The sequence below is a fragment of the Aurantiacibacter spongiae genome, assembly GCF_003815535.1.
Taxonomy (GTDB): Bacteria; Pseudomonadota; Alphaproteobacteria; order Sphingomonadales; family Sphingomonadaceae; genus Alteraurantiacibacter; species Alteraurantiacibacter spongiae.
The window spans coordinates 1,866,019-1,923,689 of the sequence record NZ_RPFZ01000001.1 but is presented as its reverse complement, the minus strand read 5'-3'; the positions used below and the strand labels follow the sequence as shown (position 1 = coordinate 1,923,689).

At 66.2% G+C, this 57,671-nt stretch carries 50 protein-coding genes (2 of these 50 only partly in view); 26 read left to right on the top strand and 24 right to left on the bottom strand.

Annotated features, from left to right (window positions below; genetic code table 11):
- The 3 genes in view from EG799_RS09345 to EG799_RS09335 are tightly spaced (at most 11 nt apart) and all read left to right on the top strand, a layout consistent with a single transcriptional unit that may run on beyond the window.
- A protein-coding gene (locus tag EG799_RS09345) for a glycosyltransferase family 4 protein (RefSeq protein WP_123883004.1) crosses the window boundary here: on the top strand, nucleotides 1-1,857 show its 3' portion. Its footprint begins 390 nt before the window's first position; only the last 1,857 of its 2,247 coding nucleotides appear in the window; the start codon falls outside the window, past its left edge; it ends in the stop codon at nucleotides 1,855-1,857.
- A complete protein-coding gene (locus EG799_RS09340; RefSeq protein WP_234029098.1) occupies nucleotides 1,844-3,121 on the top strand; it encodes a glycoside hydrolase family 130 protein in 1,278 nt (425 codons plus the stop codon). The genes EG799_RS09345 and EG799_RS09340 overlap by 14 nt, the downstream gene beginning before the upstream one ends.
- 11 nt (nucleotides 3,122-3,132) lie before the next feature.
- Nucleotides 3,133-3,939: a class I mannose-6-phosphate isomerase gene (locus tag EG799_RS09335; RefSeq protein WP_123880568.1), complete on the top strand. Its 807-nt coding sequence runs from the start codon at nucleotides 3,133-3,135 to the stop codon at nucleotides 3,937-3,939.
- Nucleotides 3,940-3,963: 24 nt separating this feature from the next.
- On the opposite strand, the gene EG799_RS09330 is transcribed toward EG799_RS09335, so the two are convergent.
- From EG799_RS09330 to EG799_RS09305, 6 genes are all read right to left on the bottom strand, one after another.
- Nucleotides 3,964-4,749 carry an enoyl-CoA hydratase-related protein gene (locus tag EG799_RS09330; RefSeq protein ID WP_123880566.1) on the bottom strand — a complete coding sequence of 262 codons (786 nt, stop codon included), beginning with the start codon at nucleotides 4,747-4,749 and terminating at the stop codon, nucleotides 3,964-3,966.
- Between the two features lie 12 nt (nucleotides 4,750-4,761).
- Nucleotides 4,762-6,123 (bottom strand): NADP-specific glutamate dehydrogenase, encoded by a 1,362-nt coding sequence (gdhA, locus tag EG799_RS09325; RefSeq protein ID WP_123880564.1) that lies wholly within the window; start codon nucleotides 6,121-6,123, stop codon nucleotides 4,762-4,764.
- A 12-nt stretch (nucleotides 6,124-6,135) separates the two neighbouring features.
- A complete protein-coding gene (gene mmsB / locus EG799_RS09320) occupies nucleotides 6,136-7,008 on the bottom strand; it encodes a 3-hydroxyisobutyrate dehydrogenase (RefSeq protein ID WP_123880562.1) in 873 nt (290 codons plus the stop codon).
- 13 nt (nucleotides 7,009-7,021) lie between these two features.
- The gene (locus EG799_RS09315; RefSeq protein WP_123880560.1) at nucleotides 7,022-8,521 is read right to left on the bottom strand and encodes a CoA-acylating methylmalonate-semialdehyde dehydrogenase; all 1,500 of its coding nucleotides are present in this window, start codon (nucleotides 8,519-8,521) and stop codon (nucleotides 7,022-7,024) included.
- A 136-nt stretch (nucleotides 8,522-8,657) separates the two neighbouring features.
- Entirely contained in the window at nucleotides 8,658-12,026 is a 3,369-nt protein-coding gene (locus EG799_RS09310; protein WP_123880558.1) for an amidohydrolase family protein, read from the bottom strand.
- A 72-nt stretch (nucleotides 12,027-12,098) separates the two neighbouring features.
- On the bottom strand, nucleotides 12,099-13,499 hold the full coding sequence (locus EG799_RS09305) for a helix-turn-helix domain-containing protein (RefSeq protein ID WP_123880556.1): 1,401 nt from the start codon (nucleotides 13,497-13,499) through the stop codon (nucleotides 12,099-12,101).
- Nucleotides 13,500-13,644: 145 nt separating this feature from the next.
- On the opposite strand from EG799_RS09305, the gene EG799_RS09300 reads away from it, so the two are divergent.
- Genes EG799_RS09300 through EG799_RS09295 form a run of 3 tightly spaced genes read left to right on the top strand, consistent with a single transcriptional unit; the run spans nucleotide 13,645 to nucleotide 17,575 of the window.
- On the top strand, nucleotides 13,645-15,240 hold the full coding sequence (locus EG799_RS09300) for an isocitrate lyase (RefSeq protein ID WP_123883002.1): 1,596 nt from the start codon (nucleotides 13,645-13,647) through the stop codon (nucleotides 15,238-15,240).
- 41 nt (nucleotides 15,241-15,281) lie between these two features.
- Nucleotides 15,282-15,440: a hypothetical protein gene (locus EG799_RS14085; protein WP_181950891.1), complete on the top strand. Its 159-nt coding sequence runs from the start codon at nucleotides 15,282-15,284 to the stop codon at nucleotides 15,438-15,440.
- Nucleotides 15,437-17,575 (top strand): malate synthase G, encoded by a 2,139-nt coding sequence (locus tag EG799_RS09295; protein ID WP_123880554.1) that lies wholly within the window; start codon nucleotides 15,437-15,439, stop codon nucleotides 17,573-17,575. Before EG799_RS14085 ends, EG799_RS09295 begins: the two co-directional genes overlap by 4 nt.
- A 12-nt stretch (nucleotides 17,576-17,587) precedes the next feature.
- On the opposite strand, the gene bktB is transcribed toward EG799_RS09295, so the two are convergent.
- From bktB to EG799_RS09275, 4 genes are read right to left on the bottom strand one after another with little or no spacing between them, the layout of a single operon-like run.
- Nucleotides 17,588-18,772 (bottom strand): beta-ketothiolase BktB, encoded by a 1,185-nt coding sequence (gene bktB / locus EG799_RS09290; RefSeq protein WP_123880552.1) that lies wholly within the window; start codon nucleotides 18,770-18,772, stop codon nucleotides 17,588-17,590.
- A 23-nt stretch (nucleotides 18,773-18,795) separates the two neighbouring features.
- Complete coding sequence (locus EG799_RS09285) at nucleotides 18,796-19,677, bottom strand: alpha/beta fold hydrolase (RefSeq protein WP_123880550.1); 882 nt, start codon at nucleotides 19,675-19,677, stop codon at nucleotides 18,796-18,798.
- Nucleotides 19,674-20,651: an NAD(P)H-dependent flavin oxidoreductase gene (locus EG799_RS09280; RefSeq protein WP_123880548.1), complete on the bottom strand. Its 978-nt coding sequence runs from the start codon at nucleotides 20,649-20,651 to the stop codon at nucleotides 19,674-19,676. The genes EG799_RS09285 and EG799_RS09280 overlap by 4 nt, the downstream gene beginning before the upstream one ends.
- A complete protein-coding gene (locus tag EG799_RS09275) occupies nucleotides 20,648-21,448 on the bottom strand; it encodes an enoyl-CoA hydratase/isomerase family protein (RefSeq protein WP_234029097.1) in 801 nt (266 codons plus the stop codon). The genes EG799_RS09280 and EG799_RS09275 overlap by 4 nt, the downstream gene beginning before the upstream one ends.
- A 258-nt stretch (nucleotides 21,449-21,706) precedes the next feature.
- Between EG799_RS09275 and EG799_RS09270 the strand changes: the two genes are divergently transcribed.
- Genes EG799_RS09270 through EG799_RS09255 form a run of 4 tightly spaced genes read left to right on the top strand, consistent with a single transcriptional unit; the run spans nucleotide 21,707 to nucleotide 25,651 of the window.
- Nucleotides 21,707-22,639, top strand: a complete 933-nt coding sequence (locus tag EG799_RS09270; protein WP_123880544.1) for a COX aromatic rich motif-containing protein — start codon at nucleotides 21,707-21,709, stop codon at nucleotides 22,637-22,639.
- The gene (locus EG799_RS09265) at nucleotides 22,636-24,699 is read left to right on the top strand and encodes a cbb3-type cytochrome c oxidase subunit I (protein WP_123880542.1); all 2,064 of its coding nucleotides are present in this window, start codon (nucleotides 22,636-22,638) and stop codon (nucleotides 24,697-24,699) included. Before EG799_RS09270 ends, EG799_RS09265 begins: the two co-directional genes overlap by 4 nt.
- Entirely contained in the window at nucleotides 24,696-25,322 is a 627-nt protein-coding gene (locus EG799_RS09260; RefSeq protein WP_123880540.1) for a cytochrome c oxidase subunit 3, read from the top strand. Before EG799_RS09265 ends, EG799_RS09260 begins: the two co-directional genes overlap by 4 nt.
- Entirely contained in the window at nucleotides 25,322-25,651 is a 330-nt protein-coding gene (locus tag EG799_RS09255; protein WP_123880538.1) for a cytochrome o ubiquinol oxidase subunit IV, read from the top strand. Before EG799_RS09260 ends, EG799_RS09255 begins: the two co-directional genes overlap by 1 nt.
- Before the next feature lie 19 nt (nucleotides 25,652-25,670).
- Here the strand turns inward: EG799_RS09255 and EG799_RS09250 are convergent, their stop codons facing one another.
- From EG799_RS09250 to EG799_RS09225, 6 genes are all read right to left on the bottom strand, one after another.
- A complete protein-coding gene (locus EG799_RS09250) occupies nucleotides 25,671-26,573 on the bottom strand; it encodes a formate/nitrite transporter family protein (protein ID WP_158611051.1) in 903 nt (300 codons plus the stop codon).
- Nucleotides 26,574-26,584: 11 nt separating this feature from the next.
- The gene (locus tag EG799_RS09245) at nucleotides 26,585-27,853 is read right to left on the bottom strand and encodes a geranylgeranyl diphosphate reductase (RefSeq protein ID WP_123880534.1); all 1,269 of its coding nucleotides are present in this window, start codon (nucleotides 27,851-27,853) and stop codon (nucleotides 26,585-26,587) included.
- The gene (locus EG799_RS09240) at nucleotides 27,850-29,142 is read right to left on the bottom strand and encodes a BCD family MFS transporter (protein ID WP_123880533.1); all 1,293 of its coding nucleotides are present in this window, start codon (nucleotides 29,140-29,142) and stop codon (nucleotides 27,850-27,852) included. Before EG799_RS09240 ends, EG799_RS09245 begins: the two co-directional genes overlap by 4 nt.
- Nucleotides 29,139-30,053: a chlorophyll synthase ChlG gene (gene chlG, locus EG799_RS09235; protein WP_123880532.1), complete on the bottom strand. Its 915-nt coding sequence runs from the start codon at nucleotides 30,051-30,053 to the stop codon at nucleotides 29,139-29,141. Before chlG ends, EG799_RS09240 begins: the two co-directional genes overlap by 4 nt.
- A gap of 78 nt (nucleotides 30,054-30,131) precedes the next feature.
- Nucleotides 30,132-31,550 carry a helix-turn-helix domain-containing protein gene (locus EG799_RS09230; RefSeq protein WP_123880531.1) on the bottom strand — a complete coding sequence of 473 codons (1,419 nt, stop codon included), beginning with the start codon at nucleotides 31,548-31,550 and terminating at the stop codon, nucleotides 30,132-30,134.
- A 4-nt stretch (nucleotides 31,551-31,554) separates the two neighbouring features.
- Entirely contained in the window at nucleotides 31,555-32,340 is a 786-nt protein-coding gene (locus EG799_RS09225; RefSeq protein ID WP_123880530.1) for a cobalamin B12-binding domain-containing protein, read from the bottom strand.
- Nucleotides 32,341-32,582: 242 nt separating this feature from the next.
- Here EG799_RS09225 and bchF point away from each other — a divergent pair, with 242 nt between their 5' ends.
- From bchF to EG799_RS09145, 16 genes are read left to right on the top strand one after another with little or no spacing between them, the layout of a single operon-like run.
- Nucleotides 32,583-33,047, top strand: a complete 465-nt coding sequence (gene bchF, locus EG799_RS09220) for a 2-vinyl bacteriochlorophyllide hydratase (RefSeq protein ID WP_234029096.1) — start codon at nucleotides 32,583-32,585, stop codon at nucleotides 33,045-33,047.
- Complete coding sequence (locus EG799_RS09215; RefSeq protein WP_234029095.1) at nucleotides 33,044-34,288, top strand: ferredoxin:protochlorophyllide reductase (ATP-dependent) subunit N; 1,245 nt, start codon at nucleotides 33,044-33,046, stop codon at nucleotides 34,286-34,288. The genes bchF and EG799_RS09215 overlap by 4 nt, the downstream gene beginning before the upstream one ends.
- On the top strand, nucleotides 34,288-35,820 hold the full coding sequence (gene bchB / locus EG799_RS09210) for a ferredoxin:protochlorophyllide reductase (ATP-dependent) subunit B (protein ID WP_123880527.1): 1,533 nt from the start codon (nucleotides 34,288-34,290) through the stop codon (nucleotides 35,818-35,820). The genes EG799_RS09215 and bchB overlap by 1 nt, the downstream gene beginning before the upstream one ends.
- Nucleotides 35,810-39,334: a cobaltochelatase subunit CobN gene (locus EG799_RS09205; RefSeq protein ID WP_123880526.1), complete on the top strand. Its 3,525-nt coding sequence runs from the start codon at nucleotides 35,810-35,812 to the stop codon at nucleotides 39,332-39,334. Before bchB ends, EG799_RS09205 begins: the two co-directional genes overlap by 11 nt.
- A complete protein-coding gene (gene bchL, locus EG799_RS09200) occupies nucleotides 39,331-40,224 on the top strand; it encodes a ferredoxin:protochlorophyllide reductase (ATP-dependent) iron-sulfur ATP-binding protein (RefSeq protein ID WP_123880525.1) in 894 nt (297 codons plus the stop codon). Before EG799_RS09205 ends, bchL begins: the two co-directional genes overlap by 4 nt.
- Before the next feature lie 11 nt (nucleotides 40,225-40,235).
- A complete protein-coding gene (gene bchM, locus EG799_RS09195; RefSeq protein WP_123880523.1) occupies nucleotides 40,236-40,937 on the top strand; it encodes a magnesium protoporphyrin IX methyltransferase in 702 nt (233 codons plus the stop codon).
- The gene (locus EG799_RS09190) at nucleotides 40,934-42,325 is read left to right on the top strand and encodes an MFS transporter (protein ID WP_123880521.1); all 1,392 of its coding nucleotides are present in this window, start codon (nucleotides 40,934-40,936) and stop codon (nucleotides 42,323-42,325) included. Before bchM ends, EG799_RS09190 begins: the two co-directional genes overlap by 4 nt.
- 13 nt (nucleotides 42,326-42,338) lie before the next feature.
- Entirely contained in the window at nucleotides 42,339-43,517 is a 1,179-nt protein-coding gene (gene puhA / locus EG799_RS09185; protein ID WP_123880519.1) for a photosynthetic reaction center subunit H, read from the top strand.
- Complete coding sequence (puhB, locus tag EG799_RS09180; RefSeq protein WP_123880517.1) at nucleotides 43,514-44,176, top strand: photosynthetic complex putative assembly protein PuhB; 663 nt, start codon at nucleotides 43,514-43,516, stop codon at nucleotides 44,174-44,176. The genes puhA and puhB overlap by 4 nt, the downstream gene beginning before the upstream one ends.
- Nucleotides 44,173-44,682, top strand: coding sequence for a photosynthetic complex assembly protein PuhC (puhC, locus tag EG799_RS09175; protein ID WP_123880515.1), 510 nt, complete (start codon nucleotides 44,173-44,175; stop codon nucleotides 44,680-44,682). Before puhB ends, puhC begins: the two co-directional genes overlap by 4 nt.
- Nucleotides 44,679-44,960, top strand: coding sequence for a hypothetical protein (locus tag EG799_RS09170; RefSeq protein ID WP_123880513.1), 282 nt, complete (start codon nucleotides 44,679-44,681; stop codon nucleotides 44,958-44,960). The genes puhC and EG799_RS09170 overlap by 4 nt, the downstream gene beginning before the upstream one ends.
- Entirely contained in the window at nucleotides 44,957-46,036 is a 1,080-nt protein-coding gene (acsF, locus tag EG799_RS09165) for a magnesium-protoporphyrin IX monomethyl ester (oxidative) cyclase (protein ID WP_123880511.1), read from the top strand. Before EG799_RS09170 ends, acsF begins: the two co-directional genes overlap by 4 nt.
- A 15-nt stretch (nucleotides 46,037-46,051) precedes the next feature.
- The gene (gene puhE, locus EG799_RS09160; protein WP_123880509.1) at nucleotides 46,052-47,791 is read left to right on the top strand and encodes a putative photosynthetic complex assembly protein PuhE; all 1,740 of its coding nucleotides are present in this window, start codon (nucleotides 46,052-46,054) and stop codon (nucleotides 47,789-47,791) included.
- A 17-nt stretch (nucleotides 47,792-47,808) separates the two neighbouring features.
- On the top strand, nucleotides 47,809-49,029 hold the full coding sequence (hemA, locus tag EG799_RS09155) for a 5-aminolevulinate synthase (protein WP_123880507.1): 1,221 nt from the start codon (nucleotides 47,809-47,811) through the stop codon (nucleotides 49,027-49,029).
- Nucleotides 49,026-49,493: a phosphate-starvation-inducible PsiE family protein gene (locus EG799_RS09150; RefSeq protein WP_234029094.1), complete on the top strand. Its 468-nt coding sequence runs from the start codon at nucleotides 49,026-49,028 to the stop codon at nucleotides 49,491-49,493. Before hemA ends, EG799_RS09150 begins: the two co-directional genes overlap by 4 nt.
- Nucleotides 49,494-49,541: 48 nt before the next feature.
- Nucleotides 49,542-51,008 carry an MFS transporter gene (locus EG799_RS09145; RefSeq protein WP_123880505.1) on the top strand — a complete coding sequence of 489 codons (1,467 nt, stop codon included), beginning with the start codon at nucleotides 49,542-49,544 and terminating at the stop codon, nucleotides 51,006-51,008.
- 45 nt (nucleotides 51,009-51,053) lie between these two features.
- Here the strand turns inward: EG799_RS09145 and pufC are convergent, their stop codons facing one another.
- The 8 genes from pufC to bchY all read right to left on the bottom strand — a co-directional run.
- Nucleotides 51,054-52,172, bottom strand: coding sequence for a photosynthetic reaction center cytochrome PufC (pufC, locus tag EG799_RS09140; RefSeq protein WP_123880503.1), 1,119 nt, complete (start codon nucleotides 52,170-52,172; stop codon nucleotides 51,054-51,056).
- Complete coding sequence (pufM, locus tag EG799_RS09135) at nucleotides 52,169-53,176, bottom strand: photosynthetic reaction center subunit M (RefSeq protein ID WP_123880501.1); 1,008 nt, start codon at nucleotides 53,174-53,176, stop codon at nucleotides 52,169-52,171. Before pufM ends, pufC begins: the two co-directional genes overlap by 4 nt.
- 11 nt (nucleotides 53,177-53,187) lie before the next feature.
- Nucleotides 53,188-54,030, bottom strand: coding sequence for a photosynthetic reaction center subunit L (gene pufL / locus EG799_RS09130; RefSeq protein WP_123880499.1), 843 nt, complete (start codon nucleotides 54,028-54,030; stop codon nucleotides 53,188-53,190).
- A 96-nt stretch (nucleotides 54,031-54,126) separates the two neighbouring features.
- Nucleotides 54,127-54,432 (bottom strand): light-harvesting antenna LH1, alpha subunit, encoded by a 306-nt coding sequence (gene pufA, locus EG799_RS09125; RefSeq protein WP_234029093.1) that lies wholly within the window; start codon nucleotides 54,430-54,432, stop codon nucleotides 54,127-54,129.
- Nucleotides 54,433-54,471: 39 nt separating this feature from the next.
- Nucleotides 54,472-54,648 (bottom strand): light-harvesting antenna LH1, beta subunit, encoded by a 177-nt coding sequence (gene pufB / locus EG799_RS09120; RefSeq protein WP_123880495.1) that lies wholly within the window; start codon nucleotides 54,646-54,648, stop codon nucleotides 54,472-54,474.
- Nucleotides 54,649-54,699: 51 nt separating this feature from the next.
- Nucleotides 54,700-54,924, bottom strand: a complete 225-nt coding sequence (locus EG799_RS09115; RefSeq protein WP_123880493.1) for a hypothetical protein — start codon at nucleotides 54,922-54,924, stop codon at nucleotides 54,700-54,702.
- A complete protein-coding gene (bchZ, locus tag EG799_RS09110) occupies nucleotides 54,921-56,357 on the bottom strand; it encodes a chlorophyllide a reductase subunit Z (RefSeq protein ID WP_199798288.1) in 1,437 nt (478 codons plus the stop codon). The genes EG799_RS09115 and bchZ overlap by 4 nt, the downstream gene beginning before the upstream one ends.
- Nucleotides 56,354-57,671, bottom strand: partial view of a chlorophyllide a reductase subunit Y gene (gene bchY / locus EG799_RS09105; protein WP_123880489.1) — the 3' portion only. It continues 89 nt past the right edge of the window; 1,318 of the gene's 1,407 nt are visible here — the last part of the coding sequence; its start codon lies off the right edge, out of view; its stop codon occupies nucleotides 56,354-56,356. The genes bchZ and bchY overlap by 4 nt, the downstream gene beginning before the upstream one ends.

The following is a 57,671-nucleotide window of genomic DNA, read 5'->3' as shown; positions in this document are numbered from 1 at the left end:
CGCGCCAGTTCCATCATGGTGATGAGCTTCCACGCGCGCGATCTGCTCGCCACGCGCTACGGCGCCCCGCACGAGATCCTGACCGTGATCGAGCACGGCGCGCCCGATCGCCCGTTCGGCAGGCAGGCCGAATTCAAGGAACGGCTCGGCCTGACGGGACGCGACGTGCTGACGACGTTCGGCCTGCTCGGCCCCGGCAAGGGGCTGGAATACGTGATCGAGGCGCTGCCCGCCATCGTCGAACGGCACCCCGCCGTGCTCTACCGCATCGTCGGCGCGACGCATCCCAACCTGGTGGCCGAACAGGGTGAAACCTACCGCGAAGGGCTGAAGGCGCGCGCCGCGGAGCTTGGCGTCGCCGACCATATCGAGTGGGTCGATCGCTTCGTCGATACCGAGGAACTGCTCGATCAGCTGGAGGCGTGTGACATCTATCTGACGCCCTACCCCAATCTTCAGCAATCGACCTCGGGTACGCTCAGCTACGCGGTCGCGCTGGGCAAGGCGGTGCTGGCGACGCCGTATCTCCACGCGCGCGAATTGCTGCGGGACGGAGCCGGTTGCCTGATCGAACCCGAATCCGCGCAATCGATCGCACGGGAGGTGAACCGCCTGCTCGACGACCGTGATGCGCTCGATGCCTTGCAGCGACGCGCCTATGCGAAGGGGCGCGAGACGATCTGGCCGCGCTTCGCCGAGGGCGCGGCGCAACTGGTGGAGGGCGCCGTCGCCCCCGCCCCGCGGCGCGCGCCCGTCACCGCGACGCCGGGCCTCACCGGCGTATTCGCGATGAGCGATGCGACCGGCATGTTCCAGCACGCCATTGGCATCGTGCCCGACCGGCGGCACGGCTACTGCCTCGACGACAACGCAAGGGCGCTGATGCTGATGAACGTGGCGGAGGGTCTCAAACCCACCGAACGCGCCAGGTGGACCATGCGCTATGCCAGCTTCGTCCAGCACGCCTGGAACGAGGACGCGCGCGTTTTCCGCAATTTCATGAATTTCGACCGAACCTGGTGCGAGGAGGAAGGATCGGAAGATTCCAACGGCCGGGGCCTCTGGGCCCTCGGCGCCACGCTGGAAAACGCCCCCGACGCCGACATTCGCAGCTGGGCGCAGATGTGGTTCGACCGCACCCTGCCATCGCTCGAGGAGGCCGGCAGCCCGCGGGCGATGGCCTTCACCATGCTCGGCTGCGCGGCGCGGCTGCGCGTCGATCCCGATCATGGCGCCTCGCGCGCGGTGCTGGAGCGCGGTGGCACCTTCCTCGCGCATCTGCTGGATGCGTCGCGCCGGCCCGACTGGGCGTGGTTCGAGGCGGTTCTGGGATATGACAATCCGCGGCTGTCGCAGGCCCTGATCGAGGCCGGAATGGCGCTGGGCCGCCCGGATTTTACCGCCGCCGGACTGGAAACGCTCGACTGGATCGCGCGCCAGCAGACCTCTGCCGAGGGGCACTTCCGCCCCATCGGGTCCGACAGTTTCGGCCATCCCCGCACGCACCTTCCGTTCGATCAGCAGCCGCTGGAGGCGCAGGCCGCCATCGAGGCCGCACGCGCCGCCTTCGCCGCCACCGGCGAGCCGCGCTGGATCGATCATGCGCGCATCGCCTGGAACTGGTTTCACGGTGCCAACGATCGCGGGGTGGTGCTGGCAGACCTCGCCAGCGGGCGTTGCCGCGACGGAATCAATCCGCGCGGCGCCAACGCGAACTGTGGAGCGGAAAGTATCCTGGCCTTCCAACTGTCGCATTATTCCATGATAGCGCTCGAGATGGCCTCTCGCGGCGAATCGGGGAATGCGGACGTTGGCGCGCGAAACGAACGGACCGAAAACACCCTTGCAGCTTCTTGACCAGCGGCTGCACGCCGATCCCTCGCGGGTCGTGCTGCGGCCGTTTCACCTGGGCTGGCAGTCGCGCCGTTCGAAGAGCGGGCGCGCCATGCGGCTGGTCGAGGACGTCGCCTCGCTGAGCGAAACGCGCGCGGCGACCGAATACCGGCGCGTGCGTCGCGATTTCGATGAACGGCACTGGCAGACCGAACAGATGTTCGAGGATCGCTTCGCCGAGGTGGAGACCCATCTGGGGCTCGAGAAGGGTCGGTTCTCGCGGGAACGGCAGCGCCTGATCGGCGCGTATTTCTGCCACGAATACACCTATGCCGCGGCGGCCCTGATGAACCCGTCCATCGTTCCCCATCCCGACCAGAGCGGAATGAAGGGCGATGCGGTGCGCTTCGTCATGTCGCTGCGTGCCGTGGGCGAAGGACACATATCGTCGATCGCCTTTCGCGAAGGGATCGCCACCCCCGACGGCGGTTTCGAACTGTGGCCGCAGAGCGCCTTCGCGACCTCGGTCGAACTTGACGACGAGACGCTGACCGACAGCGATGCCTCCGTCACCGTTCACCGGCACAAGGAAAGCTCACTCGGCAACACGGTGATCTTCCCCATCACCGAACAGCAGGCCGGCGGGCTGGAAGACTTGCGGATGGTCCGGTTCGACCACGGGTTCGGGGACTACGAATGGATCGGCACCTACACCGCCTATTCGGGCAAATCGATCCGCTCCGAACTGCTGCGCACGCGCGATTTCGCCAATTTCGACCTGCAACCGATCGAGGGGCGCGCCGGGCGCAACAAGGGCATGGCGCTCTTTCCGGAGAAGATCGGCGGAAAATACGCCATGATCGGGCGGCAGGACGGCAAGAACCTCTATCTGCTCAAATCGGACCGGCTCGATTGCTGGAATACCGAGGGCAAGCTGCTGATGGAGCCGGAGTATCCCTGGGAATTCGTGCAGATCGGCAATTGCGGCAGCCCGATCAGGACGGACGAGGGCTGGCTGTTCTTCACGCACGGCGTGGGCGCGATGCGCAAGTATTCGCTGGGTTGCGCGCTGCTCGACCTCGACGACCCGACGAAGATGATCGGCCGCGTGAAGGAGCCGGTGCTGACCGCGGAAAACGCCGATCGCAGCGGCTACGTGCCCAACGTCGTCTATACCTGCGGCGTGCTCAGGGTCGGGGAACGATTGCTGGTGCCCTATGGTATATCGGATAGCGCGGTCGGCTTCGCCACGGTCGAGATCGCCGAGCTGCTCGATCTGATGCGATAGGACGTCCCGCCATGCTGCTGCCCGTAAAGACCGTCGAGAAGGTTTGGGGGCGCGAGGATCTGCCGCCCCCGTTCGAAGCGCCCGAGGGCAAGCGTATCGGCGAAATCTGGTTCGAGCCGCCCGACCGGCTGCCGCAGCTGCTGGTCAAATACCTGTTCACCAGCGACAAGCTTTCGGTCCAGTGCCATCCGTCGGACGAACAGACGCTGGCGCAGGGACTTGGCCAGCAGGGCAAGGAGGAATGCTGGCTGGTTGTCGATGCGGAGCCGGGCGCGGTGCTGGGCATCGGCTTCGACACGACGCTCGATGAAGACGAGATGCGCGCCGCGGCGAAGGACGGCAGTATCGAGGAATTGCTGACCTGGCACGAGGTGCAGCCGGGCGACTTCTACTACATCCCCGCCAACACCGTTCACGCCATCGGCGCGGGGTGTTCGATCATCGAAATCCAGCAGAATTCGGACATCACCTACCGCCTCTACGATTACGGTCGCCCCCGCGAACTGCATCTGGAGGAAGGAATGAAGGTCGCCAGGGGCGAACCCTACGACATGGGCCTTCACCAGATGCTGCCGCCGTCGGGCGATGTCACGCTGGTCGACGGACCGCATTTCCGGCTGGACCGGGTCGACGGGGTGGCGGACGAAGGCCTGCTGTATGCCTATGCCGGCCCGCTTCTGGTGATCCCGCTGTCGGGGCAGGTCAACGTGACCGGCGGCGACGTGGTCAGTCCCGGCCAGTGCGCGCTCGCCCCCGACCTCGCCAGCGTCACCTTTGCGCCTGACGGCAGGTGCCTGATCGCCGCACCGCCGGGGTGAACGGCGCGGCCGGCGATCCGCCGTCTAACGCCCCGTCCATTGCGGATCGCGCTTCTCGATGAAGGCCTTCATCCCCTCGGCCTTGTCGCTGGTGGCGGCGATGGCCTGGAACAGGCGGCGTTCGAAACGGATGCCCTGATCGAGCGTCGTCTCGAAGGCGGCATCGACCGCTTCCTTGTTGGCGATGGCCGCGAGCGGAGCCATCCTCGCGATCGCCTCGGCAGCCGACATGGCTTCGTCCATCAGCCGGTCGTGTTCGACCACGCGGGCGACGAGGCCGCTGCTCTCCGCTTCGGCCGCGTCCATCATCCGGCCGGTCAGGCACAGATCCATCGCCTTGGCCTTGCCCACGGCGCGTGCCAGGCGCTGCGATCCGCCCATGCCGGGCAGCACCCCCAGCTTGATCTCGGGCTGACCGAACTTCGCGCGGTCCGATGCGATGATGAAGTCCGCCATCATCGCGACTTCGCAGCCGCCGCCGAGCGCGAAGCCGTTGACCGCGGCGATCCACGGCTTGCGCGTGGCGCGGGTGAAGTGTTCGGTCCACCCGGCGAAGAAGTCCTCGGCATAGAAATCGGCGGCCGGCTTGTCTGCCATCTCCTTGATGTCGGCGCCCGCGGCGAAAGCCTTGTCGCCCGCGCCCGTCAGCACCGCGCAGCGCTGCCCCTCGTCGCCGTCGAAGTCGCGGAACGCCTCGATCAGATCGGCGAGAACCGTGGTGTTGAGCGCGTTCAGCGCATCGGGACGATTGATCGTCACCAGCGTGACGGCGCCCTGCTTGCGGGTGGTGATGGTTTCGTAATCGGCCATGATGTCCTCCTGTCAAACGACGCCGAATGCCAGCATGGCGTCCGCCACCTTGCGGAAGCCCGCGATATTCGCGCCTTTCACGTAATCGACCCCGCCCTCGCCATCCGCGCCGTGTTCGACGCAGCGTTCGTGGATGTCGCGCATGAGATCGGCGAGCATGCGGTCGAGCTTGTCGTTTTCCCAACTGATGCGCTCTGCGTTCTGGCTCATCTCCAGACCGGAAACGGCGACGCCGCCGGCATTGGCGGCCTTGCCCGGCGCGTAGAGAATGCCCGCCTCGCGGAACGCCCTCGAGGCCTGCGCGGTGGCGGGCATGTTCGCGCCCTCGACCACCGCCAATATCCCGTTGCCGAGCAGTGCCCGCGCGGCATCGCCGTCGATCTCGTTCTGGGTCGCGCAGGGCATGGCTATGTCGGCGTCGACGCGCCACGGCGTATCGCATTCTTGGAAGCTGGCCCCCCGGTATTCGTCGGCATATTCGCCGATGCGGCCGCGCCGTTCCAGCTTCAGGTCGCGTATCCAGTCGAGCTTGTCGGCGTCTATGCCGTCGGGATCGTGAATGAAGCCGTCACTGTCGGATAGCGTGAGCACCGTGCCGCCTTTCGCGATGACCTTGGCCGCAGCGTGGAGCGCGACATTGCCCGAGCCGGAAATGAGCACCGTCTTGCCCTCCAGCGTGTCGTCCCGGTGGTGGAGCATGTTGCAGGCGAATTCGACCGCACCGTATCCGGTCGCCTCGGGTCGCATCTTCGACCCGCCATATTCGATCGCCTTGCCCGTCATCACGCCTTCCCAGCGGCCGGTGATGCGCTTGTACTGGCCGAAAAGGTAACCGATCTCGCGTGAGCCCACGCCCATGTCACCCGCCGGAACATCCATGTTCGGGCCGATATGGCGGTACAGCTCTGTCATGAAAGACTGGCAGAAACGCATGATTTCTTCGTCGCTCTTGTCCTTCGGGTTGAAGTTCGATCCCCCCTTGCCACCGCCCAGCGGCAGGCCGGTGAGCGAGTTCTTGAAGGTCTGCTCGAACGCCAGGAACTTGAGGACGCTCTCGGTCACGCTTTCGTCGAAGCGCAGCCCGCCCTTGTAGGGGCCGATGGCGTTGTTGTTCTGCACGCGCCAGCCGCGCTCCACCCGGACGCGGCCCTCATCGTCCTGCCAGCAGACGCGGAAGGAGACGATGCGGTCGGGTTCGGCCAGCCGCCGCATGATCTGCGCGTCGTGGTATTCGCCGCGTTCGGCTAACCACGGGAAGATGTCGGCGGATACCTCGCGCACCGCCTGGACGAATTCGCCCTGACCCGGGTTGCGCTTCTCTACGCCGGAGATGAAGGTATCGAGGTCGACCTGCTGGTCGGCTTTGCTGGCCAAGGGTTCGCGTCCTCAGTCGTATTCGGTGATGATGGCGGAAAAGTCGCGGCTGCCGTGGCCCGCGGCATCGAAGGCCTCGTACAGCTCCTTGGCGCGGCCGCCGATGCGTGGATTGACGTGCGCGCCCGCCGCGGCATCCATGGCCAGCCGAAGATCCTTCAGCATCAGCGCTGTTGCGAAGCCCCCTTGGTAATCGTTATCCGCCGGCGATTTCGGGCCGACGCCGGGGACCGGGCAGTAGCTCGTCATCGACCAGCACTGGCCCGAGGATACGCTGGAGATATCGTAGAAGGTCTGCGGATCGAGGCCCAGTTTCTCGGCCAGCTTGAACGCCTCCGCAGTGCCTATCATCTGCACGGCGAGAAGCATGTTGTTGCAGATCTTGGCGGCCTGTCCGTTGCCGGCATCACCGGCGTGGATCACCGCCTTGCCCATGTCTTCCAGTACCGGTCTGGCGCGCTCGAAGGCGGCGGTGCTGCCGCCGGCCATGAAGGTGAGCGTCCCGCCCTCCGCCGCGGCGATGCCGCCCGAAACCGGCGCGTCGACCATGTCATAGCCGGCCTGCTCTGCCGCCGCGATCACGTCGCGCGCGGTGGCCACGTCGATGGTCGAGCAATCCATGAGGACCGCGCCCTCGGACGCATGGCCGATGACGCTGTCGGTATAGACCTGGCTCACGATGTCGCCATTGGGCAGCATGGAGACGACCGCCTCCACCCCCTCGCACGCGCTGGCGGCATCCGCGAAGGTTTCGCAGCCCTTGGCGCGCGCGGTGGCAAGCGCGTCTTCCGCCAGGTCGAACGCGCGCACCTGGTGCCCCGCTTTTGCCAGGTTCGCGGCCATGCCGCCGCCCATGTTGCCAAGGCCGATGAATGCGATTTTCATGTGCCCGCCCCCCTCAAAGCGTCGGAATCATGAAGGCGCTCTTGTCGTCGCCGTCGGCGGTGCCGTCGGGCCAGCGCTGGGTCACGGTCTTGACCCTGGTCCAGAACTTCAGCCCCTCTGTGCCGTACTGGTTGGTGTCGCCGAAGGCGCTGCGCTTCCAGCCGCCGAAGGTGTGATAGCTGACCGGAACCGGGATCGGCACGTTGATGCCGACCATGCCCACGTTCACCCGCTGCGCGAATTCACGCGCGGCATGGCCGTTGCGGGTGAAGATGGCGACGCCGTTGCCGTACTGGTGTTCGCTCGGCAGGCGCACCGCCTCCTCGAAATCGGCGGCGCGCACGATCTGGAGGACCGGTCCGAAGATCTCTTCCTTGTAGCTGTCCATGTCGGGCGTCACGCGGTCGATCAGGGTCGGGCCGACGAAGAAGCCGTCCTCGTGCCCCTGCAGCGAGAAGCCGCGGCCGTCCACCACGATCTCGGCGCCTTCCTTTTCGGCGGTGTCGATCCACTGCTCGATGCGGCTCTTGTGCTCGGGGGTGACCACCGGGCCGTAATGCGCGTCCTTGTCGGTCGAGACGCCCACCCGCAGACCGTTGATCGCGGGGATCAGCTTGTCGCGCAGCCGCTCTGCCGTATCCTCGCCCACCGGCACCACCACCGGCAGCGCCATGCACCGCTCGCCCGCCGAGCCGAAGGCCGCGCCTGCGAGGTCGTTCACCACCATGTCGAGATCGGCGTCGGGCATCACGATGCCGTGGTTCTTGGCCCCGCCCATCGCCTGCACCCGCTTGCCCGCGGCGACGCCGCGCTTGTAGACATAGTGCGCGATGTCGGACGAACCGACGAAGCTGACCCCGGCGATATCGGGATGATCGAGGATTGCATCGACCATCTCCTTGTCCCCGTGGACGCATTGCAGCAGCCCCTCCGGCGCGCCGGCTTCCAGGAACAGTTCGGTGAGGCGCACCGGCACCGACGGATCGCGTTCCGACGGTTTCAGGATGAAGGCGTTGCCCGCCGCGATCGCCATGCCGAACATCCACATCGGGATCATCGCGGGGAAGTTGAACGGGGTGATGCCCGCCCCGATGCCGAGCGGCTGGCGCATCGAATAGACGTCGATGCCCGTGCCCGCCCCGGCGGTATATTCGCCCTTGCCGACCTGCGGGATTCCGCACGCATATTCGATCACTTCCAGCCCGCGCTGCACGTCGCCTTTGGCGTCGTCGATCACCTTGCCGTGTTCGGAGCTGAGCAGTTCGGCGAGTTCCTGCATGTTGGCTTCGAGCAGTTCCTTGTAGCGGAACATGACCCGCGCGCGCTTTTGCGGATTGGTCGCCGCCCATTCCGGCTGGACCGCCTTCGCCGCCTCTACCGCCCTGTCGAGCAGCGCCGCATCGCCCAGCGCGACCTCGGCCTGCACCTCGCCCGTCGAGGGGTTCCATACCTTGTGCGTACGGGCGGACTGGCTGCCGGTCCCGCCGGCGATGACGTGGTCGATGGTTCGCATGATGCGATGTGCTCCTGCTGGTTACTCTCTCGCGGCCCGTGCCCATCAGCGCGGCGGCCGGGCATGAGGCGTCTCTCTCGGCTATCCAACGGGCCGGAGGCGGGTTCGGTCCCGCCCGGTCCGGACTGTCTTGCGCTCAGAGCGTTTCGCGCCGTTCCCACCAGTACGGCGCGCGCTCGCCATCCCCCGTCACCACCTCGTTCATGGTCGCCGAATCGTAGGCGCGGCCGCCGACCATCACCGTCTCCACCCGTTCGGTGTTGCGGATGTTGTCGAGCGGATCGCCATCGATGATGACGAGATCGGCGAGCTTGCCGACCTCGAGGCTGCCGATCTCGCGATCCATGCCGAGCGAGCGGGCGGGCACGATGGTCGCGGCCTGCAACGCCTCCATCGGGGTCATCCCGCCGCGCACGAACGACCAGATCTCCCAGTGGGCGGCGATGCCCGGCTGCTGGCCGTGCGCGCCGATGGAAACGAGCACGCCGCGATCCGCCAGCTTCTTCGCTTCGCGTGCGACGTCGTCGTCGATGAAGTCGCCTTCGGGCGCGGTGGTGCGCCGGGCCGTTTCCGCGCGCAGGGTCGCCGGCGGCATGTGCGCCCGCAGCAGCGGCTGTTCGAACACGTCGGTCGCCTGCCGCCAGTACGGATCGCCCGCCAGCCCGCCATAGCCGACCACGAGGGTAGGCGTGTTGTTGGTGTTGGACTGGCCGAAGAATTGCAGCACGTCCTCGTACATGGTCATGACGGGCACGTTGTGTTCGAGCGTGGAATTGCCATCCGCAATCAGGTTCATGTCCATGCCGAACAGCGATCCGCCCTCTGCCACCACCAGCATGTTCTCGCGCCGGGCGGCCTCCACCACCATCTGCCGCTGGTCGCGGCGCGGCTGGTTGTAGTTCTTGACGCTGGGTGCCCCTTCGGCGCGCAGACGGCGGACGTGATCGAGCGCGTCCTCGATCGTGTCGATCTGCGCATAGGCGTAGGGGTTGCGCGCGCCGTAGATGATGCGGCCCGTGCTGAACATGCGCGGGGCGACGATCATGCCGGTGCGCTGCATGTCCTCGGCGACGAAAAACGAGGTGTCGCTGCTGGGATCGTGGATCGTCGTGGTGCCGAGCGCCAGCGCGACCGTCAGGTTCCAGTTCTGCTGCGGCACGAGCTCGTCGTCCGAGTAGGAGCCGTGGGCATGGGCGTCGACCAGGCCGGGGATGATCGTGCGACCCGCCGCGTCGATGGTCGGCGTCCCGGCGGGTACGGCAACGGAGGCGGCGGGGCCGATGGCGGCGATGACGTCGCCATTCACCAGGATCGTGCCGTTCTCTATGATCCCGCCATCCTCGCTCGCCATGGTGATGATCCGCGCGCCGGTGATCGCCACGCGCCCCTCGTGCCGGTCGGCGGGGACGCGGCGGAGCATGGAAACGCCCGTTTCGGGCTGCACGTAGGCCGTCCGCTCCTCGCCTTCCGCCGGCGGCGCGTCGGCAAACAGGTCGGACAGCGCGGCGGTGTAGAGCGTCGGCCCGAGCGACCAGTGCAGCCGGTCGCCATCATTGGACCAGTGGACGTAGTCGGCCCCGCTGTCCGAAACCTCCACCACCGGGAGGTTCTTCGCATCGGCCGACAGCGTCACGGCCTGTCCACCGGGCATGAGCGGCATGACGAAGGCGTCGTAATTCTCGGTAAAGGCGACGAACCGGCCCGATGGCGAGACGTGATAGCTGGTGACGAGATCGCCTTTCGCGTGCGTGCGCGGATCGTTGCCGTTCAGCGTGGTGGAAACGAGCGTCTGCGCGCCCTCTTCGCTGCCGGTCATGAAGATGCGATCGTTGGATGCGCCGAAATGCGGGCGCGCCATGTCGCGACTGACCAGCACCGGATCGCCGCCCGACGCGGCTACCCGGTAGACGCCGGGATCCTCGCTGTAGGATTCCGCGGTCAGATATCCGCCGGTCGATTTCTCGAACACGATGGTCTGGCCGTCGGGGCTGAAATGCGGACGGGCGTAATGGCCGGGCATGGTCGTGACCGTGCGGGCGTTGCGGCCGCTGGCATCGAGGGTACGGATTTCGCCCAGGCCGGAATCGGTCCAGCGGACGTAGACGATCCGTCGTCCGTCGCGCGACCAGCTCGGATAGAGTTCGCGCACGTCCTCGTCGTTCGTCAGCGGACGGATCGTGCCGCCCGACGCGGGCATGGTGTAGAGCTTGCCGAGGCTTTCGAACACCACCGTCCGTCCGTCGGGGGAAACTTCGGCAAAGCGCGCCATGGTGACATCGACGGTGTCGGTCGCGACCGGGATGACCGGGTGCGGCGCGGGCAGGATCCCGCGCGTGTCGTCCACCGCGAACGGGATGACCTGCATGTTCGAACCGTCCGCGTCGATCCGGCGGATCTTGCCGCCGGCCCAGAACACGATCGAACGGCTGTCGGGCGTCCAGTCCATGTTGGGATAGACGCCGGTGACGGCCCATGTCTCCTGCACGTCCTTGTCGAGATCGGCGTAGATCATGCGTGTCACGCCGGTGGCGATGTCCTTTACATGCAGCTGCGACTGCGTGTTCTCGCGCCGGACGAAGGCGATCATCGTACCGTCGGGCGATGGCGTCGGGCGCACTGCACCGCCCAGGCCCGATACCGCCGTGGTCGTCTCCCCTGTTTCGAAATCGTAGCGCTCGATATGGAACAGATCCGTGTTCGAATCCTGCGCGTATTCGAAGATCGGGCCGGGCGTGATGTTGCGGGTGTAGTAGATCGAACCGCCATCGGCCGAGTAGATCGGTTCGCCCAGTTCCTTCTGGTGCTGCTCGTTCGGGCGTTCGACGAGCGCCACGCCGCTGCCGCCCGATACGTGATAGAGCCACACTTCGCCCGTGCCCAGCGAACGTCCGGTGGTAAAATGCTTCTTGGCCGCGATGAACTGTCCGTCCGGCGACCAGGTGGGCTGGTTCAGGAGGCGGAAATCCTCCTGCGTAAGCTGGCGCATGTCGGACCCGTCGGCGTTCATGATCCAGATATTGTCACCGCCGCCCCTGTCGGAGGTGAAGGCGATGCGCCGCCCGTCCGGGCTGAAACGCGGCTGTACTTCCCAGGCAAGGCCCTGGGCGATGCGCGTCGGCGTGCCGCCCGTGATCGGCATGGTGTAGATATCGCCCAGCAAGGAGAAGGCGATGGTGCCACCGTCGGGCGATACGTCGAGATCCATCCAGGTTCCCTCGTCCACCCGGATGGGGATCTGCGTGATCGGCACGCCGGGCGGGTTGTTGACGTCCCAGTCGGGTTCGCCCTCCTGCGCGCTGACGCCGGCACCGGTCGCATCGTCCTCCACCGACTGGCCGGGGGCGGGATCGGGCGGCGGCAGGTCGGGCCGCAGGTTCTGGTCCTCGGTCGCTTCGGTTTCCTCCACCGGATCGGGCGCGCTGCCCGGTTCGGGCTGCGGCTGCTGGGCGGCGGCGGCCACGGAAAACAGGCCGGCGGAAAGGAGGAACGCGACTTTGCGGATCATGCGGTAAGCCTTCGTCAGAAACGGAAAACCGTTACCCTTGTAACGATGGCGCGCCGGCACGCAACGGCGGGCTCATTCGGAAGCGAAGGCGAAGGGCACGCCGGTGTCGCGGAACCGGTGCGGGGCGATCTCGCGCCCGATCGGCGGGGCCGAGCGGGCCAGGCAGCGCGGGCGCTGGCACAGCCGGCAGGTCACTCCGATAGGCGTTGGCTCCGCGTTGCCCGGCGCGTCGGCGTAGATGGTGCGATCGGCGTGTTTCGCCGCGCAGGTGAGCGCCACCGCGCGGGTGACGCGCGGGGCGCCGTATCCGCCGTGGCCCGCCGAAACGGTCCGCGCAATCGACAGGTAGCGCTCCCCGTCGGGCAGCGCGATTACCTGGGCGTCGACGCGGCGGGGCCGGTCGAAGACATGGTGGATGTTCCATAGCGGACAGGCCCCGCCCGAGCGGGCGAACGGGAAGCCGGCCCCGTCGAGCCGCTTCGACACGTTGCCCGCGCGGTCCACCCGCAGAAAGAAAAAGGGAATGCCCTTCGCGCCGGGACGTTGCAGCGTGGTGAGCCGGTGGGCGGCCTGTTCGAAGCTGACCTCGAAGCGGGCCGCGATCAGCTCGACATCGTAGCGCAACCCCTCGGCCGCCTTGAGCACGGCGGCGTAGGGCATCAGCACGGCGGCCGCCCAGTAGGATTGCAGCGCTCGTCGCGCCAGCACCCGGGCATCCTCGCTCGTCAGCGCGGCGTCTGCCACCAGCGCATCGATCGCCTCGCCCTGCTCCAGGATGGCCAGTTGCAACGCGACCTGGAAGCGCCGCCCGGCGTTTGGCAGACCCTCGTTGATGAGGATCCGGCGGCGATGGTAATCGTGGAAGCGCACCGCCCCTGCCATCAGCCCGTCATCCTCGAACCGGACGGCGAGACCGTGCCGCTCCTGTATCCGGTCGCGCATCCCGGCAAGGTCGGGCATGTCGCGCGCAGCCCGCGCGGCGCTGTCGTCGAGGTCTGGGAAGCAGTTGCGATGCGCCGCCAGGAAACCGCGCACCTGTGCCACCGGATCGGGCTGGCTGGCGGGGCTCTCTCCCTCCCCGCCGGCGCGCAGGTCGGCGAGCGCGACGTGCTCCTGCCGGTAGGCCGCGAACAGCCGCAACAGCGCTTCGGCGAAGGTGGGATAGCTGGTGGCGATGTCGCCCACGTCCAGGCCGGGCAGATCGATGTCGGCGAACAGCGGATCGCGCAGCGCGGCGGCGAGGTTCTCGGCGGTCTGCTCGCTTTCCCCCTGCGCCAGGTCGGCGATATCGACATGATAGGTGGTCGCCAGCTTCAGCAGCATGTCGGCGGTGACGGGCCGCTGGTTGCGCTCCATCAACGCGATGTAGCTGGCCGAGATTTCCAGATCTTCCGCCATATTGGCCTGGGTCAGGCCCAGTTCGCGCCGCACCCGCTTGAGACGCGGCCCCATATACAACGCCTTGCGTGCCATCGCGGGCGAGCATGTGACACGCCTTACATCCTTACAAGCGATTTCTGTAATGTTTGACAACTTCACACCGCTGGCGGTTCGCACGCACCGGCAGGCCGCCGATAGCTGGCCCATCGCAAACGAATCGACGGGATCGTCTTTACCCATGACCTATTTCGAGGAAATCCACCGCCAGAGCGCAATCCGCCAGAAGGCCGGCGAAGGCTGGAGCGACATCGACCCGGAATTCGCCGCGCGCCTGCGTGTGCAGAACCGCTTTGCCACGGGGCTCGACATCGCCCGCCATACGGCCAGGATCATGCGCGCCGACATGGCCGCCTACGACGCCGATCCCGCCGCCTACACGCAGTCGCTGGGCTGCTGGCACGGCTTCATCGGCCAGCAGAAGATGATCTCCATCAAGAAGCATTTCGGCACCACCAGGGGCCGCTATCTCTATCTGTCGGGCTGGATGGTCGCCGCGCTGCGCAGCGAGTTCGGTCCCCTGCCCGACCAGTCCATGCACGAGAAGACGTCCGTGCCCGCCCTGATCGCGGAGCTTTACACCTTCCTGCGGCAGGCCGACGCGCGCGAGCTGGGTATGCTGTTCCGGTATCTCGACGCGGCGCGCGAGGCGGGGGACGAAGCCGCCGCCGCCAGGGCCCAGCAAGCCATCGATTCGCACGAAACGCATGTCGTCCCGATCATCGCCGATATCGACGCCGGGTTCGGCAACGCGGAAGCGACCTATCTGCTGGCGCGGAAGATGATCGAGGCGGGCGCCTGCGCCCTGCAGATCGAGAACCAGGTCAGCGACGAGAAGCAGTGCGGCCACCAGGATGGCAAGGTCACGGTGCCGCACGAGGACTTCCTCCAGAAGATCCGTGCCTGCCGCTACGCTTTCCTGGAACTGGGGGTGCCGGACGGCGTCATCGTCGCGCGCACCGACAGCCTCGGCGCGGGCCTGACCAAGCAGATCGCCTACAGCCGCGAGCCGGGCGATCTGGGGGACAGGTACAACAGCTTCCTCGATTGCGAGGAAATCGCACCCGGCCAGATCGGCAACGGCCAGGTCCTTATCAGTCGCGGCGGCAAGCTGTTGGAACCCAAACGCCTGCCGTCCAACCTCTACCGGTTCCGCCCCGGGACCGGGGAGGACCGCGTCGTGCTCGATTGCATCACCAGCCTTCAGAACGGCGCCGACCTCCTGTGGATCGAGACCGAGAAGCCGCATGTCGAGCAGATCGCCGGCATGGTCGAGCGCATCCGCGCCGAAGTGCCAGGCGCCAAGCTCGTCTACAACAATTCGCCCAGTTTCAACTGGACGCTGAACTTCCGCCAGCAGGTCTACGACGCCTGGGCGGCAGAGGGCCGCGACATGTCGGATTACGATCGCGAGAGGCTGATGAGCGAGCATTACGACGCCAGCGAGCTAGGCCGCGAGGCGGACGAGCGTATCCGCACCTTCCAGGCCGACGCGGCGAAGCGGGCGGGCATCTTCCACCACCTCATCACCCTGCCGACCTATCACACGGCGGCGCTGAGCACGGACAATCTGGCAAAACGCTATTTCGGCGAGGACGGTATGCTGGGCTACGTCAGGCAGGTGCAGCGGGAGGAAATCCGGCAGGGCATCGCCTGCGTGAAACATCAGAACATGGCCGGCTCCGACATCGGCGACGACCACAAGGAGGCGTTTGCCGGAGAAGCGGCGCTGAAGGCGGGCGGGGCGCACAACACCATGAACCAGTTTGCCGCCTGACGAACCATACCGGCACCCATACAATCTGAAAGGAACCGACAATGAGCCAGCCTGTGATCTCCCGTCCGATCTTCTCGACGGACGACTTCCGCCTGATCCGCCGCGCCGTGGTGCATTACATCCGTACCGCCGAAGTGGACGAGGACATGCCCAAGTTCGACAATCTGCATCACCGCCTGGGACGCGGTCCGGCGCGATGAGCGAGGCGGGCGTTCTCGACAGGGCGGAGCGATCTGTCCGGCCATCCGAAGGAGAGCGGGTGGACCGGGCGGGGCTGGCGGTAGACCGGCGTCTGGCAGGGTTCGTCGAAACCGAAGTGCTGCCGCCCGCCGGGATCGAGGCGGACAATTTCTGGCGCGACACAGCCGCGCTGCTCGCCCGGTTCACGCCTGCAAACCGCGAGCTCCTGACCGAGCGTGAACGCCTGCAGGGCGCGATAGACGGCTGGCACTGGGACAATCCGGACGCCCGTTCTGCCGCGCCCGAAGCGTTCCTGCGCGAGATCGGCTATCTGTGCGACGAACCGGCTCCCTTCACGATTCGCACCACCGGCTGCGATGCGGAAATCGCCGAGCTGCACGGGCCGCAGCTCGTGGTTCCGGTGCTCAACGCCCGCTTCCTGCTGAACGCGGCCAACGCGCGCTGGGGCAGCCTCTACGATGCGCTCTACGGCACTGACGCGCTGGGCGACCCGCCGCCCGCCGGCGGCTACGACGCCGAGCGCGGCGCGCGCGTCGTTGCCTGGGCCAAGGCCTTTCTCGACGACGCGGTGCCGCTCGCCGGTCAGGGCTGGGCGGACTGGCAGGGCGGCAAGCCCCGGCTTGCCGAACCTTCGCAGCTCGTCGCCTGCACCGGCAAGGCCATCGTGCTGAAGAACAACGGCCTGCATATCGAACTGGTCATCGATGCCGATCACCCCATCGGCGGGACCGACCCGGCGAACATCGCCGACATCCGCCTCGAGAGCGCGCTGACCACTATCGTGGATCTGGAGGACTCCGTCGCCGCTGTCGATGCGGAAGACAAGGTCGCCGCCTATCGCAACTGGCTCGGCCTGATGCGCGGCGATCTGTCGGCGCGGTTCGAGAAGGGCGGGGAGACGCTCACCCGCGAACTTGCGGGGGATCGCAGCTACGCGCTGCCCGGCGGCGACAGGCTGACCCTGCCGGGGCGCAGCCTGTTGATGGTGCGCAATGTCGGCCACCTGATGACCAACCCCGCCATTCTGCTGCCCGATGGCAGCGAGGTGTTCGAGGGTTTGCTGGACGCCATTCTCACCAGCGCGATTGCCCTGCACGACGTGCAGGCCCGGGGCCGCTATCGCAACAGCCGGTCGGGTGCGATCTACATCGTCAAGCCGAAGATGCACGGCCCCGCCGAATGCGCTTTCGCCAACGATGTGTTCGATGCGGTCGAGGACATGCTCGGCCTGGCCCGCAATACCACCCGGATCGGCATCATGGACGAGGAGCGGCGCACCAGCGCTAACCTGGCCGCGTGCATCCATGCGGTGCGCGAACGGGTATTCTTCATCAACACCGGCTTTCTCGATCGCACGGGCGACGAGATCCACACCTCGATGCTGGCCGGTCCCATGCTGCGAAAGGCGGCGATCAAGCAGGCCGGGTGGCTGGCCGCCTACGAGGATCGCAACGTCCAGATCGGCCTTGCCTGCGGCTTTTCGGGGCGCGCGCAGATCGGCAAGGGCATGTGGGCCGCGCCCGACCGGATGGCGGCGATGCTGGCGGAAAAAACCGCTCATCCGCAAAGCGGGGCGAGCACGGCCTGGGTGCCCTCCCCCACCGCGGCGACGCTGCACGCGACGCATTACCACCGTATCGACGTCGCGCGGCGGCAGGCGGCCCGCGCTGGCGAACCGGTCGCGCCGCTGACGGACCTGCTGACCGCGCCGCTGGCCCGCGATACCGGGTGGAGCGAGGCGGAGATTGCCGAGGAACTCGACAACAACATCCAGGGCATCCTCGGCTACGTCGTGCGGTGGGTGGGGCAGGGCGTGGGATGTTCCAAGGTGCCCGACATCCACGAGGTCGGGCTGATGGAAGACCGGGCGACCTTGCGCATATCCAGCCAGCACATCGCCAACTGGCTGCATCACGGCATCGTCAGCGGGGAACAGGTGGACGCGGCGCTTGCGCGCATGGCGACACTGGTCGACCGGCAGAACGCGGGCGATCCCGCCTATCGGCCGATGACCGGCGACGAGGACGCTCTGGAACTGGCGGCCGCGCGCGCGCTGATCGTGGAAGGGCGGGCGCAGCCGAGCGGCTATACCGAGCCGCTGCTGCACGCCTTTCGCCGCCGCGCGAAGGGGTGATCCCGCCCGCTCTCAGTCGCGGACGCGTTCGATCACCATGGCGATTCCCTGTCCGCCGCCGATGCACATGGTGACGAGGCCCCAGGTTCCGCCCACGCGCGCCAGTTCGTACGCGCACTTGATCGTCAGGATGCAACCCGTCGCCCCGACAGGATGGCCGAGCGCGACGCCCGAACCGTTGGGATTGACCTTGGCCGAATCGAAACCGAGCACCTTGGCCACCGCCGCCGCCTGGGCGGCGAAGGCCTCGTTGCTTTCGATCACGTCCATCCGTGCAAGGTCCAGTCCCGCGCGGCGCAACGCGATGGGGACGGCCTTGATCGGCCCTTCGCCCATGTGATCGGGTTCGACCCCGGCATGGCCCCAGGCGACGATCCGAGCGAGCGGTGCGAGCCCCCTCGCTTCGACCGCGCCCGCCGTTGCCAGCACCACCGCCGCCGCGCCATCGTTGATGCCGCTCGCATTGGCGGCAGTGATCGTACCGTCGCCTGCGAAAGCCGGCCGCATCGCGGCAAGCGCCTCGGCGTCGACGTCGGAACGGACGTGTTCGTCGGTGTCGAAACTGTGCGTGCCCTTGCGCGTCTTCACCTCGACGGGGAGGATCTGTTCGGCGAAGCGACCTTCCGCGATCGCCCGGGACGCGCGCTGGTGGCTGGTCACGGCGAGCGCGTCCATTTCCACGCGGCTGATACCGTGACGCCGTGCCACGTTTTCGGCGGTTATGCCCATGTGGTAGCCGCCGATGGCGTCCTGCAGGCCGACGGTCAGCGCATCCTCCTGCGTATTGTCGCCCATCTTGCAGCCCCAGCGCGTGCCGAAGTCGTGATAGGGCACGTTGGACATGCTTTCCGCCCCGCCCGCCAGCGTGATCGACGCCTCGCCAAGCTGCATCATCTGAGCGGCCGAGACGATGGCCTGCAGGCCCGATCCGCACAGGCGATTGAGGGTGAGCGCCGGCACGCTGTCCGGAATGCCGGCCCGAAGCGCGATGACGCGGCTCAGCATCGCATCGCGGGCGCTGGTCGGCATGACCTGGCCGAAGACGACATGCTCTACGTCAAGGGGCTTCACGCCTGCACGCATGATCGCTTCGGCCGAGACGAGCCTGCCGAGTTCGGCCGGCAGGAAGCCTTTCAGCGAACCGCCGAAATCCCCCACCGGGGTACGAACGCCGCTGACGATGTAGATGTCTTCCATGACCCGGTCCTCCGCTTCGTTGCTCAGCGCGATACCGCACCGGCGCCGCGCGATGGCGCCTCGGCCGGATAGTGCGATTCCAGGAACCCGAGGATATTTTCCGTAAAGGGATTGTTCGCGTCGCCCGCAACCATGTGGCCCGCCCCCTCGACCCGCGCAGTTTCGGCATCGGGCAACAACGCCCGCAGATGCGCCACCGATTGCGCGTTCACGACCTTGCTGTGCTCGCCATAGACCAGCATGACCGGAACCGCGATACGCGCGCTCGCCGCATCCAGATCGAAGCGTCGGTTGCCAAAGTCACGGTTGACGGCCGGGTCCATGAAGGCCGGATCCCAGTGCCAGTGGTAGCGACCGTTCTTCAGCCGCAGGTTCTTGCGCAAACCCGCAGCGTTGCGCGGGCGCGGGCGGTCCGTCATGTATCGCGCCACGGCGTCGGCAGCCTCCTCCACCGAAGCGAAGCCATTGGGATTGGCGGCCATGAAATCGAGAATTGGCCCGGTCCCCTCCCGCTGGAACCGGGGGGCGATGTCGACCAGAACGAGCGAGGACGCGGGCAAGGGGTTGTCGCCGCCGAGCGCGGCGATACCGGTCAACCCTCCCATCGAGGCACCGATGATCGCCGGTCTCGCGCCCGGCGGGCAAAGCTGCGCGACCACGGCTCGCAGATCGGTGACGTTGGGCGGTATTCCGTAAGCGTCAGTCCAGTCGCTATCCCCGTGGCCGCGCGCGTCGAAGGTGATCGCACGGTAGCCGGCATCGGCCAGAGCCGCGGCGGTTCTGGCCCAGGCGTGGCGCGTCTGCCCCGCCCCGTGCAAAAGGATGACAGGCTCACCCGCCCCGATACTGTCGCAAGCGAGCGAATTGCCCTCGGGCGTTTCGACCCGCGCGTCTTTCGTCGTCATGCCAGCATGGCGCCCAGCCTGTCGCGGATGATCGCTTCGGCGTCGGCGACCATGCGCGTCACCAACTCGGCGCAGCTCGGGATGTCGTCGATCAGCCCCTGCACCTGCCCGGCCCAGATCAGACCGGCGTCCAGATCACCCGTCTCCAGCCCCTCGCGCCCCTTCGCTCCCGCAACGAGGTGATGGATGTCCGAAAAGTCCACGCCTTCCCGGGCGGAGAGGGTCACGACCTCGTCAGAGACGCTGTTCTTCGCGACGCGTCCGGTGTTGCGGAACTTGCGGAAGATGAGGTTGGTCGCGCGCTCGTCATTGTCGACGATGAACTGCTTCACCCGCTGGTGGATCGGCGCTTCCTTCGTCGCGCAGAAGCGCGTTCCCATGTTTACGCCGTCCGCGCCCAGGGCAAGCGCCGCCGCCAGCCCGCGACCGTCGCCGATCCCGCCCGATGCCAGGATCGGCAGCTTCACGACATTGGCGGCGGCCGGGATGAGGACGAGACCGGGAATGTCATCCTCGCCCGGATGGCCGGCGCACTCGAACCCGTCGATGGAGATGACGTCCACCCCCATTCGCTCCGCGGAAAGCGCGTGGCGCACGGCGGTGCACTTGTGCAGCACGATGATGTCGTGCTCCTTGAAATGCTCGACATGCTCCTGCGGACGCGCACCCGCCGTCTCCACGATCCGCACGCCGGCTTCGATGATCGCCTGGCGATATTCGGCATAGGGCGGCGGGCTGGCGGAGGGCAGGATGGTGAGGTTCACGCCGAAAGGCCTGTCCGTCATCGCGCGGCACCGGTCGATCTCCCGCCGCAGGTCGTCGGGTGCAGGTTGCGTCAGCGCGGTGAGGATGCCCAGACCGCCGGCATTGGAAACCGCCGCCACCAGTTCCGCGCGGCCGACCCACATCATGCCGCCCTGGACGATCGGATGCTCGATCCCGAGCAGTTCGGTGATCCGCGTTCTGAGCGTCATGCGCCCTTCCCTTCGCTTCCCGGCCGGGCGGAGAATTGCGGTTTGCGCCGTGCGAGGAAGGCGGCAACCCCCTCTCGATGATCGACACCACCGGCGGCTGAAACCATCGAGGCATGCTCGCTTTCCAGCTGCGTGGCGAAGTCGCTCTGGAAACTTTCGTGCAGCAAGCGCCGCGCGGCGCCCAGCGACGTCATCGAAGACCCCGCCAGCCGGGATGCGAGCGTACCGGTCTCGTGCATCAGTTCGTCGTCGGCGACCACCTTGCTTGCAATGCCGAGGCGCAGGGCTTCCTCCGCCCCGACCTTCTCGTTGAGCAGAAGGAGGCGCTGCGCCGTTCGCAGGCCGACGATGCGCGGCAGGGTCCAGCTCATGCCGCCGTCGGCGCTCAGACCGATGTCGCCATAGGCGGCAAGAAAGTTTGCCGACCTGCCGGCCATCACGACGTCTCCCAGCAGTGCGAGACTGAACCCGGCCCCCGCCGCCGGACCGTTGACCGCAACCACGAGGGGTTTGGGCATCGTCGCCAGCCGGAAAAGGGCGGCGTGCAGATCTTCGATCAGCTGTTCGAGCATGGTCGCCCGATCACCACCCGCCTGCGCCATCGCGCCGATATCCCCGCCGACGCAGAACATTCGTCCGGCGCCCGTCACGACGATGCAGCGGACCGCCGGATCATCCGCGCAGCCCTCCACGGCCGCGCGAAACGCCGACGCCATCGACACGTCGAAGGCATTACCCACTTTTGGCCGCGACAGGGTGATCGTCGCCACGGTGTCCGCGAGGCGCGTTTCGATCATCGGGCCGCTCATCGCGAGCCCCGCTTCCGGGAGTCGATGCGGGTGCGCCACATGAAAGTCAGTCCTCCTGCAAAACTCGTCTTGCCGGTCCTTTCAGCATCGACGGGCCCATATTGCCAGCCGTGATTGCGTCACGACGTGGTGCGGCCCTGGGCGGATCGGGGAAGCAACCGATCACCTGCCGGCCCAACCGGTGCCGCGCGATTCGATTCACAAAGGCCGTTGCGGACAGGGGGCGATCCGCTGCAAAGGGTCGGCGTGAATTTCGCGCGTCGCCTTTCCTGCCTGCTTGCCATCCCGCTTCTCCTCACCGGATGCTCGCTCGCCAAGGACGGCATCCTGTTTCCGGCGGGCCGGGTGGCGGCGATCCAGCATGACCACCTGGTCCGCACGACGTTGCTGGTGATGATCGTCATCGTGCCGGTATTCGTCATGCTTCCGGTCGTATTGTGGCGCTATCGCCTGACCCGGCGCGACAGCACCTATCGACCCGACTGGGATTTCGCCTGGCCGCTGGAAGTCTTTATCTGGGGCGTGCCTTTCGTGATCGTCGGTCTTCTGTCCTTTTCACTATGGCACACGACCCATCGCCTCGACCCCTATGAGAGGCTCGATCCCGCCGGACGCGATCCGCTACGCATCGAAGTCGTGGGGCTCGACTGGAAATTCCTGTTCATCTACCCCGACGAAAATATCGCATCGGTCAATGAACTGGTCCTGCCCGAGGGGCGCGAAGTTGCTTTCACGCTGACTGCGGACGGACCGATGATGTCATTTGTCGTGCCGCGTCTCGGCAGCCAGATCTACGCCATGGCGGGAATGGAGACGCAGCTGCACCTGCTGACCGACGAACTGGGCGATTTCCGGGGCATGAACACGCAATTCAACGGGCGCCATTTCCACGAGCAGAAATTCGTCGTGCGTGTTCGCGACGATGAAGGGTATCGCGACTGGATCGCCGCGAACAGAGCAGGCGCGCCGATGACCCTTGCTGCCTACGCTCGCCTCGCCCGCCCGTCCACGGTGGCACGGCCGCTGCATTTCGGCGCCGTCGCCCCGAACCTGTTCGACCGCATCGTGGCGAAGTACCGTCCGGCGAAGAATACCGCGCCCATGCTCCACGGCGACGCACCGCATCCCCCGGAGCTCCGGCCGGCCGCGCACGATATCCCGGCGGGGGCGATGCCGTGACCGGTCACGACTGGATATACTGGCTGTTCGGCACGCTGCGCTGGTCGGACTTTCCCCCCAAGGGCGATCTCATTGCCGACTGCGCCGCCGGCATCGCGATCGCGGCACCGCTGGCGGTTGTCGTCCTGCTGACGGTCAAGCATCGCTGGCGGTGGTTGTGGGAGGAGTGGCTGACCAGCCTCGACCACAAGCGGATCGGTATCATGTACACCGTGATCGCCTTCGTGATGCTTGCCCGCGCGTTGATCGAGGCGGGTCTCATGCGGATGCAGCAGGCGCTGGCCGTGAATGCCGACGGCGTCGTCAGCCCCGAACATTTCGCCCAGCTTTTCTCCACCCATGGCACGGCGATGATCTTCTTCACCGCAATGCCGTTCCTGACCGGCGTCATCAATTACGTCATGCCGTTGCAGATAGGGGCGCGCGACCTGACGTTCCCCTTCCTCAACGCTGTCGGCCTGTGGCTGACGGCTGCGGGGGCCGGAATCGTCATGGCAAGCCTTGTGGTGGGCAAGTTCGCGATCGGCGGGTGGAGCGCATATCCCCCGTTCACCGAAACACCCTTCAGCCCCGGTGAGGGTGTGGATTACTGGATCTGGGCCGTTTCGCTCGCGTCCGTCGGATCGATGCTCAGCGGAATAAATTTCGCCGTGACGATCTACAAGGAACGTGCCCCCGGCATGCAGCTGTTCCGCATGCCGCTGTTCTGCTGGTGCGCGCTGTGCACGGCGATCCTGATGATCTTCGCCATGCCGCCGCTTACCGTGGCGACGGGGTTGCTGGCGCTTGATCGCTATGCCGGTTTCCATTTCTTCACGAACGATCTCGGCGGCAACATGATGGCCTATGCCAACATGTTCTGGCTGTTCGGCCATCCCGAGGTCTACATCCTCGTCCTGCCTGCCTTCGGCATCTGGTCGGAGGTGATCTCCACCTTCTCCGGCAAGCGGCTTTACGGCTATCCGTCCATGGTGTTCGCGGTGATGTGCATCGCGGTGCTCAGTTTCACGGTCTGGCTGCACCATTTCTTCACCATGGGGCAGAGCGCCAGCGTCAACGCCGCTTTCGGCATCGCCACCATGCTGATCGGGATACCCACCGGAGTGAAGGTGTATGACTGGCTGCTGACGATGTACCGGGGGCGTATCCGGCTGACCGCCCCGATGCTGTTCGCGATCACCTTCATCGCCTGTTTCGTGATCGGGGGGCTTTCGGGGATCATCCTCGCCAATCCGCCGGTCGATTTCGCGGTTCACAACTCGCTGTTCCTGGTCGCGCACTTCCATAACATGCTGGTACCCGGAACGCTTTTCGGCCTGCTCGCAGGTTACATGTTCTGGTTCCCCAAGGTTTTCGGCTTCCGCCTCGACGAACGTTGGGGGCGCATCGCCTGGGTCTGCTGGAGCGGCGGGTTCCTGGCCGCCTTCATGCCGCTCTACATCCTCGGCCTGATGGGAGCGACGCGACGCACGGCGCAGTTCTACCGCGCCGAATACGAACCCTTCCTGCTGTTCGCCTGGGCGGGCGCGTGGCTGATCGCCTTCGGCTTCGTCGCGCTGCTCGTTCAATTGTGGCTGAGCGTGAAGCGGCGCGACGAGCTGGCCGCACCCATCGGCGATCCGTGGGACGGACATTCGCTCGAATGGTGGACGCCCTCCCCGCCGCCCGAATACAATTTCGCCGTGCTGCCGAAGGTCGTCGATACCGAGACCTTCACCGTCATGAAGCGGCAGGAGAGCGCCTATCGCTCGCCCGATAGTTACGAGGACATCGAAGTCCCGCGCAATACCGGTATCCCGGTCATCATCGGGGCCGCCGCCTGTGTCTGCGCCTTCGCGCTTGTCTGGCATATCTGGTGGGCGGCCGTCGCCGGCTTTGCTGCGGCATGGGGCGCCTTGATCGTGCGCAGCTTCGATACCGACCAGATGCGCACCATCCCCGCCGCCGATGTCCGCAGGCAGCACGAGGCATGGCTGACCCGCGCGCGCGCGGCCACGCCCATCGACCGCTTCGCCGAACTCGAACCTGCAAACCGCGGCCGGGCGGTGGCAACGCAATGAACGATAACGTCGCCCGCCATCCCGGCGTCGCTGCCGAATCGTCGCACCCCGAAGTTCATCGCAAGCCGGAACCGGTCATGTTCGGCTTCTGGGTCTTCCTGATGAGCGACCTCGTGCTGTTCGCCGTGTTGCTGGCAACCTATGCCACGATGAGCGTGCACGGTGTGGCGGGCGGCCCGGCGCCCCGCGACGTGACCGACCTTGCCAGCGCGGCGATCGAAACCGCGCTGTTGCTCGCATCGAGCTTTACCTTCGGTCTGGCCTCGCTGGCGCAGAAATACGAGCAGGATCCGCGGCAGACGGTGCGATGGCTGCTTGTCACGGCCGCTCTCGGCCTCGCCTTCCTGGGCCTGGAGGCGCGCGATTTCGTCCGCCTGGTCGCCGATGGCGCGGTGCCGCAGCGCAGCGGCTTCCTCTCGGCGCATTTCACCCTGCTAGCCTGCCACGGGCTGCATGTCGCCGCCGGTCTCCTGTGGGTGGGCGTCCTGCTCATGCGGATGCGTGTCGGGCGGTTGCAACAGGTGGTACGGCTGCGCATCATGCGGCTGGCGCTGTTCTGGCACATGCTCGACATCGTGTGGGTCGCTATCGTGACCGTCGCGTTCCTGTTCGGAGCGGTGTGATGGCGACCAACCTGCCCGACAGCGAAGATGGCGATCCGCGCCGCGAATGGCGCGATCTCGTGACGGGGCTGGCGGCGGCGATCCTGTTGACGGCGGCGAGTTTTGCGCTCGTCATCTTCAGGCCGGTTTCGACCGGCTGGCTGCTGGCCGGGCTGGGCGCGCTGGCCCTGCTTCAGATCGCCGCCCATTTTCGCTACTTCCTGCATGTCGATCTCGACCGGTCGCATCGCGACGATCTGCAACTCGTGCTTTTTACCGGCCTTGTCGTCCTGCTGATGGTGGGCGGAACGATGTGGATTCTGTTCAGCCAGCACGCGAGGATGGGGTGACGGGCTTCGCGTTTCGCGTCTAGCCGTCAACCACGCCCGCTTCCTTGTCGTCCTCGATTTCCGGACGGACCTGCGCATGGGCAAGAAAGGCGAACAGCACCGCCCCGCCCACGAGGTTGCCGAGCGCCGCGGGCAGAAGGAAGCCGAACAGCCCGTCGCCCAGCGTCACGTCGCCGAACAGCACCGACACCCACATCTCCGCCGCTCCGACAACGCTATGGGCGACGTGCGCCAGCGCCATGAAACCGGTGATGAGCGAGATGGCGAGCATCTCCTGCCGTTCCAGGTTCGGTAGCGACCAGACCAGAACCGCCAGCATGAACCCTGCGGGTATGCCCAGCAGGAACGGGGCGACCATGTAGTGACCCATCGCCTCTGCGGAGAGGCGGCGGATCTCCTCGGAGATTTCCGGCTGGTGGGGGATGTCCCAGTATGTGAACAGGGCGAACATGAAGGTGCCGATCATGTTGCCGGCGAAAACGATGATCCACAGGCGAAGCGTGCGGAGCGTGTTCTTGACGCAGACCGTCGTCGCGGCGGGCAGCACCGCGGTAATCGTGCTTTCGGTGAACAGCTGCATCCGGCCCGCGATCACGGCGACGAACCCGACTACGTAGCCGAGCGAGACGATGATGTCCTTGTACGGCCCTTCGGGCAGTTCGACGCCGAGAATGCCCATTGCGTAGGGAGACAGGCCGATCACGAAGCCGGCCCCGAGCGCGGACCACAAGAGCGAGAAGAACGGGCGCTCCAGTTCCTCGATACCGCGCAGCCGGATGATTTCGTGAACGAGCTTCGCGTTGGCGGTCTCGTGACGCCGGATGATCCGCTTGTCGTTGCTGGAAAGCGCTTCGAGTTCGCGATCCTGCGGACTGTTCTCCACCGAAGTATCGCCCTTGCCGGCGTCCTTGTCCTTGCTCATGCAGGCTACAATTACCGACGAGCGGAAATGGGTCCGGAAGATCGCATCTGGCGCGACACGATCGCGCTCAGCCAGCCCGGTGCGAGATTGGCGATATTGGTCGCCATCAGGCGAAGATGCGCACCGTGCTGCGCCTTCATCATGCGCTTTTCGGTATAGGCGATCCATGTCAGCCGCTGGACGTCGCGGTCGCGGCACAGCGCGACGAACCGCTCCCGCAGCCAATCGGTCCGGTACCAGCAGGCCTGCAACAGTCCGAGCGCGCGAAAGACCTTGCCATGCTCGGCGAGGAAAGCCCTGCGCACCTCGGCGAGATGCCGCAACTCGCCGCTGGCCACGGCCCGCGCCGCCGCCTGAGCGCCCAGCTCGCCGCAGCGCATGGCGTAATAGATGCCCTCGCCGGATGCCGGTGCGACGACGCCGGCCGCATCGCCGACCAGAAGCACGCCGTGGCCGTCCTCCCACCGTTTGAGGGGCTTCATTGGAATCGGCGCGCCCTCGCGGCGAACGGTTCGCACGCCGTCGCTGCCGGTCAGAGACAGTTCGCGTCGCAACTGCGCGACCGCCTCGCGCAGGGCGAACCCCTTGCGCGCGGTGCCCGTGCCGATGCTGATGGTGTCGCCGTGCGGAAATATCCAGCTGTAGAAATCGGGCGAAAGATCGCCGCGATAGATGACGTCGCAGCAGGTTTCCGCAAGGGCCGGAGAGGGCGCCGCGGGGCGGGCCACGATCTCGTGATAGGCGAACACGTGTCGCCCCTTCTGCCCGGGCAGCGCCTGCCGCGCGACCTGCGAATTGGCACCGTCGGCGCCAATGACGATGCGCGCGCGGACCACCGCCACCCGGTTGCCGTCGCGCGGTTGATATTCCAGCCGGTAGCCACCGTCAGGCAGTCGCTGGAGCGTCCTGAAACGCCCTTCCCTGAGTTCTGCGCCGACGGCGGCGGCGCGGCGTCTGAGCCACGGGTCGAACCGTGCCCGGTCGACCATGCCGACGTAACCGTCTGGCAGGCTGTCGCTGATGTCCATCGTCACCGCGCGGCCCGATGGCGCGACGGCCCGAGCGGCGAGAATGCGGGCGCATAGCTGGCTTTCGGGAATGGCGAAGTCGTCGATTGCGCGCGGGGGTATCGCACCGCCGCACGGCTTGATGCAATCCGCGCGATCAAGGAGCATGACCGCGATGCCGGCCTGCGCCAGGGTATGGGCCGCGGTCGCTCCGGACGGTCCGCCGCCAACCACTACGACATCGAATTGCGGTGCAGCGCTAGTGTCTGTCATGCCGTCGCCTCCCTCGCCATGAAATGCTCGCCGCGTGCCAGCCATGCGGGTGCTGCGACGAACAGCAGCGCTTCCAGCGCGAAAACCGACACGTAACCGCCTGTGCTCGATGCGGTAAGGCGGGCGGCGATATCGTAGAGCACCGTGCCGGCAAGCCCGCCGGCACCGAATGCCAGGGCCTGGGCGGCGCCCCATACGCCCATGCGTGTTCCGGCTTCCTCCCCCCGCGTGGCGAGAGCCATCATCAGTGCGATCGCGCTTGCGGCGAACACGCCATTGCCAAGGCCGAGGAGAAGCAGCGCGGGCCGCAGCAGCGCCAGTAGACCTTCGGTTCCGCATAACGCAAGGATCGCCAGCGACAGTCCCGAAATCGCGCAACCGGCCTGCGTAAGTCCGCGCAAGGCCTTTACGCTTCCGCCGAACTGCCGCGCGGCAATCGCAGCCAGCGCCATTCCGGCGAGCGTTGCGCCGTTCTGGATCGAGGTCAGCGCCGTCGTCTGCGAAGGAGACAACGCAAAGACCCGGCCCGCGAACGGTTCCAGGATCAGATCCTGCATGCTGTAAGCGAGCATGGACGCGAAGATGAAGTAGGTGAACCGGCGCGCCTCGCGCTGCGCCCAGACCGCGGCGAAGGACAGTGCGAAGGGCCGCCTGTCGCGTTCGCGCCGCAGCCTGCGCTCGGGCTCCAGCCCGATCAGCGCCAGCAGGGCGAGCGTCAGGGCGCCGAGGGAAACCGAGCAACCGGCCTTGACCAGCGCGCCCATCGTGAACGGGTCGATCATCACGCTCACGATGATGGTGGTCACGACGAACCCGGCAATCATGGTCGACCATACGATCGCCGCGGCAGGTCCGCGCCGGGCGTCCTCGACATGCTCGGCAAGCATCGTCAGCAGCGCCGTTCCGGCCATGCCGACACCGATACCGATCAGGCCGAAGCCGCCTGTCACCACCAGCATTCCGGTGAGATAGTCCCCGTCCAGCAGCGCAGTGCCCAGCGTCGCGACGATGCCGCCCCCGGCCAGCACGGTCATGCCCCCGGCGATGAAGGGAGTGCGCCGCTCCAGCCTGTCGGAAGCGTGGCCCCAGCGCGGCCGAAGAACCTGCAGCACGTAGTGAAAGGCCACGAGCGCGCCCGGCACACTCGCGGCCAGTGCCAGTTCCACCACCATGATCCGGTTGAGCAGGGAAGTCGTCAGCACGACGATGGCGCCGAGCGATGCCTGGATCGCACCCACCCGCATGACGCCGATCCAGCCAAGCAGCGCATCGTCCCGCGACCCGGTCATGCGGACATTCCGTGGTGCACCGCCACGGCGGCGATCATCATGCCGGCGACATACATCAGCACCCCGACCGCATTGTACCACGGAGCATGCGCGCGCGGATCGCGCAGCAGCCGGCGCATGGCAAGAAGCTGTCCGGCCATGAGCGCGGCAATCGCGGCACCGGCCATCGGCTGAGCGAACCAGAAAAGGGAAGCGGATACCGCAACCTGCGGCGCGATCATGACCAGGCAGGCTATTCGCGCGGCCTTCGCCTCACCATAGCGCGCGGGCAGCGATCGCACACCGGTCGACAGGTCGCCCTCGACCGCCTTGAAGTCGTTGAGGACCATGATGCCGAGCGCTCCGAACGAATAGAACAGCGCGAACGGAACCATCAGCGGCTCGGCAAGAGCGCCGGTTCCACCGGCAATCATCGCTCCGGTCAGCCAGGCAAGTCCTTCGTAGGCCAGCCCGGTTGCGGCAGCCCCCGTCCATCCCTCCCGCTTGAGGCGCAGCGGAGGCGCGCTGTAGGCCCAGCCGAGAGCAAGGCCGGCGGCCGTTGCGAGCAGCACTCCGCCGCCGAGCAGGCCGGCAAAGGTGAGAGCGACCAGCGACAACGCCGTCGCGACCCCCAGCCCCCAGCGGCCGGGCACCCGGCCGGAAGGGATCGGTCGGGCCGGTTCGTTGATCGCATCGACATACCGGTCGTACCAGTCGTTCGCCGCCTGCGTGCCGCCGCACACCAGCGGCCCGGCGAGCACCAGTCCGCCAAGGACGAACGCCCACGGGTAGGGTTGCCCAGGCTGCCATCCGGCGACGCTTCCGCAAGCCAGCGCCCATACCGGGGCGAACCAGGTAACGGGCTTGACGAGTTCCAGCACGGCGGAAAATCGCGGTGGGGCGGCAATCGCGGGAAGTCGCGCACTGACCATCCGGCAATCCTACGCACCCCGATACAGTCGTCAACAAAAATTGACAGTTGGAGCGTAACGAAAACTGGACAACAAGAGTTAGGTGGATCGGTTTTGTTTATCGGGGGTGTTACCGACACCGTATCTTTCTATCTTGTCATAGAGGTTCTGACGACTCACCCCCAGCATCTCTGCCGCCGCGGCCCGGTTGTTGCCGGTAAGGTCGAGGGCGCGCTCGATCGCGGTCTTCTCGATCGCGTCGGTCGTCTGCCGCACTATCGCCTTCAGCGGCATCCTGCCGACGCGGTCCTGAACGTCCAGATCGGGTGGCCCGGGTCCGCCGCGCCCGTCGCCGTCCGCCGTCATCGGGCGGCGCGGCCGGATGAGGAAGCAGAAGCGCTCGTCATCCTCCAGCATGGTGCATGCCCCGTCGACGTCGACCTCGATCGGGTCGCCTGAACGCGAGGCGAGCGCGCTGAGGAAATTGTGAAACGACCCGTGATCGCGCAGTTCCGCGGCCATGATCGCCGTATCGAGGCCGCGCGTTCCCAGTATCTCGTCGAGCACGTGGCCGACCAGCGCCGATGGCGTGCCGAGTCCGACCAGCGAGGCCAGCGCCTCGTTCGATCGCTGAATGACGAGATCTCGGTCAGTGAAAACGGCGCCGTAGGGCAGCTTGGCCAGAAGATCGAAAGCGAACTTGTCCTGCTCGCGCGTGCGGTGGACCGCACCCTGGGTCAGGAAATGGACGAGAATGTGCCAGCCCGGCCCGGACTGGAACGGCGAAGCCCGGACGAGCGAACTCGCGCCGTTCTTCAACGTGATGCGCGCTTCCACGGCCCGCCCGCCGCCGCGAATTTTCTCCAGTCCGGTTCCGAACTCGTCCTGATCGGCGTCGGCCACGAAATCGAGCAGCGGCCGGCCTTGCAGCTTGCGCGCATCGCCGCCCAGTATGCCCGCCGCCTCGTCCGACAGTTCCTCGATCCGGTTCATCGGCCCTTCGACCGTCAGCACGGCGATGTCGAGCAGGTTGAGCAGCGACTTGTAGCGCTTGTCGGCGTCGCGCAGCCGCGAGAAGGTCAGTTCGAGCTTGCGCTGGGCGTCGGCGAAGCGGCGTTGCGCCTTGACCAGCTGGGCATCCTCCCGGCCGGCCAGAAGGACGAGGTTGTCCTGCAGGCAGAGCGACCGGAAGGCGACCGGGATGTCAGGCCCGTCCTCGACGGCGAAATTGATCTGTCGCCACTTCTCGGAAGCGTTGCCGAGCATGAGGTCGCGAACCTTGCCCTGCGATTCGCGGGTTACGAGTTCATAGATCGGCCGCCCCGCGTCGTTCCCGTCCATCTGCGAGAGAACGCGGGCCAGATCGGGGTTGCCGTTGGCAAAATCCAGGATCGCACCGGTCCGCGAGTCGCAAACCAGGGCGACATCCGAAACCATCGCCAGCAAACGCCCGAAAAAGTCCGCACTTTCGCGCCCGAGCAGTTCGATGGGGGACTGAAAGTCGCGCAATTTCGCCATCGCCTCAGACGGGGCGCAGTCGGTCGCCTGTGCAAAGGCGGGGCGAGGAAGGCGTTTCCACACCGAGTTTGTCGAGCCATGTCAGCATATCGTCCGCCGTCGTAGCCACGAGATCGCAGGCGACAACCGCGCGGGAGCAGTCGGGTGTGGAGAAAGCCGGACCGCCCACCGCGATGTTGAGCACGCGCGGGCTGCAGCGCTGGCGCAATAGCCGCACCACCGACGCGATCCGGTCGATGGCCTCGGCATGGCCGGCCGAAATGCCGATGGCCAGCGGCCTGCGGTCGAAGGCGTGCTCCACAAGATCGCGCTCGCCCTCGGCTACATGAACCTGCCAGCCCACGTACCGCAGACGATAGGCAAGCAGGCAGAGGCCGAACCCGTGCTGTTCGCCCGGGGCGACCATCAGCGCGACAGTGCCGCGCTCGATCCCGGCCGCGCGCGGGCCGGCCGCGAAACCGAACGTCTCGGGCGCTTCTTCCAATCGCATGAGCAGGTTCGTCAGCAGGTGCGTGGCAAGCGTGACGGCAACGAAATCGACATCGTCCTCGAGCCACATTTCGCCGAGCAGGCGGGCCGTGCCAGCCAGCAGGTTTTCTGCAAGGCGCGTCGGATCCGAACAGATACAGGCAGTCTTGCGCACGATATCGGCATGCGCCGTTTCGTCATGCGGCGAGGCGAGGATCGCGTCGCGGAGCGCGTCCACCAGTTCGGGCCAGCAATCGCCCTGCGGCTCGTCCATGGCGCGAAGGCGCGGGGCCATCGAGACGGCGGGTTCGAAAGCTGCCATGTCACCCCTCCCGATTGCGGGCGCGTTGCCGACGCCGGCGGGAGCCGATCGCCGAACCGCGTGAAGACTTTCGGGCTGTGACGCCATCCGACCGCTCCCGATGAATGGATACCTCTTGCGCAGTTGAGTCAAACAATATCGCCAACACGCGATCTGTCAAACTTTTTGGGCGTCCATTTGATTTGACATTGTTTCGACGCGGTAGCATGTTGCCGCCTCGATTCAGACAGGAGGCCGCATTCGTGCAGCTGTACTCGCCAGCCGAACGACAGCGCCGGAATCAGTCGGGCTGGACGCTGGTACAGGGGATTCTGGCGCCGCTTCAGTTTCTGGCCTTCGCGGTCAGTCTCGCTCTGGTGTTGTTCTACCTCGCCACCGGGCAGGGATACGCCTTGGCGACAGGGTCGATCGTCCTCAAGACGGGGTTGCTCTACGCGATCATGCTCACGGGTTCGTTCTGGGAGAAGGCGGTCTTCGGGCGCTGGCTGTTCGCGCCGGCGTTCTTCTGGGAAGACATTGTCAGCATGGTCGTGCTGGCGCTGCACACCGCCTATCTGCTGGCATTGACTAACGGCTGGCTGGGGCGTGACGCCCTGATGCTGCTCGCGCTTGCGGCTTATGCCTCCTACCTCGTCAACGCCGGGCAATTCCTCGTGAAGTTCCGCACGGCGCGCAGGCAATCCGCGTCCCGGGCGGTGCCTGCGTGACCGCCCCCTCCCCCGTCATCCGCGACCCCGGTCAGCGCGCTGTGTTCTGCGGCCTGACCGGCATTGTCTGGCTGCACCGCAAGATCGAGGACGCGTTCTTCCTCGTCGTCGGCTCGCGCACCTGCGCGCATCTGATCCAGTCCGCGGCGGGCGTGATGATCTTCGCGGAGCCGCGCTTTGCCACCGCCATCCTCGAAGAGCGCGACCTTGCTGGCATGGCCGACGCCCAGGAAGAGATCGACCGGGTGGTCGCCCGTCTGATCGAGCGCCGGCCCGACATCCGCCTGCTGTTTCTCGTCGGATCGTGCCCGTCCGAGGTGATCAAGCTCGATCTCGCCAAGGCGGCGGAGCGCCTGTCGCGCGCCCATGCCGGGCGTACGCGCGTGCTGTCCTGGTCGGGAAGCGGGATCGAGACGACTTTCACGCAAGGCGAGGACGCGTGCCTCGCGAGCCTCGTGCCCGAACTCCCGGCGCCACTCGCCGGAGCATCGCCCGACCTGCTCGTCGTCGGCGCGCTGGCGGATGTGGTCGAGGACCAGTTCGCCCGGCTGTTCGACCAGCTCGGCATCCCGGCACGCTTTCTGCCGAGCCGCCGCGCAGCGCTCGAAACGCCCGTTGGCGCGAACACGCGCGTCCTGCTGGCGCAACCCTTTCTTTCGGACACGCTCACCGCGCTGGAGCGGCGCGGGGCGCGGCACATTCCCGCCCCCTTCCCGCTCGGCGCGGAAGGGACGACTGCCTGGATCAGGGCCGCCGCAAGGGCCTTCGGCATCGCTTCAGAGGTGGTGGACGGGGCGATCGAACTGCCCCGCGCGCGGGCGCACAAGGCGCTTGCCCGGCAACGGACACGCATCGGCGGTCAGCGCGTCGCCTTCTTCCCCGATTCGCAGCTGGAGCCATCGCTGGCTCGCTTCCTGAAAGAGGAACTGAACGCGCAGATCGTGGAGATCGGTACGCCGTATTGCGACCGCCGGATACTCGGTCCGGAATTGCAGCGGCTCGATGGCCTGCCCATTCACGAGGGCAACGATGTCAACCGGCAGCTGGACCGCGTACGCGCCGCCCGGCCCGACCTCACCGTCTGCGGACTGGGCCTGGCCAATCCGCTGGAGGCGGAGGGGCTTTCGACCAAATGGGCGATCGAACTCGTCTTCTCGCCCATCCAGGGGTTCGAGCAGGCGGGCGACCTGGCTGAACTTTTCGCCCGGCCACTGGCCCGGCGCGACAGGCTGGCGGTCTGATGGAGCTGGCGACCTGGACCTACGAGGGGCCGCCCCATGTCGGCGCGATGCGGATCGTCACCGCCATGCGCGATACGCACATGGTCCTGCACGCCCCGCAGGGCGATACCTATGCCGACCTGCTGTTCACGATGATCGAACGGCGGGACCGGCGCCCGCCCGTCACCTACACCACCTTCCGCGCCGCCGATCTGGGCAGCGATACGGCCGACCTGCTCAAGACCTCCGCTCGCGAGGCGGGGGAACGCTTCGCTCCGCAAGTGCTGCTGGTGGCGGCCAGCTGTACGGCCGAACTGCTGCAGGACGATCCGGGCGGGCTCGCCAGGTCGCTCGGCCTGGGCGTGCCGGTCGTTCCCCTCGACCTGCCGGCCTATCAGAAGAAAGAGGACTGGGGCGCCGCGGAAACCTTCTACCGTCTGGTGCGCGGCCTCCACCGCCCCGTCCCGGCGGAGCAGCGGCAGAGGGCCAGCTGCAACATCCTCGGACCATGCGCGCTCGGCTTTCGCCATCGCGACGATATCGCGGAGGTTCGCGCGCTGCTTGGGGCAATGGGGATCGCGATCAATGTCGTCGCCCCCGATGACGCATCGCCCGCCGATCTCACCCGGCTCGGCGAGGCGGGTTTCAACGTCGTCCTCTATCCCGAAATCGCCGGGACCGCCGCCGACTGGCTCGCCCGTACCCATCGCCAGCCGCGCACGCATGGCGTGCCGATCGGCGTAGGCGCCACGCGCGACTTCATTCGCGAGGTCGCGGATCTCGCCGGGGTGGACCCGGCCCCCGCAATGGCGCTGGAACGACGCGACTGCCGCCTGCCGTGGTATTCGCGCTCGGTCGACAGCACCTATCTGACGGGCAAACGGGTCTTCGTATTCGGCGATGCCACCCACGCCATCGCCGCGGCGCGGGTCGGGACCGAGGAATTCGGCTTCGAGCTTGCGGGGCTCGGCACCTACAGCCGGACGTTCGCGCGTGACGTTCGCAAGGCTGCGGATGGCTACGGTCTCGAAGCCCTGATCAGCGACGACCATCTGGAAGTCGAGGCCGCGATTGCCGCGGCCTGTCCGGAACTCGTGCTCGGCACGCAGATGGAGCGCCACATCGCCAAGCGGCTCGGCATCGGTTGCGCGGTCATCTCGGCCCCGGCGCATGTGCAGGACTACCCGGCCCGCCGCGCGCCGCAGATGGGGTTCGAGGGCGCCAACGTGCTGTGGGACAGCTGGGTCCACCCGCTCGTCATGGGTCTTGAGGAACACCTGCTCGCCATGTTTCGCGGCGATGCGGAATTCCACGACGAAGCCGGTGCCTCCCATCTTGGCGTGCACGCGACGATCCCGGTCGCGGCCAACGAGGACGCCAGCTCGACGGGCGGTCCGGTCTGGGACTTTCAGGCCGAGGCCGAACTGAAGAAGATCCCCTTCTTCGTGCGAGGCAAGGCCCGCCGCAATACCGAGGCGTTCGCCGCCGAGCGCGGATCGGCGACGATCACGCTCGACACGCTTTACGAGGCAAAGGCGCATTATGGGCGGTAGCGCACCTCTTCGCATGGTCGTGCTGACGCTGGACGCGCACCTCAGCCACGCGCTCGAACAGGCGGCGGACCGTGTGCGCGCCGACCTGCCCGGGTTTCGCCTGGACATTTTCGTCGCCTCGCACTGGGCCGACGGTGAAAACCGCGCCGCGGCCGCCCGGCGGGCGATAGCCAGGGCCGATATCGTCGTCACCCACATGCTCTTCATGGAAGAGCACTTCATGCCGGTGATCGACGCCCTTGCCGCCCGGCGGCCTGCCTGCGCGGCCATGGTCGGCTGCCTTTCGGCGGGCCCGGTCGTGGAGCTGACGCGGCTCGGCCGCTTCAGTGCCGCCCCGGGGGAATCCAGGGGACCGATGGCCTGGCTCAAGCGGCTGAAAGGCAAGCCCGCCGCCGGCAACAGCGCGACCGCGGGCGAACGGCAGATGCGAATGCTGCGCCGACTGCCGCGCATCCTGAAGCTGATCCCCGGCACGGCGCAGGATTTGCGAGCCTACCTGTTGACGCTCGGCTATCTGCTGGCCGGATCGACGGCCAACATGGAAGGCCTGATCCGCCATCTCGCCTCGCGCTACGGCGAGTGCGACCTTTCCGAGCCGCCCCTGCCGGTCGAATACCCGGAAACCGGCCTGTATCACCCGGGGATGACGGGGGCGATAGGCACGCAGGCGGGCGAACTCCCGACGACGCGGGCAGCGAAGGGGCGCGTCGGGCTGCTGCTGATGCGCTCCTACGTCCTGTCGGGCGATGCCGGACATTACGACGGCGTGATCGCGGCGATGGAGGCCGAGGGCCTTGACGTGGTGCCCGCCTTCGCCGCCGGGCTCGACGCCAGGCCTGCGATCGAGCGGTTCTTCTGCGATGCGGGCGGGGCCGCAAGTGTGGATGCGGTCGTCTCCCTTACGGGCTTCTCGCTTGTCGGCGGCCCTGCCTACAATGACAGCGACGCCGCAGTCGATTTGTTGAAGCGGCTCGACGTTCCCTACTTTGCAGCGCAGGTGAGCGAGTTCCAGACGCTTCCCGAATGGCGCGATTCCGCCCGCGGAATGACCCCGGTCGAAACGATCATGGGGCTGGCCCTGCCCGAACTCGACGGGGCGATCGCACCGGTCCTTGTCGGGGGCCGCGGGGGCGAGGGCGGGCGGATGGAAGCCGACGCGGAGCGTGCCGGGATGCTCGCCCGCCGGGTCGCCAGGATGATCGCGCTGCGCCGCACCCCGCGGTCCGAACGGCGGCTGGCGATCACGGTGTTCTCCTATCCGCCGAATGCCGGGGCGGTCGGCACCGCGGCGTTCCTGTCGGTGTTCGAATCCCTGTGGAACGTGCTCGCCGGTCTCGAGCGGCAAGGCTACGAGGTCGATCTGCCCGCCGACCCCGCCGCGCTGGAGGACGCCATACTCGGCGGCAACTCCGTGCAGTTCGGCACCCCGGCCAACGTCTTCGCCCGCATCCCGGCCGCAGATCACATCGCCCGCGAACGCCATCTCGACGAGATCGAGGCGCAGTGGGGGCCGGCCCCCGGCCGCGAACAGTCCGACGGGAACGCCATTCTCCTGCTGGGCGCGCGGCTGGGCAACGTGCTCGTCGCAGTGCAGCCGAGCATGGGGTACGAAGGCGATCCGATGCGGCTGCTGTTCGAGGGCAGCTTTGCGCCGACCCACGCCTTCGCGGCGCATTACCGCTACATCGCGGAAGACTTCGCGGCGCACGAACTGCTGCATTTCGGCACGCACGGGGCGCTCGAATTCATGCCGGGCAAGCAGGCCGGACTGACGGGCGATTGCTGGCCGGAAAGGCTGATCGGCGACCTGCCGCATTATTACCTTTATGCCGGCAACAACCCGTCCGAAGCCAGCATCGCCAAGCGTCGAAGCGCGGCGGTAACGCTGAGCCACATGACCCCGCCGCTGGGCGAGGCCGGCCTCTACAATGACTGGCGCGACGCGAAGACGACGCTCGCGCGCTGGTACGACGATCCGAGCGAGGCGCTTGCCGCCACGCTGCAGGCGCAGGGTGCCGCACTCGACCTGTGCGATCCCGCGCCGCGATGGACCGACGCAAACGCCGAAGTGGCCAGGCTCGCCGCGCTCATCGAGGAGATGGAAGCGACGCTGGTGCCGCATGGCCTGCACGTCGTCGGCCGGCCGATGGCGCGCGAGGCTGCCGAGGATCTCGCTGCGATCATGGCCGAGGCCAACGGCGCGCCGGTGCAGAAGATGGCAACCGCCCTCATCGCCAACCCGGAACTCGACAATATCCTCGCCGCACTGGACGGTGGATACGTCCCCCCCGTCGCCGGCGGCGACGTGCTGAGCGATCCCGCCATGCTGCCCACGGGCCGCAACATTCACGGCTTCGACCCCTTCCGCCTGCCCGCAGCCCACGCCAGTGCGGAGGGAGCGGCGCAGGCCGAACTGCTGCTCGCGCGGTCGCTCGAAGATACCGGCACGCTGCCGGAAAGCATCGGCATGGTCCTGTGGGGTACCGATACGCTCAAGTCGGGCGGCGTGCCGGTCGCACAGGTGTTGAGCCTGATGGGCGCGAAGGCACGCTTCGACGGCTTCGGTCGGCTGGCGGGTGCCCAACTCATTCCCCTCGCGGAACTGGGCCGTCCACGCGTGGATGCGGTGGTAACGCTATCGGGTATTTTCCGCGATTTGCTGCCCCTGCAGACCCGTCTCATCGCCGAGGCCGCCTGGCTTGCCTCGCAAGTGGAAGAGCCCCTCGATCAGAATTTCGTCCGCAAGCATACGCTGGCGCGGATCGCCGCCGGGGCGGACCCGGAAGAGGCGGCGCTGCGGGTTTTCTCGAATGCCGAGGGCGCCTACGGCGCGAACGTCAACCACATGGTCGAGAACGGCCTGTGGGAAGGCGGGGACGAGCTGGGGCAGGCGTTCTGCACGCGCAAGGGCTTCGCCTATGGTCGCGACGGAAAGGCGCGCGGCCAGAGCGAATTACTCGCGAGCCTGCTGGCCGATGTCGCCTGCACCTACCAGAACTTGGAATCCGCCGAACTGGGCGTCACCACCATCGACCATTACTTCGACAGCCTGGGCGGGATGGCGCAGGCTGCATCGCGTAGCCGCGAGGCCACCGTGCCAGCCTATGTCGGGGACCGTACCGGCCGCGGCGCCAAGGTGCGCTCAATGGCCGAACAGGTGGCGCTCGAGACGCGCACACGCGCGCTCAACCCCGGCTGGTACGAGCCGATGCTCGAACATGGTCGCGAAGGGGTGATCCACATCGAGGCCTCGATAACCAATACGTTCGGCTGGTCGGCCACCACCGGCCAGGTGGACGAGTGGGTGTATCGCCAGCTCAGCGAGACGTTCGTCCTCGACGAGGACATGCGCCAGCGTCTCTCGGCGCTCAACCCGACCGCTTCGGCCCGCATGGCGAACCGCCTGCTCGAGGCGAGTGATCGCCAGTTCTGGACGCCCAGCGCCGAAACTCTCGCCGCGCTCGAAGCGGCGGGCGACGAACTCAACGACCGGATGGAAGGCATCGCCGCATGACCCTCGACATACTCGACAGGCACGCACCCGAGGACGGCGAAGGCTCGGTCCAGGTGCAGCTCGATCCCGATCTGCATATCGACAGCGCGCAGGTCTTCGCGATCTACGGCAAGGGCGGCATCGGCAAGTCGACAACCAGTTCCAACCTTTCGGTCGCCTTCAGCAAACTGGGCAAGCGCGTGCTGCAGATCGGCTGCGACCCCAAGCACGACAGCACCTTCACCCTCACCAAGCAGCTGTGCCCCACCATCATCGACGTGCTGGAAGAGGTGAATTTCCACTCCGAGGAATTGCGGCCCGAGGACTACGTGTTCGAAGGGTATAACGGCGTCATGTGCGTGGAAGCGGGCGGACCGCCGGCAGGCACGGGCTGTGGCGGATACGTCGTCGGGCAGACCGTCAAGCTGCTGAAGGAGCATCACCTGCTCGAGGATACCGACATCGTCATCTTCGACGTGCTGGGCGATGTCGTGTGCGGCGGTTTCGCGGCGCCCCTGCAACATGCCGACCGGGCCATGATCGTTACCGCCAACGATTTCGACAGCATCTTCGCGATGAACCGCATCGTCGCCGCCATCCGCGCGAAGGCGAAGAACTACGATGTCCGGCTCGCGGGGGTCATCGCCAACCGTTCCGCCGGCACCGACGAGATAGACCGGTTCAACGCCGCGACCGGACTGACCCGGCTGGCGCATTTCCCCGATCTCGATGCAATCCGTCGCAGCCGACTGAAGAAGCGCACGATCTTCGAGATGGACGACGAGCCGGAAATTCTTGCCGTGCAGCAGGAATATCTGCGCCTGGCAGAACAGCTCGTGGCCGGGGTCGACATTGTCGAGCCGCAGCCCATGCGCGACCGCGACCTGTTCGACTTCCTTGGCTTCGATTGAGGGAAAGGCCGATGCAAACCGCAACATATGAAGCCCGCAGGGAAAGCCTGACCACCTATTTCGACCGCACCGCGGCCGATGCCTGGGAAGCGCTTACCTCCGATGCGCCGGTCGGCCGCATCCGCGCCACCGTACGCGCGGGCCGCGACAGGATGCGCGATCTGCTGCTCTCGCGTCTGCCGGCGGACCTCGTCGGCACCCGGCTTCTCGACGCCGGATGCGGAACGGGAGCATTGTCGATCGAGGCGGCCCGCCGCGGAGCCGACGTAACCGGCGTCGACGTATCGGGCCGGATGGTCGCCATCGCCCGGCGCCGGGCGACAAGCGAGCTGGGACCGGAGCGGATTGCCTTTTCGAGTGGCGACATGCTCGATCCCGCCCTCGGCCGGTTCGATCACGTGGTGCTGATGGATTCGCTTATCCATTACGACAGGCGCGACATCGTCGGCGCGCTCGCCGGACTGGCCGAGCGAACCGAAAGGTCCATTCTCTTCACCATCGCGCCCGGCACGCCGCTGCTGACGGCGATGCACTCGGTCGGCCAGCTGTTCCCGCGCGGCAACCGCTCCCCCGCGCTCTCTCCGATCGCGCCCGCCCGCCTCGAACAGACGATCGCTTCCGATGGCGTGTTGTCCGGATGGACGCTGAGTTTCAGTGAGCGGATCAAGAGCGGCTTCTACACCAGTCAGGCCATGGAACTGACCCGCCAATGAGCGCGGAGTTGCCCCTTGCCCTCCGGCTCTGGCGCAAGGCGCCGCTGGACCTGCTGCCCTTCGCGGATGCCGCGCGAGGCCTGCCCGCCGGACGGCTGGCGCGCCTCGCACTGGTGCAGGTGAGCGTCGGGCTGGGGCTGGTACTGCTCAACGGCACGCTGAATCGCGTGATGATCGTGGAGATCGGCGTTCCTGCCTGGCAGGTTGCGCTGTTCATCGCGCTACCGCTGCTGCTGGCCCCGCTGCGGGCAGTCTTCGGCCTCAAATCCGATCAGCATCGCTCGGTCCTGGGCTGGCGAAGAGTGCCTTATATCTGGTTCGGCAGCCTGACCCTGTTCGGCGGTCTTGCCCTGACACCCATGTCGATCACGCTGCTGACCGGGGACGGCGCGCAGGCACTCGCCGGGCGGGCCGGCGTGCTCGTCAGCTTCTTCCTCATCGGCATGGGCACGCATGTCACGCAGACCGCCGGACTGGCACTTGCGTGCGATCTCGCCCCGCAGGAGCAGCGCCCCCGGGTCGTCGCCCTGCTCTATGTCGTGCTGCTGTTGGCGATGGCGTCCGGCTCGCTGATCTTCGGCGCGACGTTGCACCAGTTTTCCTACGGCGCGCTGTTCGCGACCGTTGGCTACACCGCCATTCTCGCATTCGCGCTCAACGTGGTCGCCTTGTGGAAGCAGGAACGCCGGGGAGCGATCGCGGCGGACGAACCGCGCCTTTCCCTGCGCGAGGCATGGCGCGGCTTCGATCGCGGCGGACGGGCACGGCGCCTGCTGGTGGCCGTCATGCTCGTGACGGCCGGCTTCAACATGCAGGACGTGCTGCTCGAACCCTATGGCGGCGAAGTGCTCGGACTGACCGTCGGGGCGACGACTTCGCTGACCGCGATCTGGGCGCTGGGAACGCTCGGCGGTTTCGCCCTGGCCGCGCGCGGCATGAGCCGCGGAACCGATTCCTGTCTGCTGGCCGCGCGCGGCGTGCTGATCGGCATACCGGCCTTCAGCCTGGTTATCTTCGCCGGTCCTTTCGCCAGCGTCGCGATGTTCATCGCCGGCGTGGCGGGGATCGGCCTGGGCGGAGGTATCGCCAGCGTTTCCCTGCTGGCGGCGGCCACTGCCCTCGCCGAAACCGAGCGGTTCGGTTTTGCCATGGGCGTCTGGGGTGCGGCCCAGGCACTGGCGGTCGGCCTCGCGGTCGGCTTCGGCGGCGCAATTCGCGATGCGGCCGATGCCGCTTTCGACCTCGGCGGTCGCCTCGATGCCACATACGGCTTTGTCTACCATGTCGAGATAGCGTTGCTGTTCGCCGCACTCGTGGCGCTCGGCCCGCTGGCTTCGCGGGTACGGCGAGGGCCGGCGCGCCTGGCGATTCAGGAGTTTCCCGCATGATCTGGAGGCGGATATGACACAGGGTTTGGAAGCACGTGGCGCATTCACGGCCGGGGGGTATTTCAGCGGATTCGATCTGCCGTTGCTGCTCGTCATCCTGTTCTTCGTGTTCTTCCTCTGCCTCGTCTATTACCTCCGGCGGGAGGACAAGCGCGAGGGGTATCCGCTTGTCGCCAATCCCCGCGACCGGGAGCGTCCGCGTGTTTCCATAGAGGGGTTCCCGGCCGTCCCGCCGCCCAAGCGCTTCATCCAGCCGCACGGTCGTCCCGACGTCTACGTACCCCGAAACGATTCGCCGCGGCAGATTTCGGGCGAGTTCGTCGGCGGCATCGGCGGACCGTTCGTGCCCGCCGGCGACCCTCTGCTGGCCGGGGTCGGTGCGGGAGCGTGGCAGGAACGCATCGACGAACCGGATCTGAGCTTCGACGGCAAGCCGGTCATCCGGCCGATGCGGTGGGGCAACGACTTCCGCGTGGCCAGGCTCGACATGGACCCCCGGGGGCTGCCGCTTGTCGGGCTGGATCACACGGTAGCGGGCGAGGTTGTCGATATCTGGTTCGATCGCTCCGAACATCACGGGCGCTTTCTCGAAGTGCAACTGGCCAGCGATATCGCTTCGCAGCGCACGGTGGACGATCCGCGGTACATCCGGGCCGACGACGAGGACCGCCAGGGCCGCGAACCGGTCGCCGCGGTGGTGACGCGCGAACACATCGAGACGCCCACGGCCGTGGTCGAGACGGTCGAGGTCGACGTCCTTTACGCCGGAACGGACAACGGCAGCCGCAACCCGGCCGACCACGTCCTCGACGATGACGAAATGCGCGACGATGACCGGAACGACGACGGATCTGTCGATCCGGCGGGCTCGGGCGAAGGCAATCAGGCCGGTGTTCAGGAAGCGATCCGCGAAGGGCACGATCCGAGCGAATCCAAGGGTGGCGACGAATACCGCGAAGAGCGGCTTACTCCGCCACCCTCGGGTCGCATCCTCGTGCCGATGGAATTCGTCGCGATCGATACCCGCAACCGACGGGTGCGCACTGCCGCGCTGACCGGTGCGCAGCTTGCCAACGTTCCGGGCCGCAAGTCCGATACCATGATAACGGCCCTCGAGGAGCAACTGGTGCGCGCCTATTACGGCGGGGGGCTGCGCTTCGCCACGCCGCAGCGCGCGGAGCCGCTGCTGTGAACGGACTGAGCGAAGCCGAACGGCGTGCCGGGCTCGATCGGCCGCTGCCCGCGGGCGAGCGCATCCTGTGGCAGGGTGCCCCGTCGGCCCGCGCGCTCGGCCCCGTGGTGTTCCGGTTTCGGCTGGTGGCGGTCTATCTCGTGCTCCTGGTCGCGCTGGCGACGGCCATGATGCGCGATGGCGGCTGGCCGATGGGACCGGCGCTCGCGCTGGGGCTGCTGGCGATCCCTCTGGGCCTGATCGGTCTCGGTATCCTCTGGCTGCTCGGCGCGATGATGGCGCGCACGGCCTGCTACACGCTTACCAACCGGCGGGTGATCCTCCACATCGGCGTCGCGCTCGACCGGACGATCTCAATCCCGCTATCGGCAATCACCGATGCCAGCATCCGACCGCGCTCGAAAATCGGGCTGGGCGACATCGCCTTCACGGTCAAGGACACGGGCGGCCTCAACTATCTCAATCTGTGGCCCCATGCGCGCGCCTTCCATTTCATGCCTCCGCGTCCGAGCCTGCGTTCCCTGCCCGATGCGCCAGCCGCGTGCGAGGCGATCGGAGAGGCCCTGGTGGCCTTCAACACGGCGCCGCGCGCAATCGCCCCCCATGTTGCGACCCCAGAGCGTGAACCGCTGCGCGAACTGGCGGAGGCACAGGCATGAACGCGCAGTTTCCGCCCCTGCCGCAGGAGGCCGAACCGGCTCCACACGATCACGACCAGATCATGGTGCCGCGCGAAGTCGTGATCCTCGTCGCCGGTTTCCTCCTGCTGTCGCTGGCGCTTATCGCCGGTTCGCGGCTGACGGGGATCGGGGAAACCCGCGAAGGCCCGCTCGCCGTGCGGGAGACAGCCTTGTTCACGGTGACGGGCGCCGGCAGGATCGGTGACGATCCGGTCCCCGCCCTCGTCGCCACCACCGAAGGGGGCGAACGCATAGAACTGGCCGGAAAGGGCGAAGAACTGTTCCCGCGCCTGATCGTGCGCGGTATCCTGACGATGCGCGCCCGGCGCGCGATCCCCGCCGACAGGCCCATCGCGCTCGACGTCTCGCAGGACGGCCAGCGCGTCCTGCTCGATCCCGAAACCGGCCAGATATTCCGTCTCGCCGCCTTCGGTCCTGAAAACGGCCATTCCTTCGATGCCCTGCTGAAGGAGCCGGAACAGTGAGCCGGAGCTTCACCATCGGTTGCACGGTCCAGGTGGAAAACCACTTCGATGCACTCGGCGCCCATGTCACGCTCGATGGCGATGTGGCCCTTGCGCCCGGTGATCGCGTACTCGTCCACGGACCGCCCATCACCGTGCCCTTTGGCGAAAGCCTGACCGAGCGCCGCGATGCCACCGTGCGCCGCGCCGGACCCCTGCGCGCCTTCTGGGCGAGGCGCGTGCGGCAGTGGGAATTGCACGAGCTTTACGAAGTCGGCTTCGAGGGAAGGAACGCATGACCCGTCAATCTGCCCCGGATCCTGCCGATAGCAATCACACCACGCGCATGGCGCAGGTCAACACGCTGCTCAATCCGCGCTTCTACACCACCGATTTCGACGCTCTCGACGCGATGAGTGTGGAGGCGGTGCGCGGCGAATGGGATGCGCTGATCGACGAGCTGGCCGAGGACGGCAACAAGCGGCACTTCAAGCGCGAGAACGGGATCGCCGACTGGAACGCGCAGCCGCTGGACGAACTGCCGGCGAAGCTGGCCGAGGAACTGGTCGACTTCCTCGTCAGCTCCCTCACCGCGGAGTTTTCCGGCTGCGTCCTTTATGCCGAGATGAAACGACGCGGCTCCAATCCCGATATCTGCGCGCTGTTCCGCTACATGGCCCGCGACGAAAGCCGCCATGCGGGCTTCATAAACGATGCGCTCAAGGATTACGGCCTCGGCATCAACCTGGGCTTTCTGACGCGGGAGAAACAGTACACCTTCTTCCAGCCGAAATTCATCTTCTACGCGACCTACCTGTCCGAAAAGATCGGCTATGCGCGCTACATCACCATCTACCGCCATCTGCAACGCCACCCCGAACGCTGCTTCCACCCGATCTTCAACTGGTTCGAGCAGTGGTGCAGCGACGAATTCCGGCATGGTGAGGCATTCGCCTTGCTGATGCGCGCCGATCCCAAGCTGACGAGCGGCTTGAATGCGCGCTGGATGCGTTTCTTCCAGATCGCCGTCTATGCGACGATGTACATTCGCGACCACAAGCGGCCGGCTTTCTTCGATGCCATCGGGATCGGGCCGAAGGAATACGCCCATAAGGTATTCGCGATTACCAACGAAGTGTCGAAGCAGGTCTTCCCCTCGCTTCCCGATCTTGGCGACGACCGATTCTGGACCCGGCTCGAAAAGCTGCGGCTGAGGAGCGAGGCTATCGACGCGGCGAAGGCTGCAGGCGGTCTGGCGAGGGCGAAGATCCTGTTGCTGGCCGCTCGCGCCGCCGCGCAATTCGCCGCGCTGTATTTCGCGCGCCCGCTCGCCAACACGCCCCCGGCCGCCAGCCGCCTGCAACCGGCCTGGTAAGGAGATGCCTCGACCATGACCATCGCCATCGCTCTCGTCGCCGCGCTCGTCCTGTGGTGGGCCTCTACGGTCCTCATCATCTATCTCGACGGGCTCAGGCCGTGGACCTTCAAGTACAGCTTCGCCGGGGCGACGCTGGTGATGGCTGCGAGCCTGTGGGGCCTGCACGAGACCGCGTCCGATACCTCGCTGACCGGAGCCTATCTCGCGTTCGTCGCCGGCCTGCTCGCCTGGGGCTGGCAGGAGGTGAGCTTCTACATGGGCATCGTCACGGGTCCGCGGAAAGCCGCCTGCCCCGAAGGATGCGGCGGGTGGAAGCACTTCGGCCACGCCATCCAGACGAGCCTTTGGCATGAACTGGCGATCATCGCGTCGGCCGTGGCGGTGGTGGCGCTGACCTGGGGGCAGCCCAACCAGTTCGGCACCTGGACCTTCATGATCTTGTGGTGGATGCACCAATCCGCCAAGCTCAACGTGTTTCTGGGCGTGCGCAACCTCAACGAGGAATTTCTTCCCGAACACCTGACCTTCCTCAAGGGCTTCCTCAACAAGCGGGCGATGAACCTGCTGTTCCCGTTTTCCATTACCATCTCGACCGTCATTACCGTCGTGGTCGCGCAGGCCGCCTTCGCCGACGGGGCGAGCGCTTTCGAGCAGGCGGGTTACAGCTTTCTGACCGCGATGATGGCGCTCGCGATCCTGGAGCACTGGATGCTGGTGCTGCCCATGCCGACCGCCGCCTTGTGGTCCGCCGGCCTGAAGTCCCGCGGAGAGATCCGCCCCTTCGTGGCGGAAATCGTCGTCGGCTTCCTTGGGGCGGGCAAGACGACATTCCTCCAGCGCCTGCTTGCCGAAGCCGACCCGGCGGAAAAGACCGTGGTGCTGGTCAACGATTTCGGCGAACTGGGGATCGATGCCGGGCTCGTATCGGGCGGAGATGCCGAAGTGGTGGAACTGCCCAATGGCTGCATCTGCTGTTCGCTGCGCGGTGATGTCACCGACAGGTTGCGCACCGTCCTTGCCGACATGCAGCCCGACCGCGTTTTGATCGAGCCATCGGGTGTCGCCGACGTGGGCGCCCTGCTTGGCGTTCTGGAAACCCCGGAAATCAAGCCTCATCTGCGCGAGACACGGCTGTGGACCGTGATCGATGCCGCCGCCTTCGTCGCAGACTATGCGCGGCTGCATGACTACTTCGCCGTGCAGGCGCGACTGGCACCGGTGTTCATCGTCAACAAGACCGATCTGGTCGATGGCGAGGAGCTGGCGACCGTGCTCGATACGCTCGCCTCGCTCAATCCACGGGCGGAGACGGTGCTTGCGCGTCACGCCCAGCCCATCGGCCACGAACGGACTGTCGTTCCGGTACTCGGGGATCGACCCGAACCGCACGTTCACGGCAGTGACAGCGACGATCGGGCGGGACACCATCACCACGGACCCGATGCGCTCGGCTTCGAAAGCGCGAGCCTCGCGCTAGACGGGTCTCTCTCCTCGGCGCAGTTGCGATCACTCCTGGCGCGGCTCGTGGACGGCGAGTTCGGACGGATCGCGCGCGCCAAGGGTATCGCACGCGACGGAGACGGCTGGCTCAAGTTCGACATCGCCGGCGGCCGGGCTTCGGTCACCGCGCATATCCCGCGCGACGAGGATACCGCCCGGGTAATGCTCATCGGCAGCGATCTCGATCGCGAGGGGCTGGCCACGGCCTTCGCCGAACCGGCAGCGGGATTGCGCCTGGTGGCGACGGCATGAATTCGGGAGAAAACGCTATGGATTTCGACACGCTCTTCGACGCGCAACTCAACGAACTGCGGGAGGCCGGAAACTATCGCTATTTCGCCGATCTGGAGAGAGAGGCCGGCAATTTCCCGCATGCCGTTCATCGCGGAGGAGAGATGGCGCGCGACGTCACCGTCTGGTGTTCGAACGACTATCTCGGACAGGGGCAGAACCCGGTCGTGCTGGAGGCCATGCAGGCCGCGCTGGCTCGCTACGGCGCGGGCGCGGGCGGCACACGCAACATTTCCGGGACGACGCACGCGCACATCGAGCTCGAGCGCGAACTCGCCGACTGGCACGGCAAGGAAGCTGCGTTGCTGTTCAGTTCGGGCTACGTTTCCAACTGGGCGACGCTTTCCACGCTTGGCGCGCGATTGCCGGGGTCGGTGATCCTGTCCGATGCGATGAACCATGCCTCGATGATCGAGGGCGTGCGTCATTCGCGCGCAGAAAAGGTGATCTGGCAACACAACGATCCCGAGGATCTGGACCGACACCTCTCCGCGCTTGACCCCGCACGCCCCAGGATCGTGGCCTTCGAAAGCGTCTATTCGATGGATGGCGATATCGCCCCCATCGCGGAAATCTGCGAGGTCGCCGAGCGCCATGGGGCCATGACCTATCTCGACGAGGTTCACGCGGTCGGTCTCTACGGTCCGCGCGGAGGCGGGGTTGCCGAGGAGCGCGGCCTCATGGACCGGGTGACGGTCATAGAAGGCACCCTGGGCAAGGCAGTCGGCGTGATGGGCGGCTACATCGCGGCATCGGCGAGCCTGGTCGACTTCATCCGCAGTTTCGCCAGCGGCTTCATCTTCACGACCGCACTTCCGCCCGTGCTGGCTGCGGGGGCGACCGCGAGTATCCGCTATCTCAAGCACAGCAACGAAGAGCGTCTGTCGCAGCGCGCCCAGGTCGCCTATCTTCGCCGCAAGCTCGATCTGGCGGGCATTCCGCACATGGCGAACGAGAGCCACATCGTTCCGGTGATGATCGGCGATGCGGAAAAATGCCGGCGCCTGTCGGACTGGCTGCTCGACCATCACGGCATCTACGTGCAGCCCATCAATTACCCCACCGTTCCACGCGGCACCGAGCGGTTGCGCTTCACCCCCTCCCCCTATCACACCCATGCCCATATCGATGCGCTGGTCGATGCGCTGAGCGAACTGTGGAGCCAGTGCGCGCTGTCCCGGGTTTCGGTCGCGGCATGACGGAGCGCCGCCCCGCTGGCGGGACGAACCCGGCCAACGGGGCGGACGAGGTCATGCCTCCGACGAGTCAGGCGAATTCGGACGGGAGCAGGAGCACTCGCTACGTGCTGGGCGGATTGCGGGTGGTCCAGCGGGCGTTCCTGGCGCTCGTCGCGCTGATGACTATCCTCGCGGCCTATCAGCTGATCGTCCAGATGACCCATACGGGCGTCGTGGTGCTGGCCGACATACTGCTCATGTTCCTGTTCGCCGAAGTGATCGCCATGACGGCCGTATTCTACAACGAAGGGCAAGCGACCTTCATCTATCCGATCTTCATCGCCATCACCGCCCTCGCCCGGCTGGTCGTCCTGCAAAGCAAGGACATGGCCCCGGAAAACATCGTGTTCGAAACCTCGGCGATCCTTCTTCTGGCACTGGCCGCGCTGCTGCTCAGGCGTTCGGGTATCCTGCATTCAGAATGATCGACAGGGCTTGCGCGAACCATCGCGCGTCGAAATCGTTCAAGGACCATGGTTTCTACTGACAGTCTGCGCGGCAGCTACCCGGCCACGCTTGCCATCGCCCTTTTCGCCCTCATTCCCTACTTGCTGGTCAGCAGCGCGGGGTCGTTGCTCGAGGGCCAGATCCAACACGATCTTGAAGCGAGCCGCGCGGCGCTGGGCTGGGCAGGATCGCTTTCCACGGCCGGATATGCGTTCGGTGCGCTGTTTGCAGGCGACCTCGTGCAACGCCACCCGCGCAGACGTCTCCTGCCCCTGCTGGCGCTGGCGACGTGCGCGGGGTGGCTATGCGCCGCCATCGCGCAGGGTCCGGTGGCCTACGTCGCAGGCCACGTTCTCGCAGGTTTGACCACTGGCATGCTGCTCGTCGTCTCTCTCCCTCCCGTGATCACTGGATTTTCGGAAAAGGTCACGATCAGCGCCGGTTTCATCAGCCTCGGTCTGTTCGGCGCGATCGCTGCCGGTCCGATGGTAGGTGGGCTGGTCGCGGCAGGCCCGGGATGGCGCGGGTTTCATCTCGCGCTGGCCGCCATCGCGCTTTCGGTTGCCGGTTTCAGTCGCGTGGTACTTCGCGACAACGATCCTCCCAATCCGGAACTACCGCGCGATTACGGCGCGCTTGTCCTGGCATTCCTGGGAACGGTCCTGCCGTTTTCCGCCGTGGCTCTGCTGGCGGGACGAAGCTTCGGATCGGCGTGGTTCCTGGTTCCTCTCGGAATCGGCCTCGCGTGCTTTGCAGGAATCTTTCTCTATGAAGAAAGGCGGCAGACGCCGCTCGTACCCATCCACAAGACCATCCACACCTTGCCGATCATAGGTACGCTTATCGCCGCTTTCGCCGGCGGTGTGTTTCTCTCGCTTCTCGAGCTGAGCGTCGGCCGGACGATGCAGCTTTGGCAGTTCACACCGCTCAAAACCGGTCTCACCTTCTCGCCCCTGCTGCTGGGTGCAGCGCTTGCCGCACTGATCCTGGCCCGACTTTTCCGGTCCCGATACCTTCCGGTGCTGATCCTGGTCGGTCTGGTCATGATGATCGGTTCGGGAATAATGCTCATCGCCCTGGCCTCTTCCTCCCCGTGGCCGTGGCTCAGCCTAGCGCTCACTTTGCTGGGATTCGGCGCAGGCGCTACGGTGAGCCCGGCGTTGTTTCTCGCGGCTTTCTCGCTGCGCTCCTCCCTGCTGCCCCGCGTCTTCGCTTTTATCGAGCTCGTCCGTTCGGTCGGCGATTTCCTCATGGGTCCGATCCTGCGCCAGTACGCCGCAACGCTTGCGGCCCCCGAACCGCTTACGGATCATGCGGTCGCATTGAGCATGGCGATCGCTCTGGCCGTCGGCGTGATCGGCACGATCGTGTGCACCGTGCTGTTTCGCGCGGCCTTCCGGCGCCTGCCCGTGCCACAAGTCGATACCTGGCTGGAGGAGGAGGATGCAGTGGCGATCCAGTCCCCGGATATCTTCCCCGATCACCGCCAATAGCCAGCACACGCCGGCCCTGGCGGCGGGAGCGGCAGTTCAACGCCGTCAGTCGCGAGCCACCTGCCGCGGTCCGACACGGGGATGGCGTGCGAGTATGGGAATATGCGGATTGTATCTGGCCACCGAATTGGCCGGTGCCGGCACGCCGTCTCCGACAAGGGCCGGATAATAGACATCGTTCATGCCACCCGCCGGTTCCCGCCGCCCATTGTGGCAGCTGCCGCAATTGATCTTTGCAGCATCGCCCAGCGGCCCCAGAAGATCGCTCGAGACAAGGGGCGTCAGGCGATCGAACACCTGCTGATTCAGCGCCAGCGTCATCTTGATGCCGGAATACCCCATCAAACGGTTCGGAGGGCTTTGCGACCAGTCTGCCGCATACCGGCTCTGATGGCAGAAGGTACAATTGACGCCCAAAGCCTGCGACATCTGCATCATCATGATATAGACGTCTTCCCCGTCTTCGAGATTGTGCTGGACCGGTTCGTCCCCCGACACCAGGGCGGTGTTCGCCTGGACGTAGCGCGCTGGCTGCCCTTCGAGCAGGTATTTCTCGTAAGGGCCTTCCGGGAAGAAACCGCGAATGGTCCGGGCGCGCGTGTCCCACGGGGCGGGCTTGCCGGCCAGTCCGCCCAGTGGCGGCTCCGGCTCGGGCTGGCGATGCCAGAGATACTCCGGCACGTTCTCGTCCTGGTGGCAGGTGAAGCAGGTGACGCCGCGAGAGCCGACGTGGTTCGTCCACCCGGAATTCACGGCGCGCGTCATTTGCAGCATCTGCCGCGCGACCTCTTTGCGTGGATAGTCCGCCGCGTAATTCTCGGTCTGTCCGCCGTGGCAGTATCCGCAGCCCTCCTCCGGGGCGACCCACGCGGTGAGCGCGACCATCGTGCGGTCGAACTCGTCGCGCGACAGACCGCCCAGAACGTGCAGGTTGCTGTAACCCGAAGCCGCCCCGCCACCTGACGTCATGCTGGCAGGTAGTATTTCCGGCTGACGCGGGGGATTGTTCTCGGCGGTCTCATCGAGATAGAGACCCATTGCCGAGGAATCCGGGCCGGTCTGCGTCGTGGCCACATTGGTCGGCACCGTCCACGGCGGGACGAGGACGGCGAAGGCGAGAACCGCCAGAGCAAGGGCGAACAGGACCGAACCGTAGCGCATCATCCTTGCTCCGCTGGAATGGACGTCAGGACGGGATCGACGGGAACGGGCGTCGCGTCGTAGGGATACTGGTAGGCCGGCACGAGGCCATGCTTCATTCCCCACAGATACCAGTTGTCGACCACCGTGCCGGTGAGCAGCACGCCGATGCCGCCGGTGATGACCGTCAGCACCGCGAACCACCAGGCCCACCGGTGAATACTCTCGAAGGTGGCGTTGAAGCCCATCGTCCAGCGCCAGAACAGCGCGCTGCGTTCCGCCGCCGTGCCGCGATCGACGATTTCGCGTCCCTCGCGCTCCGCACCATAGCGGGCAGTCGCCAGGATCGTGCCGCCGTGCATCGCGAACAGCATGGTCGAGCCATACAGGAAGACGATGGAGAGCATGTGGAATGGGTTGTAGTACCAGTTGCCGTAAACGACCGAGACGGTCGCGGTCCAGTTGAGGTGCGGTATGATCCCGAAAGGCGGCGCTTCGCTGAAATCACCCATCAGGACGGGCCGGATGATGCCGATCGACAGGAACAGGAAGATCGCGCAGCCGAATGCCAGCGCGACATGCACACCCATGCCGAGCGCGCGCGATCGACGATAGAGCCGCACCCACCACAGGCACACCGACACGGTCAGGCAGAAACCGGCGATGAGCCACCAGCCGCCATCGAGCAGCGGCGGAAACAGTTTCAGGCCGTTTTCGGCAGATGGAGGACTGACCGAATCCCAGATGATGCCTTTCAGGAAGCGGATCGGGTTCCAGCCATTGGCCGCGGCGAAATTGAGGCCGATGATCTCGAATGCGGCAAAGCCGAACAGCAGGGAGAATATTCCCGACCAGCCGAGATAGAACGGTCCGACTTGCGGATCTCCGAGCTTGCCGAGCCAGTAGGAGAAGAAATGCTTTTCTATGCGCGGGATGTCATCGCCTTCGAGATGCGGCTCGCGCGCCACGGGTCCGCGAACCTGCAGCTGGCTGTAGAAACTTTCGTAGTAGGAGTATTGGAAAGCCATCGCTCAGCCCCTCAGCCGTAGAAGCCCATGCCGTTCCAGATCGGCAGTTGCAGGTACCAGTCGAAGAAGTACGGCCAGCCCAGGATCATGAACGGCCCGCTGACGATCATGCACAGGGCACTGAAAAAACCGGCGCTCAATGCCAGCAGGTAACCCGCCCGGTGAATGCCGATTTCACCCACCGAATAGAAGATCGCATCGCGCGCCCAGGCGTTCTCGTGCTCGGCGAACTTCACTTCCTTGCCCTTGCCCGGATTGACTGCGGACAGGACCAGTCCCCCGTGCATTGCGAGAAACATGGTCGCCGCGAAGAAACAGGTCACGGCGATCAGGTGAAACGGATTGTAGTGGAAGTGGTAAAACTGGTAGCCGACGTTCGAAACCCAGTCGAGATGCGCGATGATGCCATAGGGAAAGCCGTGCCACCACGCGCCGAGCATCATCGGCCGTATGACGACCAGGGAGACATAGGCGAATACGGCGAAGGAAAAACCGATCGGGACATGGTAGCCCATTCCCAGTTTCCGGCAGATCTCCACCTCGCGCAGAACCCAGGAAACGAACGCCCCGATCGCGCACAGGGTGATAAGCTGCCACAACCCGCCCTCTCGGAGCGGGGCGACGCCGAGACCGTATTTTAGAGCGGGCGGAGAGATGGTAATCTGCCAGATCGTGTCGGCATGGCCGATACTGGCACCGTAGAAAATGAGCAGCGTTCCGAGCAGCGCGCAGAAGATCGCGGTCACCCCGAAGAATCCGACATAGAAGGGGCCGGCCCAGAAATCGAACAGGTCGCCGCCTACCAGCGTACCGCCGCGCACCCTGTATTTCGGTTCGAAACTGAGCATGCTCATGGTCTGCGCCACCTTCGTCGCATTTGCAGGGCGGCTTGCGCCATGCAGGTTCGCGTCATGGCGATGCGGACCGCCCGGGTCCGCATCGCCCGCTCGTCATTGTTGTGCAGGCATCGTCTGGGGTGCCGGTTCGCCGGGGGTCATCGCCGGCGGGGGTGCCGTCGTGGTACCCGTCGTCGCGTCGGGCGCACCCGGCTGTGCCGGGGTCATGGTCGAGGGTGCAGCCTCCACGGGCTGCGGCACGATCAGCATTTCCGTCGTGTCGATTTCCGAACTGCCCTGCAGCCAGTTGTAATCTTCGGTTCCCAGCAGGATGAAATGGATCAGCAGCGCCAGGACGAGAAGGAAGGCGAACAGGCCGATGAGGGCGCGCCGCGGATCGAAGATAAGCCAGATTTTCATGATCGGTCTCCGGTAGGGGTGGGAGTCGTGACGATGCCGTTACGCAGGCACGCCCCAGGGCGCCCAGATGTAGGTAAGGATGTGAGCGATGATCGCGATCGCCAGGAAGAACAGGAAGCTCCTCGTGAAATAGCTGTGAAATTCACGCGCTTCGTTCTCGGTCAGGCCCGAAAGGCCGTACCCATCGCGTTCGTGGCGGGTGTCTGGATCAACCATGGTCTTGTTCTCCTGTCGTGATTGAGGTGGTTCCGGTCCAATTCGTGATGTCTATCCGGGCAGTTGGGTTATCATCGAGGCATTCGAACGCGCCCGGGACAGCGCATCGGTCCACACTCCTCGGGAAGTGGTGCCGCGTGCGCCCCGATCGGACAGCGCGCCGACGAAGCAGACCGGGAACAGCAGCGTCGTGACGAAGCTGACGGTCAGGTCGTGCCTTTCGGCGCCCTTTCGCACCCATGCGGGCTGCGTGCCGTGTCGGTTTCGCGAGGTCATCGGGCATCTCCTCCAGTTGCTGCGTTCAGGGTCGCAATGTCGATGTGCTGGCTGTTGCGCGTCCGGGCTTCGGCTTCGGCTGCGTCGCGCAGCGCCTTCGCCGCCGAAATGCGGGCGAGAAGCGGCGCGCGGGAAACCGCCCGGTCGAACATCTCCTGCGCTTCGGGGCTCCAGTGGAAGGGGCCGGATTTCGCGGCCGGCGTAGCCGGTGCTGCGTCCAGCCGGGATGCGAGCGGGATGATCTCGAACAGTGTGTCGAACAGGGCGTTGCACACTTCCTGGACCACCCAGACGGCACCCGAATATCCCATCATCGGAGTACCGGTATGGCGGCAGATGATGGCCCCGGGAAAACTCGCCGGGACGAAGGCGGTGCGCGCATCGCATTCGGCGAGATAGATGCGTTCGTTGATCGACCCGAACATGATCGCGGGCTGATGTTCGGTCAGTCTTGCGCGGACAAGATCGTTGTCCGGCTTCACGCCGGGTTTGCGCGAAATGGCGAAGGCACACGGCATGCCGAGCTCGTTCTCGAGGAAATTCGCAAGACCGCGGGTATGCGTATCGTTCGCCACCACGGCGAAATCCGCTGTCGCGAAGAAGTCCTGCGTGACCGAACGCCACAGATCCCAGATCGGGGCGAGCGTGGTGGCCTTCTCGCGCGTGATGAACGGCTCCGCGTCGAGACCCAGTTCGTGTCCGAGAGCCGTGAGGAACTTCGTGGTCGATTCAAGCCCGACCGGCGCATGGAACCACGGACGCTCGAGCGCATCGCACAGCATTGCGCCGTACTCGCGATAGAGGCAGATGTTGGCATCCGCATCGTTGAGCTTCTTCACGTCGCCAAGCGCACTGCCGAGCGGGAAGGCAAGGTTCACCTCGGCCCCGAGTCCTTCCACAAGGCGCCGGACTTCGGCGAGATCCGATGGCGTGTTGAACATGCCATAGGCCGGTCCGATGATGTTGACCCGGGGCTTCTCGCCGTCCTTGCGCTTGCGGGGGCGCACCTTCCCGCCGAACTGCGTCCACAGCCACAGGAGCGAGCGGTCGGCGGCCTGCCACTGGTCCTCGTCGATCGTGCGGGGTAGGAACCGCTTGACGTGCGAGTCCTCCGGCACCAGGCCGCCGCCGATCATCTCGGCGATCGAGCCGGTCACGACGACGGCAGGCCGAGAGGTATCGAGCGTCGCGCCCGCCCTTTCCAGCGCCTTTTCCGTCCCGTTCTTGCCGAGTTCCTCTTCCGACAGGCCGGTCACGCGGATCGGCAATGCGTGCGGAGGCAGGGCGTCGGTATAATGCAGGACACTCGTCACGGGCAGATTCTCGCAGCCCACGGGCCCGTCGATCACAACCTGCAAGCCTTCCAGGGCGCAGAAAGCATAGACCGCCCCCCAGTAGCCACCTGCCCGGTCATGATCCTGCACCAGCATCAGGCGATCTCCTCGACCGGCGCGAAGAAGCTGCGCATGGCGTCCATCCTCGACTTGCCGCGGATCGCCGCGTTGATCGTCTGCACGACCCCCGCCGGGCCGGCCGGCCCCATAAGGGGACGACCGGAAATGAGATTCGTGAAATAGAGCGCCGGCGTGCCCCGTTCTTTCGCGTGCTGCACGACCGGGGTGGTGCCAATGGCAAGATCGGGTTCGAACGCTTCGAAAGCGGCGAGATCCTGCTCCAGGCTCGCGCGATAGCGAATCTCGACGCCGTGCTGAGCCAACCAGTCGGCATCCTCGGCGCTCCAGCAGGTCTTCGGGCACGCGGTGCCGACATATCGCAGGTCCGCTCCGGCCTCCACGAGCAGACGGGCCACGATAAGCTCGGATCCTTCGTAGCCCGATAAGGTGATCCGCCCCTCGATCCGGTTTTGCGCCAGTGCCGCGCCGATTGCGCCGCGCATGGCGTTCTGCGCCCCGGCGATCCTGTCCTGCGGGACGCCGCACTGCTCTCCGATGGCACCCAGCCAGGCATGCGTACCCTCTGCCCCCACCGGGGCGGAGCCGACGACGGCGCGGCCCGCCGCCTCGAACTCGCGCACGCTGGCCGTGTAGAAGGGATGAACCGCCGCAACGGCCGCGCAATCGAGCGCGGCATAGAGTTCGCGCCATTCGCGGGTGGGAACCGCCGGCCCGGCCGCCAGACCCATCGGTTCGAGCATCCGTCCGATTATCATCGGATCGGCGGGGAAGACCTCGCCCAGTATGGTGACGGTTGGCAGGTCGCCGGGCCCGTCGGGCAGCGGCATGACCGGTCCTGCGGCCACCTCCTCCCGCGCGTAGGAAAGCATTGCGGCTGCGAGCACGTCCTTCGCTTCCGCGTGGGTGGGTACGCCGAAGCCCGGGACGTCGATGCCGACTATCCGCACCCCGTTGATCTGCTTGGGCAGGAGGCGCAACGGAACGCCGCTTGCCGTGGGGACACACAGATTGGTGACGACGATGGCGTCGTACCGGTCGGGGTCGGCCATGTCGTGAACAGCGTCGCGGATGTCCTCGAACAACTTGCCCGTGACGAGGGTTTCGGAATTGAACGGGACGTACCCGACGCTGCGCCGGGCACCGTAGAAATGGCTGGTGAGGGTCAGACCGTATACGCAGCAGGCCGAACCCGAAAGGATGGTCGCGGTGCGCTTCATGCGAAGTCCCACGCGCAGGCTGCCGAAGGCGGGGCACATGCTTTGCGGCTGATCGTGCGGACCGAGCGGATAGTCCGCGGTCAGTTTTTCGAGCACCGCGCCGGACCCCTGCGCG

Bases quoted from the DNA above. Each gene is read 5' to 3' on its own strand.
- pufM (WP_123880501.1), bottom strand. From the start codon at position 53,176: ATGGCTTTCCAATACTCCTACTACGAAAGTTTCTACAGCCAGCTGCAG.
- bktB (WP_123880552.1), bottom strand. From the start codon at position 18,772: ATGGAAGACATCTACATCGTCAGCGGCGTTCGTACCCCGGTGGGGGAT.
- EG799_RS09240 (WP_123880533.1), bottom strand. From the start codon at position 29,142: ATGACCGGGTCGCGGGACGATGCGCTGCTTGGCTGGATCGGCGTCATG.
- EG799_RS09145 (WP_123880505.1), top strand. From the start codon at position 49,542: ATGGTTTCTACTGACAGTCTGCGCGGCAGCTACCCGGCCACGCTTGCC.
- puhE (WP_123880509.1), top strand. From the start codon at position 46,052: ATGACCATCGCCATCGCTCTCGTCGCCGCGCTCGTCCTGTGGTGGGCC.
- EG799_RS09255 (WP_123880538.1), top strand. From the start codon at position 25,322: ATGGCGACCAACCTGCCCGACAGCGAAGATGGCGATCCGCGCCGCGAA.
- EG799_RS09230 (WP_123880531.1), bottom strand. From the start codon at position 31,550: ATGGCGAAATTGCGCGACTTTCAGTCCCCCATCGAACTGCTCGGGCGC.
- EG799_RS09310 (WP_123880558.1), bottom strand. From the start codon at position 12,026: ATGATCCGCAAAGTCGCGTTCCTCCTTTCCGCCGGCCTGTTTTCCGTG.
- EG799_RS09115 (WP_123880493.1), bottom strand. From the start codon at position 54,924: ATGACCTCGCGAAACCGACACGGCACGCAGCCCGCATGGGTGCGAAAG.
- pufA (WP_234029093.1), bottom strand. From the start codon at position 54,432: ATGAAAATCTGGCTTATCTTCGATCCGCGGCGCGCCCTCATCGGCCTG.
- mmsB (WP_123880562.1), bottom strand. From the start codon at position 7,008: ATGAAAATCGCATTCATCGGCCTTGGCAACATGGGCGGCGGCATGGCC.
- chlG (WP_123880532.1), bottom strand. From the start codon at position 30,053: ATGGTCAGTGCGCGACTTCCCGCGATTGCCGCCCCACCGCGATTTTCC.
- EG799_RS09285 (WP_123880550.1), bottom strand. From the start codon at position 19,677: ATGACGACGAAAGACGCGCGGGTCGAAACGCCCGAGGGCAATTCGCTC.
- EG799_RS09150 (WP_234029094.1), top strand. From the start codon at position 49,026: ATGACGGAGCGCCGCCCCGCTGGCGGGACGAACCCGGCCAACGGGGCG.
- pufC (WP_123880503.1), bottom strand. From the start codon at position 52,172: ATGATGCGCTACGGTTCGGTCCTGTTCGCCCTTGCTCTGGCGGTTCTC.
- pufL (WP_123880499.1), bottom strand. From the start codon at position 54,030: ATGAGCATGCTCAGTTTCGAACCGAAATACAGGGTGCGCGGCGGTACG.
- bchB (WP_123880527.1), top strand. From the start codon at position 34,288: ATGGAGCTGGCGACCTGGACCTACGAGGGGCCGCCCCATGTCGGCGCG.
- EG799_RS09335 (WP_123880568.1), top strand. From the start codon at position 3,133: ATGCTGCTGCCCGTAAAGACCGTCGAGAAGGTTTGGGGGCGCGAGGAT.
- EG799_RS09245 (WP_123880534.1), bottom strand. From the start codon at position 27,853: ATGACAGACACTAGCGCTGCACCGCAATTCGATGTCGTAGTGGTTGGC.
- EG799_RS09330 (WP_123880566.1), bottom strand. From the start codon at position 4,749: ATGGCCGATTACGAAACCATCACCACCCGCAAGCAGGGCGCCGTCACG.
- EG799_RS09260 (WP_123880540.1), top strand. From the start codon at position 24,696: ATGAACGATAACGTCGCCCGCCATCCCGGCGTCGCTGCCGAATCGTCG.
- puhC (WP_123880515.1), top strand. From the start codon at position 44,173: ATGAACGCGCAGTTTCCGCCCCTGCCGCAGGAGGCCGAACCGGCTCCA.
- EG799_RS09305 (WP_123880556.1), bottom strand. From the start codon at position 13,499: ATGGCACGCAAGGCGTTGTATATGGGGCCGCGTCTCAAGCGGGTGCGG.
- EG799_RS09300 (WP_123883002.1), top strand. From the start codon at position 13,645: ATGACCTATTTCGAGGAAATCCACCGCCAGAGCGCAATCCGCCAGAAG.
- EG799_RS09280 (WP_123880548.1), bottom strand. From the start codon at position 20,651: ATGACGCTCAGAACGCGGATCACCGAACTGCTCGGGATCGAGCATCCG.
- EG799_RS09205 (WP_123880526.1), top strand. From the start codon at position 35,810: ATGGGCGGTAGCGCACCTCTTCGCATGGTCGTGCTGACGCTGGACGCG.
- EG799_RS09250 (WP_158611051.1), bottom strand. From the start codon at position 26,573: ATGAGCAAGGACAAGGACGCCGGCAAGGGCGATACTTCGGTGGAGAAC.
- bchL (WP_123880525.1), top strand. From the start codon at position 39,331: ATGACCCTCGACATACTCGACAGGCACGCACCCGAGGACGGCGAAGGC.
- hemA (WP_123880507.1), top strand. From the start codon at position 47,809: ATGGATTTCGACACGCTCTTCGACGCGCAACTCAACGAACTGCGGGAG.
- puhA (WP_123880519.1), top strand. From the start codon at position 42,339: ATGACACAGGGTTTGGAAGCACGTGGCGCATTCACGGCCGGGGGGTAT.
- EG799_RS09190 (WP_123880521.1), top strand. From the start codon at position 40,934: ATGAGCGCGGAGTTGCCCCTTGCCCTCCGGCTCTGGCGCAAGGCGCCG.
- bchM (WP_123880523.1), top strand. From the start codon at position 40,236: ATGCAAACCGCAACATATGAAGCCCGCAGGGAAAGCCTGACCACCTAT.
- EG799_RS14085 (WP_181950891.1), top strand. From the start codon at position 15,282: ATGAGCCAGCCTGTGATCTCCCGTCCGATCTTCTCGACGGACGACTTC.
- EG799_RS09225 (WP_123880530.1), bottom strand. From the start codon at position 32,340: ATGGCAGCTTTCGAACCCGCCGTCTCGATGGCCCCGCGCCTTCGCGCC.
- EG799_RS09315 (WP_123880560.1), bottom strand. From the start codon at position 8,521: ATGCGAACCATCGACCACGTCATCGCCGGCGGGACCGGCAGCCAGTCC.
- acsF (WP_123880511.1), top strand. From the start codon at position 44,957: ATGACCCGTCAATCTGCCCCGGATCCTGCCGATAGCAATCACACCACG.
- pufB (WP_123880495.1), bottom strand. From the start codon at position 54,648: ATGGTTGATCCAGACACCCGCCACGAACGCGATGGGTACGGCCTTTCG.
- EG799_RS09295 (WP_123880554.1), top strand. From the start codon at position 15,437: ATGAGCGAGGCGGGCGTTCTCGACAGGGCGGAGCGATCTGTCCGGCCA.
- EG799_RS09275 (WP_234029097.1), bottom strand. From the start codon at position 21,448: ATGATCGAAACGCGCCTCGCGGACACCGTGGCGACGATCACCCTGTCG.